Here is a 56,431-nt window from a genome sequence, read left to right on the forward strand (position 1 = left end):
TCGCCATCGGAACATCGAGATACACGAGGATGACGGCGATCGAGACCATCGACAGGATGGCCGTCAACGCGTCGTTGAGCGCACTTTCGAGCAGTGTCTGCAACGACTCCACGTCACTGGTCAACCGCGAGATCAACCGTCCCGACGTGTATTTCTCGTGGAACGACAGACTGAGTTTCTGCGCGTGGTCGAACACGCGTCCACGCAGGTCGTAAAGAATGTTCTGACTGAGTCGGCCCGAGACGGTGAGAAACGCGTAGGTGGTGAACATTCCGAGCAGGCCGAAGCCGGTGTATCCGCCCACGGCCCACAGCAGCGGACCCCAATCACCTTGTCCGGCAGCACCGACGCCGTTGTCGAGGGCGTAGGCGACGAACAGCGGGCCGGCCACATAGGTGATGTTGTCGATCAGAATGATGACGAAAGACAGCAGGGCCTGCTTCTTGTACGGGCGCACCAGCGAGGCGAGCAACCGCCGAGAACGTCCGGCCAACACCAGGTTTCCGGTGGCGTCCACCTCCGAGTCCTCGCCGCCCACTCCCCGCCAGTCCGCGGTTGCGGTCTGCTCAGCCATGGATCGACCCCATGACGTCGCGGTACCGCGGCGACGACGCCAGCAGTCCCTCGTGCGTTCCCTGCTCCACAATTCTTCCGTTCTCCAGATACAGCACCCGGTCGGCCAACGCCGCCGTCGACGGCCGGTGTGCCACCAGCAACGTCGTCGAATGGGCCAGCACGCGCCGCAATTCCTTCTGCACCTTCGCTTCGGTGTCCACGTCGAGTGCCGAGAGCGGGTCGTCGAGCACCAGCACCCGGGGCTTGCCCAGCACTGCACGGGCCAGTGCGAGTCGCTGCCGCTGCCCGCCCGACAAACTCATACCCTGCTCACCGATGCGCGTGGCCAGGCCCCACGGCAGCCGGTCGACGAATTCCGTTGCGTGAGCAATCCCCAACGCCTCGGTGATCTCGGCATCGGACGCGCCAGGAGAGCCGAGCGCGATGTTCTCCCGCGCACTGGCCGAGAACAGCACCGGGTCCTCGAACGCTACCGACACGATCGAGCGCAGATCGGCCAGCCGCATCGACGCCACGTCGATACCGTCGATCGAAATGGTGCCCTCGGTAGCGTCGAACAAACGAGGAACGAGGTTCGTCAGTGCCGTCTTTCCGCTGCCGGTGTTGCCGACGAGCGCAACGGTCTCCCCCGGCTCGACGACGAAACTGACATCGGTGAGCAGCGGCGAGGACGCGTCCGGAAAGGTGAATCCGACGCGGTCGAACTGCACTCGGCCACGGATCGTGTCGGGCAATTCGACGGGGTTGTCCGGATCCGTCACGGTCTCCGGGGTGTCGATGATCTCCCAGTAACGATCCGCCGCAGTCCGCGCATTGTTCAACTCCGCCAGCAGGTATCCGAAGGATTCGATCGGCCACAGCAGGAACGTGACGATGGCGATGGCAGCGACGAGCGTGCCGACCGTCATCGTGCCCTGCACGATCGAGTAGGTTCCCACGGCCAGAATCGCGCCGATGGTGATCGGCTGCAGTCCGACGATCACCGCCCAGATGATCGCGAGATAGCGCACCTTCTTCAGCTCGGTGCCGCGAAGAGTGTAGGCCTGACGCAGAAACTGCTTGCCCAGGTGCGCACTTCGCCCGAACGCCTTCAGAACACGGATGCCCTGAATGGACTCCTCGACCGTTGTCGTCACATCACCTGCTTGGTCCTGAGCATCACGCGCGACGACGCGGTACAGCGTCTCGAACCTGGTGCAGGCGATCACCAGCGGAACCGATGTCACCAGCATGATCAGACCCAATTGCCATGCCTGAACGAGCAATACACCGATACCCACGACGAGCGTGACGGCGTTGATGATGATGAACGGGCCGATGAACGCCATGAACCGGCGCAGCGACCCGAGATCGGCGATGGCACGGGAGAGCAGCTGACCCGATTCCCAGCTCTCGTGCGCCGCGACCGACAGCCGTTGCAGCTTGTCGAATACCGTTGCCCGAGCGCTGATCTCGAACTGGCTCGACGGGCGTGACACCAGGTATCGACGCACCCAGATGCCGGCCGCGTCGATGGTGCCGAGCAGCAGGATCAGCGCCGCGGGCCACCACACCGCGGAAAAGTTGCGGTCGGCGATGGGCCCGTCGATGACGCGTTGCATCACCAGCGGAATGACGAGGCCGGTGAGGGTCGCGATGAGCGAGACCACGATGGAGCCGATGTAGAACCACTTGTACGGGGCCAGGAACGGCGCGAAACGCTGCAGCGACGTGGGTGTCCGCGAAGCATTCGGGTTCGACTCAACGACGGTTGGGGCTTCGGGGTCGAGCACACCCGTGGACACGTGTTGTTCTCCTTATTGCGGTGCCCGAATGATTTCATTGCTCAGGCTCAGTTTCCAACCGATTTTCGGCGGCCTGCATTCCAGTGTGGAACCTCGAGCACGGTCGAGGTCAAGTTCGACCGACGCTCAGCACACCGAGTCTCGAGTAACGTGAACCCGTCGGGCGAGAGAAGGGCACACGTGAGCACACGGTCGATGGTCGGGTTGTTCGCCGGTATCGGCGGGCTCGAGCTGGGGTTGGCCGAGGCAGGGTGGACGACGCAGCTGTTGTGCGAGATCGATCCGGGTGCCGGCGCGGTGCTGTCGGCGCGCATGCCGAACGTTCCGCTGCACACCGACGTCACCACGCTGCGCAGCCTGCCCACCGGCACCGAGCTCGTTGCTGCCGGCTTCCCCTGCCAGGACCTCTCCCAGGCCGGACGGACCGCAGGCATCACCGGGGCTCGCTCCGGGCTGGTCGACGAGGTGTTCCGGCTGGTCTCACGTCGCCGCGGCCCGCGGTGGCTGTTGATGGAGAACGTGCCGTTCATGCTGCAACTCGGACGTGGCGCAGCGATGCGACACATCACCGACGCGCTAGAGGACCTCGGCTACATGTGGGCCTACCGCGTCGTCGACGCCCGTGCGTTCGGGTTGCCGCAGCGTCGACAGCGCGTGGTGATGCTGGCCTCGCGCACCGACGATCCGCGTGAGGTGCTGTTCTCGCAGGATGCCGGGCCGTTGCCCGACGGCGATCCGAGTACTGCGCCCTGCGGCTTCTACTGGACCGAGGGCACCCGCGGACTGGGCTGGGCCGTCAACGCCGTCCCCACCCTCAAGGGCGGTTCCTCCCTCGGCATCGCCAGTCCGCCGGCCGTGCGGTTGCCGTCCGGGGAGATCGTCACGCCCGGCATCATCGGGGCCGAGCGGCTGCAGGGGTTCGATCCGGACTGGACGCTGCCTGCGGTCGAGCGCGCCGGAGTGCGTACCGGGCATCGTTGGAAGCTCGTCGGCAATGCCGTCAGTGTGCGGATGGCGTCGTGGGTCGCCGCCGCACTCGACGACCCGAAGCCCTACGACGTCGCAGGCGACACCGCGTTGCTGCCCGGTCAGGCCTGGCCGACGGCCGCGTGGGGCCGAGACCGCGCGAGCTTCAAGGTGACCGTCTCGACCATGCCGGTGCACGAACCGCCCGAGGACCTGATCGACTTCCTGGACGACTCCACCCTGCTGTCGGCGCGAGCCACGGCCGGGTTCCTCAAGCGCGCGCGAGCCGGCAACCTCCGCTTCGCCGACGGCTTTCTCGACGACCTCGACGCCCACCTCGAGCGCATGGGTGGGTACACGCAACGGGTGTCGGTGTGAGCGCGACACGTCCCGTCACCGACGCGAAAACCAGTGCACGGCTCAGTAAGCAGCGCCGCCGCGACACCAAACCGGAAGTGGCGCTGCGTCGTGAGTTGCACCGACGAGGACTGCGCTATTTCGTCGACCGCGCTCCGCTGAAGGGCATGCGGCGTCGAGCAGATCTGGTGTTTCCCCGTCGCAAAGTGGCGGTCTACGTCGACGGTTGCTTCTGGCACAGTTGCCCCGTCCACGCGACGAAACCCCGCAACAACGCCCAGTGGTGGGCCGACAAGCTGGCTGCCAACGTGGCCCGCGACCGCGACACCGACACCCGCCTGATCGAGGAAGGCTGGCGCGTCGTGCGGATCTGGGAACACGAGGACCCGGTCGTCGCCGCCCAACGCGTCGTCGATGATCTTGCTGCAGATCCGATAGTGACCGACTGAAACCCACAGCACTCCCCGCGCGTCCAACCTGATGATCGGTCGATTCGAGTCGAGGGATGAGGACAGTGCGTAAAAGTTGGGTGCTTGCGGCGATGGCAGCGGCGATGTCGTTATCGACCAGTGGATGCGCGGTGGTGTTGCTCGGCAGCGCGTTCCCCGCCGGCAGTGCGTCGCCGGCGGAACAGAACCGGTACGGATTCGAGATGTCGGAGGCAGACCGCTATCTGGCCGACTCGGCGGCCTTCGTCCGCAGCCTCGATCCCTGCGGCTTCCTCACCGAGGACGACCTCACAGCTCTCGGCACCGTGGTGCAGCTCAGGCCGGACGGCGAACTGAGTAGCTGCTCGGCAGAAGTCAACCCTGGGCGATCGGACGTCACGGACTCCGTGTCGATCAAGCTGAACGGATACCAGCCGACGCCGGCCGACCCGAACTTCGAGCAAGTCACGATCGGCGGCGAGCAGGTGTACCTCGATGACGCCTCCCGAGGGACGTGTCGCGTCAGCTTCCCGCTTCGCGACGAGTTCGACGGCACCACCTCCGGGCCCATGGACGATGTTCTCACCCAATCGGGTCGTAGTTTCGCCACGATCGACGTCTATCTTGCTGACGGAGACGCCTGCAGTGCAGCGAAATCCGTCACCGAGACCGCACTCGGCCTCGTGAGCGATCCACCACTACGTGCCGATTCCAGGTACAACCTGCCGTTGGCCGCGAAGGATCCGTGCAGCGTGCTGGAGCATCTGCCCGAGACCTGGACGGTCGACCGGTGGAACCCTGCCGCGGATCCGTACGGCTGCCACTTCGAGGCGTCGTCGGCGACGTTCGAGGACAACCTGGTACTGCTCGACGTCGCGCTCACCTACGACGACAGCGACTTGCGTTCGACAGATCGCGAGAAGATCCGGCAGGGCGGTTACACCGTGGAGACTCGCGACTCGGATTCGGTGTGTTCGGCCGACATCGTGTTGGGCAACCCCGTTCTCGGCCTGCCCGGTAACGAGGACTCGGCCGCGCGTTACGCCCGCACGGTTCCCGAGCTGTCCGTCATGGCGGACGACTGCGACTCCGCCGTCGCGCTGGCGGTGGCAGCTGCCGACGAGCTCACTGGTTAGCCTTGGTCGGTGCGCTCGAAAACCGAAGGTGTGGATATCCGCCGAGTAATCGCGGTGGTGTTTCTGATCCTCGCCGGGTTGCTGTACTCCGCGTGGGTGGCCGAATTCTTCCTCGACACCGGGCTCGACCCGGCCCGGTCGTTCCTCAGCGAACTCGATGCCCGCGATCAGCCGTACCGCGAATTCTTCTCCACCGCAGACGTGGTCACGGGTTCGCTGATGATTCTCGCCGCCGTGCTCGGTTTCCTCGTCAGCCCTCGCCGACGGCTCGTCGTCACCGGCTGGGTGGCGTCGGGCATCTTCGGTATCGCCACCATCGCCGACGCGAAACTGCCACTCGAGTGTGTGGCCGCCGACGATCCGAGCTGCCCGATCGAGCCCAGCGGGTTGTTCCCACAGCTTCATCATCTTCATGCTCTGACGAGCACCATCGCGGTGTTCGCGATCTTCACGGTCATGATCGCGTTCACGCTCGCCGCATTCCGCTATCGGGCCTATCCCCTGCTTCGGACGCTCGGTGTCGCGGTGCTGGCCATCACGGCCCTGGCCACGGCGTGGCTGTTGATCGCCGACAACCTTCCCGGCGATCACGGCCTCGGCATCGCCCAGCGGGTGCAGGTGGGCGGGATGTCGGCGTATCTGGTGGTGCTGGGGTGTGCGCTTAGACTCGGCGCATGTCTTTCACCGCGACCGAACTGAACGGTTCCAAGGCAGAGCAGTACCAGCAGCTCGCCGAGCAGGCACGCGGCCTGGTGTTCGAGGAATCGAACCTCATCGCCAACGCCGCCAATCTCTCCGCGTTGGTCTATCACGCTCTGCCCGAGGTCAATTGGGTCGGCTTCTACCTGTTCGACGGCACCGAACTGGTGGTCGGCCCGTTCCAGGGCCAGCCTGCCTGCGTTCGCATCGCGCTGAGCAAAGGGGTCTGCGGCGCTGCCGCGACCACCCGCGAGACACAACGAGTGGCCGACGTTCATGCCTTCCCCGGCCACATCGCGTGCGATGCCAACACTCGCTCCGAGGTCGTCGTTCCGCTGTACCAGGGCGAGAAACTGATCGGTGTGTTCGATCTGGACAGCCCGATACCCGATCGCTTCGACGCCGACGATCAGGCCGGCCTCGAAGCGATCGCGGCGGTGTTCCTCGGTTCGATCAGCTAGACGCTGCCGCTTCGAAGAACCAGGCCATGACCAACGCGCCGGGGTCGACGACGCCTCGCGCGGCCTCACCGACATAGCTGGCGCGGCCCCGGTTGGCGGTGATGTCCTTGGTCGATTCGGCTCCGGACTTCGCGGCGTCGGCGGCATCCTGCAGGGTGCCGCCGTCTTTCTCGAGCGCGTCGACGGCCGGGGCAATGGCGTCGATCATCGTCTTGTCGCCCACGCGGGCTCCGCCGAGTTCGGTGATGCTGTCCAGTCCGGCCCGCGCGGCCGCTGCGACAGCCGCGGCAGATGGCTCGGTGTCGAGCATCGTTCGGTAGAACTGGCGGAACCAGATACCGAACAGTGCGCCGGACGTACCGCCAGCGTGGCCGAGGTAGGCCTCGCTCACGGCTTCGAATACCGTTGCTGCCGAGTAGGTTTCCTTGATCGCGTCGAGGTCGAGTTGTTCCAGTGCGGCCACCATGTTGGTTCCGAAGTCGCCGTCGCCCGCTTTGCGATCCAACTCGGTCAGCGCGGGCTCCTCGTCGAGTACCCGCTGGGCCCACGACCCGATCCACTCCGAGACGAATGCCGACTTCTCTCCGGTGTCGGACGGCGAGAACGTCGGCCCGAATGCGCCGCGCTCGCCCACCGGTTTCGCACCTTGGCTCTGTGCGTTGGGCCAACCGGGCGCATCGGTGGGGGCGTCCCAGAGTTCGAGCATCTCGTCGTCGGCGCGCACCAGAGTGATGGACGCTCCGCCCATGTTGAGCGCGGTGACAAAACTTCCGACGAGTGAGCGGGTTATCTCGATGCCCTTACCCGCGAGGTACTCCGAGAGTTCCCCGAACAGCAGATGCAGTTCGAGCGGATGCGTTGCGCCGAGCCCGTTGACGATGGCGATCACCGATTCGCCCGAGTTCAATCCGAGCGAGCTCACGATGGGCTCGGTCAGCTTCTCGACGACCTCCTGAGCAGGCAGCCGGGACACCCGGTCGGTGCCGCGCTCACCGTGGATACCGATGCCGAGTTCGATTTCCTCCTTGGGCAATTCGAACGACGGCCCGTCGGCACCCGGTAGCGTCGGCGGGTTCAATGCGACCGCCATACTGCGTGCGTTCTCCGCTGTTCGACGCCCCAGCGCGACCACCGCCTGCAGGCTGTCGCCGCGTTCTGCCGCTGCGCCGCACACCTTTTCGACGACGATGGTCGCGGCAGTGCCACGGCGACCCGGGCCGCCCTCGCTCTCGCTGGCCACGTCGTCGTCGACGAGAACGACATCGGCTGCAATACCGTCTTCCTGCAACAACTCTCGGGCGATCTTGAAGTTCATCACGTCGCCGGTGTAGTTCTTCACGATGTGCACCACTCCGCCGCCGGAGTCCACGGCCTTGGATGCCTCGTGTACTTGGAGGGCGTTCGGTGACGTGAACACCAGGCCGGGGCACGCGCCGGTGAGCATGCCGCGACCGATGAATCCGGCATGCATCGGCTCGTGGCCCGATCCGCCACCGGACAGCAGCGCGACTTGACCGTCGGAGATGCGATAGCGACGGGTGAGGAATCCGGGATCGGCGTGCCAGGTGACGTCGTCGGTGGCGGCCACGAAGCCGCGGAGGGCGTCGGCGACGAATGTTCGAGGAGAATTGGAGAACATTCCTTCACACTAAGCCTCCATTGTCGGCTTCGGTGAGCTGCCGGGCCGCCGCGCGTCTACAGTCGCGAAGATGACCACCGAGACCTGGGCTTTCGACGCATCGGACGGCGGGCAGTTGACTGTTCGGACGGATGTCACCGGAAGGGCATCCAAGATGGGGCATCGACTCACGATTGCGGTGACCTCCTGGACCGCGACGGTCGAGTGGTCCGGGGACGCCCCCACCGCGGTGTCACTGACCGCCGAGGTCGGCTCCCTCGAGGTGATCCACGGTGAGGGCGGACTGACACCGCTGATCGGGCCGGAGAAGATCGTGGCAAAAGCCAACGCACTCAAGACCTTCGATGCCAACCGATACCCGACAATTCGATTTCGTTCGGAGGAGATCACTGCCCTCGCCTCCGGATTTCGCTTGGCGGGTACCGCCGAGATACACGGAGTCTCGAAGGAGATCACCGTGGACGTGGACGTCACCGACTCCGGCGACAAATGGCAGATCGGTTCCGAAACTACTGTGCGTCAAACGGATTACAAGATCACGCCGTATTCGCAGATGTTCGGAGCCATGAAGGTGGCAGACGAGGTGACCGTGACGTTCGACGCCGAGTATCGCAAGCCCTGAGCCTTCCCAATTCACCTGCAATGGTGGACACTACGGCGGTGAACCGAAATCGATGGACGATCGGATCGTGCGCATCGGCCCTGGTGTTGGCCGTGGCCCTGACCGCAGGCTGCAGCAGTCCGGCCACCACGTCCCCGGACGGACCTCCCGGAGTGAACGTCAACGGAGTGGGCGAAGTCCAGGGTGCACCGGACACGTTGACGACTCAGATCGGCGTTCAGGCCACAGCCGAGGACGTCACTGCCGCCATCGAACAGGCCAATGCTGCGGTTACCGAGGTGACCGACGCAGTGATTGCTGCCGGCGTCGCACGCGAGGATATTCAGACGCAGCAGGTGTCGATCGATCCGCAGTACTCCGGAGCACTGCCGGGCGGCACCTCGGCCATCTCCGGATATCAGGCCACCAACACGTTGCAGGTCACGGTGCGCGACCTGTCGAAGGCGTCTGCAGTCCTGGGCGACGCCACCTCCGCCGGTGGCAACGCGACCCGAATCTCCGGGGTCTCGTTCAAGATCGACGACGATTCCGAACTGATCACCGATGCCCGGTCCAGGGCGTTCGCCGACGCCCGCGATCGCGCCGAGCAGTATGCGTCGCTCGCAGGCGGCGAACTCGGTGACGTTCTGTCGATCACCGAGTCGATCACCGGTCAGGAGCAGCCGACGAGCTTTCGCGACTCCGCTTCGTTCGACACGGCAGTGCCCATCGAACCGGGACAGCAGACCGTCAGCGTGTCCGTGTCGGTGAAGTGGGCGCTGAACTAGCGCAGCGAGTTACTGCCGCTGCAACTATTGCTCCACTGAAGAGGTTGCAGACCGGGGATTCGCCGACTCGGGCCCTGGAGTGGAGCACACGTTGCAGGACCCCCACGCACGGGCTCAGCCGGCCGGCGGGGGCGGCAGCCGGTAGTTCACCGGGGTCGTCGAGAAATCCACCGGATTTCGGACGCCCTCGGCCACTGCCCCGGGAACCTCGATGCGTGGTTCGAGACCCAACGACTGCGCGAACGCGAATGCCTCCTCGATGGAATTGACCGGCCCGGCGGGAACGTGCCGCGCCATCAGTTCTCGATACCATTCGTCCGCAGTACGCGTCTGCAACGCCGTGTTGAGCAGGTCGACCAACTGATCTCGATGTTCGACGCGAGCAGAATTGGACGAGAAGCGTTGATCCGCAGCCAGATCCGGGGTACCCAGCACGTCGACCAACGCCTGGAACTGCCGATCGTTGCCCACGGCCAACGCGAGCGGTCGATCGGCGGTCTCGAACACCTCGTACGGCACCAACGACGGATGCTTGTTGCCCATCGGAACCGGCACGGTGCCCGCCCCGAGATATGCCGCCGACTGATTGCTGAGTGCGGACAGTACCGACGCCATCAGCGAGGTGTGTACCTGCTGACCCGCACCGGTGTTCGATCGATGATGCAGTGCGGCAAGGATTCCGCTCAGCGCATGCAGACCGGTGACGATATCGACCATCGCCACGCCCACTTTCGTCGGTGTGGATGCGTCGGGGCCGGTGACGCTCATCAGCCCGCCGACGGCTTGAACCACCAGATCGTATCCAGGAAGAGCAGCACCGCCGCCGGTACCGAAGCCGGTGATCGAGCAGTAGATCAGGCCGGGGTTCGTCTGCGCGACAGCCGAATAGCCGAGACCGAGCCGGTCCATCGTTCCAGCGCGGAAGTTCTCGATCACGATGTCTGCGCCCGCGACGATCTCACGGGCCTCGGCCACACCGCTCTCGGACTGCAGGTCGATGAACCGAGACGTCTTGTTCCGATTGACCGAGTTGAAATACGTTGCAGTACCGGCAGAATCGTAAGGCGGGCCCCACAATCGGGTGTCGTCACCGGTACCCGGTCGCTCGATCTTGATCACGTCCGCGCCCATATCGCCGAGCATCATCGTCGCGTATGGTCCGGCGAGCACACGGGAGAAGTCCGCGACCACGAGGCCGGTGAGCGGACCGGTGGCGTCTGTCATCGGTCCACTGTATTGCGCGGCCGACTGCAGTTCAGTTCAGGTCCGGAACGAACGCTGCCAGGACGGCAACCATCGTGTCCACGATCTGCTCGATAGGTGGACGAGGCGGAGCAGTGCGGGACCAGTCGGAGACGATCTCGGTGAGCGCACCGAGGAATGCCGTTGCGGCCAAGCGGTATCCACCCGGAGGAACGAAATCGGAACCGACTTCCGAGCGCAGGGTGTTCTCGAAGAACTCCACCCACTGCGCACGACGGCGCGTCCGATGCTGTTCGACGGCATCGCTGACACCCAGCATCTCCAGATAGGAGATGCGCGCCCGACGTGGGTCACCTCCGATCGATCCGACCAGGGCCGTCATCGCTGCAACGACCAGAGAGCGACGATCACGGTCGACCTGCTCGTCGAGTGCGGCGACGACGGCGGCCAGCGCGTCGTCTTGGATCAGGTCGTAGACGTCCACGAGCAGCGCCTCACGGTTGGCGAACTCACTGTAGAACTGACTGCGTGCGAGGCCGGCCGCGGCGCAGATGTCCGCCACCGAGGTGGCGGCGTATCCGCGTCCCCCGACGACCTCGATAGCCGCGTGCAAGAACCGAGCTCGACGATCGGCTTTCCGAACAGCGGAGGATCGTCCGGCGTAGATGCGGCCCTGATCATCGGCGACAGTCACCGAGGGAGTCTACAGGCGACGCACCGTTCGCAGCCCCGCTGATGGGTTCCATCACGACCCGATCGGCTTCCCGAACAATCCGGCGATTATCTCGCCGACGGCCGCGACGAACGTCGGGTGCGCACGCGTGTCGAGCGCCATCGAGCCGACATCGTTCGTCCGGCAACCCGGTTCCACCGGAACACCGGCAAATCGGTCGCGCATCCACAACACCGCACTCGGAAAAGCGATCAGCTCCAGGCTGATGTGCTCACTGAAATGATCGCGGGTGTAGGTGACGTCGGCACCCGGACGGCTGCAGTACGACTCGACCATCGCGTTGACCGGCCCGATCGGCACCAGCCAGTCCGGGTTGGAATGGTAGACGTAGAGCGGCATGTTCGGAGTGGTGCGGCCGAGCTGCATCGCGGACAGGGCCTTCTTCACCACCGGTTGCTGGATCGGGTCGCCGTCGGTGTGCAGCAAGCCTTTCAGGTTGACGAACGGCAGCAGCGCCGACGAGTAGCCGACACAGAGGTTGTCCTTGGCCGCGAACAACGTTCTACCGAACGGGTCGACGTGTTCGTCGATGAAGGCGGCCAGCTCGGGACTCTCGCGGCTGGCACCGATGATGCCGGCGGCGACGATGCCCGATCCCAGGGTGTTGTTCGCGTTGTCGACCAATGCCCCGAGTTCGGCCGGGGTGCCGCCCTCGGTGACTCCGACGATATCGAGCTCAGGGGCGTAGTTTTCGGCCAGTTCTGCTGCGTGCCCGGTGGCGATCGCGCCACCGGAGTAGCCGCTCATCCCCACCTTGGTGGCCTCCCCGGCCAACTGCATCGGCGCGAAGTTCTCGGCAGCTCGGATGCCGTCGAGTGTGATCCGACCGGCGACCGGCCCGGCGGCGAACGAATTGTTCGGGCCCTGATGATCGGGTACCGACACCGCCCATCCTTGCGCCAACGCTGCCTGCACTTCGAGGAATTGAGCGCCCGACGTCACCGCGCCGGTCACCGGCCAGGGGATGGCACCCGCTCGCATCGCGTACGACGGAGCGCAGTAGGCCGCGAGAGAATCCTCGGCCACCTGGATGGAGATCAACGGACGCGGTGCCGCAGGCACTCCCCGCGGCTTGATGACCGTGGTCACGGCGGCGATCGGCTCGTCGCGCCCGTTGTTGGACCGGAACGACAACTGCCACGCGTCGACCTGCGTGGGAATGACGTTGAGAGTAGCCAGCTCGACGGGCCGTGCGGCGATGACCTGGCCCGGCGCGGCCGCTGCCACCACGTCGGCGGGAGGAAGGTAGAAGTCGGTGTCGAACTCGGGAATCTTCGGCCACGTGAGCGGCGGCAAAGGCGGCTGAACCTCCACACCGGCCGGACCGCTGGATTCGGGTGCAGCGGAAGCGGGGCTGGTCGTAGCGGCAACGGCGGCGGCTACGGTCGCCACACCGATCGCTACCCGCAGCGTCCAAGATCGGGCAGAAGACACGGCTGTACTCCTTCGCGCCGGACAACGGGGTCCACAGGACGCGCGCCCGGCGACATTTCGTACAGCGCATCCGACAATCTTGGACACCGATGTCCGAGATGGTGCTCAGAACTGTAGAGCGAAGTGGCGTGGATAACAATCCCCGAGCCGAAAAAGATTCAGAACTGAATCGAGCCCAAGTGCACGGGGTAGTTCCCGTTCGTCACGCGACCGCGAAAGACCGCTTCGCCAAACCGAACTGGAAGCCGGTGATGGCCGTCGTCACCGGAGCTTCCGGATTCTCGGCGGCACCGAGGGTGACGAACAACGGCGTGAAATGTTCGACGGTGGGGTGCGCGTACGGCATTCCCGGTGCGGCACTGCGGAAGTCGGCGAGAGTCCCGACGTCACCGCGAGACAAGGCGTCGGCTGCCCAGAGGTCGAAGTCCTCGGACCACGTCGGCACGGTATTGGTTGCGAAATTCTCCCGGGACAGGAACGGCAGTCCGTGGGTCATGAACCCGGAACCGATGACCAACACACCCTCGGCCCGAAGTTCCTTCAGCGCAGCGCCTATCGCCATCAGCCGATCGGGGGCGTGCGTCGGAAGGCTCAATTGCAGAACCGGGACATCGGCGTAGGGATACATGACCTTCAGCGGCACCCAGGCACCGTGATCGAGTCCGCGCGCGGTGTGCCGATGCAGGTTCTCCGACGCCGGAATGGCCGCGGCCACCCGTGCGGCCAGTGCCTGAGCGTCGGGAGTCCGGTATTCCATCGAGTAGTAACGCTGGGCAAATCCACCGAAGTCGTAGACGAGTGGTGTCGCCGCAGCCGTCGCGGACAGGCTCAACGGGGCCTCTTCCCAGTGTGCGCTGACGATCAGGATCGCCTTCGGCTTGGGCATCGACTGCGACCAGGTGAAGAGTTCGTTCATCCAGAGCGCGTCGTCGAACACCGGGGGTGCACCGTGGCTGATGTAGAGGGCAGGCATCGGACCGTCGTTCGGGGTCCACATCTGCTGGGATCGGCTCGCGGGTGCGGTATCGGCGAGAAATGCGTCGAACGCTGCGCCCGCGATCGGCGGGTTGACGACAGATGTCATGATCGGTCCTTCGAGTGCTCAAGTTGAACCTTCAACTTACCACTCGAGTCCAATCACGACAACATCGGACCAGCCGGTCTGGACCGAACCACACTGTGGGTGACCTCAGCGCCCACTATTAGTGCTGAAATACCTTTTCCCGTTTGTGAGAGCGAATTGTGGACGCTCACGTCAGTGCTCCACGCCGAGGACACGGCTACTCCACGACGACGCGGCCACCACCGGGAAGGTTGGGCGTGTCCGTCGTGATCGTGAGATCGACACGGCCCGCACCGGTAGCGAGAGTGATCGGCTCGGTCGATATCCCACCCGCCGAACCGGATCGGCCGTTGTCGATGTTCGTCCACACCACGGCCACCGGAACCGGCAGCAGGCCGACCGCTGACGAGCCCATGTCACCCGCACCAGAAATCTTGCTCACTGTCGTCACCGTGACCTCCCCTGCCTCGATCACCGTCGCCGTTGCCTCGACCGGCCCCGACCCGAAACTGACGCCGTGTTGCAAGAAGACGAATGCCTGTACCGGCCTGAGCTCCGTGGTGGTTGCGGCCGACGCGATGCCCGCCGACCCCAGCGTCAGGGCTCCCGCCACCAATGGTGCCGCCACGAGGCGAAGGACTCTATTTCTCGAAAACGCGATGCTCCCCATTTCGTCGAATTCGTCCGCTGTTCGAGAACATCCTGCAACGGACCAAGCGGTATGTAGACCCCTCGGGTCCTAGGCTCGGCTGTATGCCGGATGTCTACCGCGCCCCGATGCCGAATGGCGTCGAGCGTGCCCTCACCTACGGACTCTGCGGCATGTCAGCCGACGACGAACGCTCGCTACGACGGGTCGAGCGTTTCGAGCAGGTCGCGGACGGATCTTTCGTCTGGACGCGAACCGAGCACGGCGAGTACTTCCTCGGCCGAATTTTCGGCCCACTGCGGGAAGATCACAGCGCCGACGCGGTGGCGTCGAACCTGATCTTCGTCCGTGACTGCGAGTGGATCGGCGAGCCTGTTCCCGAACACGAGGTACCCGCCGCGACGCTACGCACATTCGCGCGCGGCGGGCGAAATTTTCAGCAGACGCACGACCCGCAGGTCGGTGCAGAGTCGGCTAGCGTGTGGCGAGCGCGAGGTCGCTGACCTGGGGATCGACCTGTACGACGGAGTAGCCCTGGATCTCGAACTTGTTCTCCCCCTCGGGCGGTCCGAGCACGGCGCGGACGATCAGGGTCGCGGCGGCAGCGACGAGTGCGATCACGATGACCACTGCTGCCACGATCAGCAGGGTGCGGGGGCCACCGAACAGGTTCTTCGAGCTCATGGGTCCATCATGGCCCCTCCTCGGTGGGACACGAATCTCGCTGCGGGAGTAGTAAAGGTGTTGATCAGATGAGATCGTGGCTACAGTGAATCCGTGACCGACGCACCCGAGCCCGATTTCTGGTCGTTCATCGACACTGCCAACAACACACTGGCCCGGGAGTACGGGTTCGAGCATCAGCTGGCCACCGAGGTTCTGCTGACACTGAACCGAGCGTCGAACATCGTCACGTACGACCTCGAGTCGACGGTTCATCGCCCGCGAGGCTGGTCATGGTCGTCGTTTCGGCTGATGTTCGTCACGTGGCTGGCCGGCCCGATCGAACCGCGACGAGCAGCCGAACTGACCGGCATGAGCCGCGCCGCCGTGTCGAACCTGTCCAAGACACTCATCTCCGGCGGCCTGCTCGCCAGCACGCCCGACGAGAAGGACGGACGTTCGGTGCGCCTCGCCCTGACCGCGCTGGGGCACGACGAGATGGTCGAGGCATTCGCCGAACAGAACGAACGGGAGAACGCATGGGCCAGCGCGCTCACCGAACCCGAACAGCGAATCCTGGTGATGCTGTTGACCAAACTGATCACCAACCGCAGCCAGTTCGACGTCCGGGGGCGTAACTGAAGGTTGCGTAGATCACGTCAAAGTAGTTAATGTCTTTACTACAAGCGGTGACAGAACTCAGGAGAGAGCACGTGGCCTACTACCGGCAGCTCGGATCGGTACCGCCGAAGCGGCACACCCAGCACCGAACTCCCGACGGCAACCTCTACTACGAGGAGCTGATGGGCGAAGAGGGCTTCTCCTCGGATTCGTCTCTGCTGTACCACCGCCACATACCGTCGGCCATCATCGATGCCACGGTCTGGGACCTGCCCGATCAATCGACGACGCCCAACCATCCGCTCGTGCCGCGGCACCTGAAGTTGCACGAGCTGTTTCCCGAATCCACGGTGGCGGACACCGACGTCATCACCGGCCGACGCCTCGTTCTCGGCAACGCCGACGTCAGACTGTCCTACGTCGTCGCATCGAAAACTTCACCGCTGTATCGCAATTCGATCGGTGACGAGATGGTCTACGTCGAATCCGGTTCTGCCACCGTCGAAACGGTGTTCGGTACTCTCCAGGCGCAGCAGGGTGACTACGTGCTCATTCCGCGTGCGACGACGCACCGTTGGATTCCCAACGGCCCCCTGCGCGCCTACGCCATCGAGGCCAACAGTCACATCGCTCCACCGAAGCGGTTCCTGTCGAAGTACGGCCAGTTGCTCGAGAACGCTCCCTACTGCGAACGCGATCTGCACGGCCCCACCGAGCCTCTACTCGCCGACGGCGAAGACATCGAAGTACTTGTCAAGCACCGTGGTTCGACGGGCATCGTCGGAACCCGCTACGTCTACCCGCAACACCCGTTCGACGTGGTGGGGTGGGACGGCTGCCTGTATCCGTCCACGTTCAACATCTCCGACTACGAACCGATCACCGGCCGTGTGCATCAACCGCCGCCTGCGCATCAGGCATTCGAGGGGGCCAACTTCGTGATCTGTAATTTCGTTCCGCGCAAGGTCGACTACCACCCGCTCGCAATTCCGGTGCCGTACTACCACTCCAACGTCGACTCCGACGAGATCATGTTCTACGTCGGCGGCGACTACGAGGCCCGCAAGGGTTCCGGAATCGGCCAGGGATCGATCTCGGTGCATCCGGGCGGTCATGCTCACGGTCCGCAACCCGGTGCATACGAACGCAGTATCGGCGCCGAGTTCTTCGACGAACTGGCCGTCATGGTCGATACTTTCCGCCCCCTCGAACTCGGTGAAGGAGCGCTCGCGTGCGAGGACACCGGGTATGCGTGGACGTGGGCAGGCCGGGGGCCGAACCGATGATCCCGAAGTTCTTCCACCGCCTGTGCGACGACGCCGCTGCCTTCCCTCCCGGCAATGCACCACTCGATGTTGCTGCAGCACAACATCTCGAGTACCGGGCGAGTTCTTTCGCAGACCTCGTCGGCCCGTTGGTCGTTCCGATGGACCGGGTGCACGAACTCGTCCTGGGCGCCCGGATGGAGGTCGCGTTGACCGCACCTGCCGGTCCGGGCAGCGTGGAGGCAGGCCTACGCGCCGCCGACCGGACCGCCGGCGTGACGGTCGTTGCCGTCGAAGTGGCCGTACCCGACGGCACGAACATCGACGCCTTGCGCAACATCACTCAGGACATCGACATCTATGTCGAAATCCCCCGAGACTCCCGACGAGACGACATCTTCGACGCAGTCGACGAGTTCGGGTATCGCGCCAAATTCAGGACCGGCGGCGTCACGGCCGACGAGTACCCGGACGAGCGAGAGCTTGCCGCGTCCATCTACGAGGCGGCACAACGCGAGGTCCACTTCAAAGCCACCGCGGGTCTGCACCATGCCGCCCGTAACACCGATCCCCACAACGGTTTCGAGCAACACGGTTTCCTCAACGTGATCCTCGCCGCGCAGGCCGCACACAGCGGCGCACGCGTCGGTGAGCTCGAGAAGATCCTGGCGATCCGGGACGCCGACGTCCTCGCCGGTCTCGTCGCCGGGATCGAGGGTCAACGCGCCTTCGCATCTTTCGGCACCTGCAGCATCCGCGAACCCCTGGACGACCTGGTCCGCCTCGGACTCGTCCCACCTCAGTGAACCAAGGAGCGCGCCGTTCATGACGCACATCGACATCCCCGCCGACTCCGAGTTCGGAATCGACAACCTGCCTTACGGCATTTTCAGTACTCCTGGTTCGGACGCTCGAGTCGGAGTCCGGTACGGCGACAATGTGATCGATCTTTCTGCCGCTCTGAACCATTCGGTTTTCGCCTCCCCCAGCCTCAATGCTTTCATGGCGCGCGGCCGCAGTCGGTGGGTCGAGGTCCGCGAGTCCGTCACCGCCATGATCGTCAGTGGCACGACCCCCGCGGAAGCGATCGTCTCGGTTTCCGACGTCACGATGCACCTGCCGTTCGAAGTTGCGGACTACGTGGACTTCTACGCGTCCGAGCACCACGCGTCCAATCTCGGCCGACTCTTTCGTCCCGATGCCGAACCGCTGCTACCGAATTGGAAGCACCTGCCCGTGGCGTATCACGGACGGTCGGGGACGGTCGTCGTCTCCGGTACAGATGTCAAGCGTCCGAACGGTCAACGCAAGGCACCCGACGAGGCGTCACCCACGTTCGGCCCGTCTCGTCGACTGGACATCGAGGCAGAGATGGGCTTCGTCGTCGGCGTTCCGGCGGATGGTCCGATATCGCCGGATCAGTTCTCCGAGCACGTGTTCGGTGTCGTCATCGTCAACGACTGGTCTGCTCGCGACATCCAGGCATGGGAGTACGTGCCGCTGGGGCCGAACCTCGGCAAGAGTTTCGCAACGTCCATCTCGCCCTGGGTGGTACCGCTGCTCGCTCTGGAGCACGCGCGAACGTCGACGCCGGTTCAGGATCCCGAGCCGCACGAGCATCTGCGCGAATCGCGTTCCTGGGCTCTCGACATCGATCTGACCGTCTCATGGAACGGCCACGTCGTCTCGCGTCCGCCGTACAATTCGATGTACTGGTCGCCCGCTCAGATGCTCGCCCACGAGACCAGCAATGGTGCAACATCGCGAACCGGTGACCTGTTCGCCTCGGGCACCATCTCGGGACCACAGAAGAATCAGCGCGGGGCATTCATCGAACTCACCTGGGGTGGAGAAGAACCGGTGACCCTGGGCTCGGAGACTCGAACCTTCCTCGAAGACGGCGACGAGGTGGTCATTGCAGCCAGCGCTCCAGGGCCTAGCGGTTCGCGCATCGGCTTCGGGGACGTCCGTGGCCGCATCGTTCCGGCCTGAGGTCGATCACTCGCGCGGTAGTCGGTATGCGGGGGCTCTGGGGGTTCGATCGGGATCCGCGCTGTTGAGCAGCGGCATTGCCCGGAACTCGACGAGCTCAGAGAGTACGACCACACTGGTGGACCGCGCGATCGTCCGAGATTGGTTGAGCACGATCAGCGTTCGTTGCAGATCGTCGTGCGACGCCGCGGCGACCCGGCAGAGCACATCTCCGGCTCCGGTTGTCGCGAACGCCTCCAGTACGCCGGGGATCTGCTCCAGAACCGCGACGACGTCGCCGAGTGCGCCTTGCGCGATCTCCAGCGTGACGAACGCCTGTACGCCGTAACCAGCTGCTGCCAAACCGATTTTCGGCCGATAGCCGGTGATGACGCCGGTATCCTCGAGCCGCTGCAATCTTGCTGTCACCGTCGCACGCGCCACCCCGAGGATGCGCGACAGCTCGAGCACGCCGATCCGCGAATTGTCATGCAGCGCAGCGAGCATCGCGCGGTCCAATTCGTCCAACGTCGATTCCATGACGCACCTCCACTTTGCTATGCGAATCGTATAGCAAACTGCGGAAGAAGCTGCCCTATCTGCACAGCACGAACAGCTATTCAGGCGTCGATTGACTCCCCTGCACCGCGATGTTGGGCTGGGCGGAACAGTGTGCCTCACTCGGACCAACCAGGAGCTTTCATGAGCCTCGACAACATCCTCAACGACGACGAGAAGCTCGCCGATCTCGACGCCGATCAGCTGCGGCAGCTAGTCGGACTCGTGGAGTACGACGACAAGCGCGACCCCTTCCCGGTCAGTGGCTGGGACGCGATCGTGTGGGTGGTCGGGAATGCGACGCAGACCGCACACTTCTTCCAGTCCGCGTTCGGCATGGAGCTCGTTGCCTACTCTGGCCCGACGACCGGCCAACGCGACCACCACGCGTACGTGCTCAAGTCCGGCGCAGTGCGTTTCGTCATCAAGGGAGCCGTCGACCCCGACAGCGAACTGGTGGCACACCACACGCGCCACGGCGACGGCGTCATCGACATCGCGCTGGCCGTACCCGATGTCGACCGATGCATCGAGCATGCGCGAGCCCAGGGCGCGCGCGTACTACAAGAGCCGACCGACATGTCCGACGAGCACGGCACGGTCCGCACCGCGGCCATCGCGACCTACGGCGACACCCGACACACGTTGGTCGACCGCTCCCGCTATACCGGCACCTACCTACCCGGTTATGTACCGCGGACGTCGACGTTGCAGCGACCGGAAGGCGCTCCCAAGCGCATCTTCCAGGCTCTCGATCACGTGGTCGGCAATGTCGAGCTCGGCAAGATGGATGAATGGGTCGACTTCTACCACCGCGTCATGGGCTTCACGAACATGGCCGAGTTCGTCGGGGCCGACATCGCCACCGATTACTCGGCCTTGATGAGCAAGGTCGTCTCCAACGGCAACCACCGAGTGAAGTTCCCGCTGAACGAGCCGGCCATCGCGAAGAAGCGCTCACAGATCGACGAGTACCTGGATTTCTACCGCGGCCCGGGCGCACAGCATCTGGCGCTGGCGACCAACGACATCCTGTCTTCGGTCGATGCGCTCCGCGCGGCGGGCGTCGAATTTCTCGCCACTCCTGATTCGTACTACGAGGATCCCGCACTGCGAGCCCGTATCGGTAAGGTCCGAGTGCCGATCGAAGAGTTGCAGAAGCGCGGAATTCTCGTCGACCGAGACGAGGACGGGTACCTACTGCAGATCTTCACCAAGCCGCTGGTCGATCGCCCGACGGTGTTCTTCGAGATGATCGAACGCCACGGCTCGCTCGGCTTCGGCATCGGCAACTTCAAGGCACTGTTCGAGGCCATCGAACGTGAGCAGGACGCTCGCGGCAACTTCTGACCCGTACCCCGAACGACGCCGCCCACTGTCAGCGTTCGGTGGGCGGCGCAGTTCGTCCCAGACCACCTCGGTCCTCGTCGAAGATCAACCACGTGCGCGTCGCCCGGACGCCGTCGAGCGATTGCAGGCCCTCCAGCACGACTTGCCGCAGACTCTCGTTGTCGGGAGTCCTGATGAGTACCAGCACGTCGAAATCCCCTCCGAGCAAACTGAAGTGGTCGACGAATTCCATCGACCGCAACCCCTCGGACACACTGCGCCACGAATCCTGACGGATCGACAACGCGATGAACGCCGAGGTCCCTAGCCCGGACGCCGCGTGATCCACCTGCACGGTGAACCGTTCGATGACACCCGCATCCTTGAGCCTGTCCACCCGTGTATAGGTATGTGCCCGAGAGAGATTCAACCGATCGGCCAGCACCCGCATCGAGACCCGCCCGTCGGCAGTCAGCTCGGCGAGGATGCGACGATCCGTGTCGTCCAATTCCACACGTCTCGAGACGTCGTCCATTCGTCCGCTCCTACCTGGTGGTTCGCTACGCCGATCCGACAGATAGTCAGTTCGTACCTGAAATGTCGGCAATATGTCTGCAATCCTACGGCCATAGGACTTCTTCCTCACCGATTCGGCCAGAATCACCGTACAAGCCGATCTCAGGAGAATGCCCCATGACGACCGTCGAGAAGGTTCCGGCAACGTCCTACCAACAGTTCATGCCTGCCGACCGTCCCGTGCAGTACCTCGCACCCGATGGGACGGGCGTGGACAGTGCAGCCCGCTACGCACACCCGTCGAACGAGCGCCTGCTCGAGATGTACCGCTCGATGGTCCACGGCCGCCGATTCGACCAGCAGGCAACAGCATTGACCAAACAGGGTCGGCTTGCGGTCTACCCGTCCTCCCGCGGCCAGGAGGCCTGCCAGATCGCCGCAGCCCTGTGCCTGGGTGAGCAGGACTGGATGTTCCCGACGTACCGTGACTCGATGGCTCTCGCGGCGCGAGGCGTCGACCAGGTGGAGCTGCTCGGCATGCTCGCCGGGTACTGGCACTGCGGCTACGATCCCACCGCCTACAAGGTCGCTCCCCAATGCACTCCTCTGGCAACACAATTGCTGCACGCGACCGGTTTCGCCTACGCCGAGGCCAAGCAGGGACGAGACACCATCGCCCTCGCGTTCTGCGGTGACGGAGCAACCAGTGAGGGCGACTTCCACGAGGCCCTGAACTTTGCCGCGGTGTTCCGCGCACCGGTGATTTTCCTGGTCCAGAACAACGGATTCGCCATCAGCGTTCCCCTCGCGCGTCAGACTGCAGCTCCGTCGTTGTCGCACAAGGGTGTCGGCTACGGCATCGGCAGCGAGCAGGTCGACGGCAACGACCCGATCGCGATGATGGCCGTGATGGACGAGGCCGTGAAGTACGTCCGAGCAGGCAAAGGACCGGTGGTCGTCGAGGCGCACACCTACCGCATGGACGCCCACACCAATGCCGACGACGCCACGCGCTACCGCAAGGCAGACGAGGTGGAAGGCTGGCTGGCCCGAGATCCGCTCTCGCGCCTCGATTCCTACCTCGAAGCCCAGGGTCTGCTCACCGACGATCTGCGCGAACAGATGACGGTATCGGCCGACGCCGATGCCGCGGCACTTCGCGCGGGCATGAACGTCGAGCAGGACGTCGACCCCGAGGATCTGTTCCGGTTCGTCTACTCCTCCCCCACCCCCGGCCTGATCGAACAGCGAAACCAGGTCGCCGCCGAGATCGCAGCAGGAGAACTGTCATGACCACGATGACCATGGCCGGAGCCCTCAACGCCGCCCTGCGCGACGCGTTGACCGAGGACGAGAAGGTCGTTGTCTTCGGCGAGGATGTCGGCACGCTCGGCGGCGTCTTCCGCGTCACCGACGGACTGACCCGAGACTTCGGTGACGATCGCTGCTTCGACACCCCGCTCGCGGAGTCCGGCATCGTCGGATTCGCGATCGGGATGGCGATGTCGGGCTACAAGCCCGTCGTAGAGATGCAGTTCGACGCCTTTGCCTACCCGGCTTTCGAGCAGATCGTGTCCCATGTTGCGAAGCTGCGCAACAGAACTCGCGGATCACTCACCGCGCCGATGGTCATCCGCATCCCGTTCGCGGGAGGTATCGGCGGCGTCGAACATCACTGCGACTCGTCCGAGGCCTACTACGCCCACACCCCGGGCCTGAAAGTCGTCTCGCCGTCCACCGTGGCCGACGCGTACTCGCTGATGCGTGACGCCATCGCCGATCCGGATCCTGTGATCTTCCTCGAACCGAAGCGGCTGTACTTCTCCAAGGACGACATCGAGCTGACCAAGACCGAGCCGATCGGTACCGCCGTCGTGCGTCGTGCCGGTACCGACGTCACGCTTCTCGCCTACGGACCCACCGTGTCGGTGGCCATGCAGGCCGCAGAGTTCGCAGCCGAGGACGGCCGGAGCGTCGAGGTGATCGATCTGCGGTCGATCAATCCGTTCGACGACGAAACCGTCGCAGCCTCGGTACGGAAGACCGGACGCTGCATCGTGATTCAGGAAGCGCAGGGGTTTTCCGGCGTCGCCGCGGAGATCGCCTCGCGCGTCTCCGAGCGTTGTTTCCATCACCTGCACGCTCCGGTACTGCGGGTGACCGGACTCGACATTCCCTACCCTGCACCGAAACTCGAGCACTTTCACCTGCCGTCCGCCGACCGTGTGCTCGATGCCATCGACCGACTGCAGTGGAACGATGCCCCCGACCTCAGCAAGGCGGTCACGGTATGAGCATGCAGGTATTCCTGCTCCCCGATCTCGGTGAAGGACTGACCGAGGCCGAGATCGTGGAGTGGAAGGTCAAGCCCGGCGATACCGTCACCATCGATCAGGTCGTCGTCGAAGTAGAGACGGCAAAAGCGTCTGTCGAGGTGCCCTGCCCGTTCGAGGGTGTTGTCGGCGAACTGCATGCGGCCGAGGGCACGTCACTCGCCGTCGGCGCGCCGCTCATCAGCATCACCGGCGGTGCCGTCGCCGATACGCCTGCAGCCCACGAGCGATACCGCGAAGAAGAACGCGCCGGCTCAGGAAATGTGCTGATCGGCTATGGCACGGGACACGGCCCGACCGGCCGTCGAAAAAGAGCTTCGCACGTGAGTGGAAACTCGACGCAGGCTACGAATTTCCACTCACATGCACCGAAGGTGCTCTCCCCCATCGTCCGCAGCATGGCACTGCAGGGTGGGTTGGATCTGGCGTCGATTGATGTCGCCGGCAGTCATGGAGTCATCACCCGCGCGGACGTGGAACGGGCACTGTCCTCGAGCACTACCAGTGCCGAGGGCGTCACGCGAATTCCCATCACCGGGATTCGTAAGACCATCGCCGACAAACTCTCTCGCAGTCGTGCGGAAATTCCCGAGGCGACCGTCTGGGTCGACGTCGACGCGACGGCTCTGCTGCAAGCCCGACGTGACCTCGACGCCTCCATCGACGGAGTGAAGGTGACACTGCTGGCAGTTCTCGCCAAACTCACCATGATCGCGCTGGCCAAGTTCCCCGAGCTCAACAGCACCGTCGACACCGCCGCGGGCGAGATCCTGCGGTACGAGAACGTCGGACTCGGCATTGCCGCGCAGACCGATCGTGGACTCATGGTTCCTGTTGTGCCGCAGGCCGACAAGGCCGATCTGAAGGAACTGTCCGAGCGACTGGCCGAGCTGACCGAGCTGGCGCGAACCGGCTCCCTGCCCGCAGCCCGGCTGAGCGGTGGAACATTCACGCTGAATAACTACGGAGTTTTCGGGGTGGACGGCTCGGCCGCGATCATCAACCATCCCGAAGCCGCGATCCTGGGCATCGGACGCATCATCGACCGCCCGTGGGTGGTCGACGGCCAATTGGCCGTCCGCAAGGTTGCGCAGCTGTCATTGGCGTTCGATCACCGCGTGTGCGACGGCGGAGTGGCGGGCGGATTCCTGCGCACCGTGGCCGATTTCGTCGAGAACCCCGTCGTGGCACTGGGATCCGTCCGATGAGCGACGTGGACGTCCTCATCCTCGGCGGTGGATCGGGTGGGTACTCCTGCGCCCTGCGCGCCGAGCAACTCGGCCTGACGGTCGCATTGGTCGAGGAGGACAAGCTTGGCGGCACCTGCCTGCATCGCGGATGCATCCCCACCAAGGCTCTGCTGCACACCGCCGAGGTGGCCGACGCGGTCCGCGGCTCGGCGCATGTCGGCGTCACCGCGTCGCTCACAGGTGTTGATATGCCTGCAGCACTGGACTATCAGCGCAGCGTGGTCGCTGGTCTGTACGCCGGGCTCCGGGGATTGCTAAAACGCCCGGGCATCGAGATCGTGTCCGGTCGCGGCCAGGTAGTCGGTCCTCGCACCGTCGAGGTGGAGGGTCGACGCATCACCGGAGCCTCGCTGGTTCTCGCCACCGGTTCGTATTCGCGCACCATCCCCGGTGTGGAACTGGGCCCACGTGTGCTCACCAGTGACAGCGCACTGTCGCTCGACCGTATCCCCGAGTCTGTCGTCGTGCTCGGCGGCGGTGTCATCGGTATCGAATTCGCCAGTATCTGGGCCTCTTTCGGTGCCAAGGTCACCGTCGTCGAGGCCCTCGATCGCATCGTTCCGGGTGAGGACGAATGGTCCTCGAAGCAGCTCACCAAGGCTCTGCGCAAGCGCGGCATCGACATTCGTACCGGCACCAAGGTCGAGACAGTCACCGAGTCGTCCGACGACGTCGCGGTGGCGCTGTCCTCCGGCGACACCCTCTCGACGGATCTCGTGCTCGTCTCCGTCGGACGCGGCCCCCGCACCGAAGGCCTCGGTCTGGCCGAGCAGGGCATCGCCACCGAACGTGGCTTCGTCACTGTCGACGACAATGTGCTCACCACCGCAGACGGCGTCTATGCCGTCGGCGACATCGTGGCGGGCTATCAGTTGGCTCACCGCGGATTCCAGCACGGCATGTTCGTCGCCGAACACATTGCCGGACTCGCGCCGGCACGTATCGACGGCGATCTCGTTCCGCGCGTGACCTATTCGCATCCGGAGGTGGCGTCGGTCGGTCTCACCGAGAAGGCCGCGGAGGAAAAGTACGGCACCGTGACCTCTGTGGTCTACGACCTCGGCGGCAACGGCAAGAGCCGCATCCTCGCCACTGCAGGTGGCGTCAAGGTGATTCGGGCACGCGAGGACGGCCCTGTTGTGGGAGTCCACCTCGTCGGTGACCGCGTGGGCGAGCTGATCGGCGAGGCGCAACTCGCGGTGGCATGGGAAGCACTGCCATCGGAGGTCGGTAGCTTTGTGCACGCCCACCCCACTCAGAACGAAGCACTCGGTGAGGCAATGATGGCGCTCTCGGGTAGGCCGTTGCACGCGCACAGCTGAGGTCGCGGAACCCAGTCCTTGACGCCGCGCTTGCATTTTGCAAGTATCACTGCATGAGCCTGTTCATCACCTGTCCCGTCGAGAACGTCGAGCGCGCAACCGCCTTCTACACAGCCCTCGGCTGGACGCTCAACCCCGAGATGTCCGACCACAACGTGTCGTGCTTCGCCATCACACCGGGGCAGTACGTCATGCTCGGAAGCCGCGAGATGTATGCGAGCGTGGGTGGCACCGAGGAGCTGATCGGCGGTCCCGACACCCCGTCGAAGGTCACGGTCTCGTTCGACCTCGGTAGCCGCGAGGCGGTCGACGAGCTCACCGAGCGGGCCGGTGCTGCCGGTGGACGCATCGGAGACATCGATGACTACGCCTTCATGTATCAACGTCAGTTCGACGACCTCGACGGCTACCACTACTCGCCGTTCTGGATGAAGCCGGACACCGATACGGCCGAATGAGCGACCTCGCCGCCGCCCTCGACATCGTCGGTGCCCGGTGGGCACTTCTCATTGTCGAGCGACTGCTCGAGGAACCGCAACGGTACGGCGATCTGCAGCGCGACCTGGGAGTACCGACGAACATGCTCGCTACCCGGCTGCGCGAACTCGAAGCGGCAGGAGTGTTGACCCGTCTCCCCCTTCGGCACAACACTCGCGCGTACGCGCTGACCGAGAGAGGTCTCGCCCTGCGTGACGCAATTGTCGCACTCGAACAATGGGGCAAAGAGGCTGCACCACAGGTCAGTTGAGCTCACGCGGAACGAACACCGTCTGGGCCACATACGCGACGACAGCCCCGCAACTGGGCTGGCTGCGGGGCTGTCGTCGTCGTTGGGTCAGACGTTCAAATCCTCGTCCCTACGGTTCTTGATGCGCGAGGTCGCGATGAACGAGATCGCCGCCAGGATCATCAGGTAGATCGAGATCGACATAGAGGTACCCGTTCCCTTGAACAGTGCCTCGGAGATCGTCGGGACGAAGGCCCCACCGAGCACGGTGCCGATGGCGTAGCCGATGGATGCTCCACTGAATCGGACTGCTGCGGGGAACATTTCGGCGTACAGCGCCGGCTGTGGTCCGTAGGCGAGGCCGAGTCCGACGGCGAAGAGTCCGAGGGCCACGTAGATCCACTGCAGCTCACCGGTATCGACGAGCAGGAAGAACGGGATGGCACACAACACCATCGACGCGTTGCCCAGGTTCATGATGGCGGTCCGGGAGTAGCGGTCGGACAGATACGCACCGAGCAGGGTGAACACACCCCACACGAGAGCGGCGAACAGACTGGCCACCAACACGTCCACACGGGCGAGCCCGTGCTCCCTCGTCGAGTACGCGACGATGAAGCCACCGACGATGATGTAACCGTTGCCGTTGTTACCCACGAACGACAGCGCGGCGAGCATGACCTGCTTCTTGTTGGTGCGCCACAGTGCACGAACGGGAGTGTGGTTGCGCTCCTTGCGTTCTGCGAGCTCCTTGAACACCGGAGTCTCTTCGACGCGGCGTCGGATGTAGAAGCCGACCAGGATCAGCACGAAGCTGATGAGGAACGGAATACGCCAGCCCCAGGCCTCGAACTGCTCTTCGCTGAGCAAACCGGTGCACAGTGCCAACGTTCCCACCGCGATGAGCATGCCGAGCGGAACACCCATCTGGGTTGCGGCACCGTAGATTCCGCGCTTGCCCTTCGGGGCGTGCTCGACGGCCATCAATGCCGCGCCGCCCCATTCGCCGCCGGTCGAGAATCCCTGCAGGATGCGCAACACGATCAGGATGATCGGAGCCCAGATGCCGATGGTCGCGTAGGTGGGCAGCAGTCCCATTCCGACGGTGGCCGCGCCCATGAGGGTGAGGGTGGCGATGAGGACCTTCTTGCGACCGATCTTGTCGCCGAAGTACCCCGCGACGATGGCCCCGAGAGGACGGAACACGAAGCTGATACCGATGGTCACGTAGGCGACCAGCTGTCCGGACGAGCCCATGGGCGCGAAGAACAGCTGAGCGAAGATCAACGACGCGGCCTGCGCGTAGATGAAGAAGTCGTACCACTCGACGGTGGTTCCGACCATGCTGGCCATCGCGGCGCGGCGATGCTCACGCGACACCCCGGTGGGCGTCTCGACCTGTGTTGTCATCGACGATCTCGTTTCGTTCGGGCTCCGGCGCTCGTGAGAGCGAGCGACAGTTCGGAGTGACGTGGGGTATGAACAGCGGCGGATTCAGGTAACCGACGAACCGGATAAAACTCACCGTCCATTCGGTCGGTAATTACTGTGACCGGCGCCACCGTAGTTTGTCAAGGTGGTCGCGTGCATAACAAGGCCCTGCCCACACTTCGTCGGAAACTACCGATCGAGACCTCGTGCTTCGTCCGAAACGACGCAGACATCGACAGCGCCGCCCGACATACTCGAATCCATGGCTGCTCCGACCACCCTCGTTCTCCATTCGCCGGTCATCGACGAACTGATGCGCGCCCTCGGTGCCGACGCGGTGGTGACCGACCCGGACATTCTGCAAAGCTTCCGGCACGACGCCGCCGCTCTCTGCGAATCCGCGCTACCCCTGGCGGCAGTGCTACCGAGCACCGAATCGGACGTACAGGCGATCATGAAAATCGCATCGGCACATCGCATTCCCGTGGTGCCGCAGGGTGCATTGACCGGCCTGGCGGGAGCCGCGAACGCCAGCGTCGGAGCCATTGCCCTCAACACCCGGCGGATGAACAAGATCGTCGAGTTGGACGTCGTCAACCGCACCGCCGTCGTGCAACCCGGTGTCACAAACAAAGAGCTGAAAGATGCTGCCCTGCAGCAGGGATTGACGTACCTCCCCGACCCGTCCAGCTGGGAGGCGTCGACCATCGGCGGCAACATCGCCACCAACGCCGGCGGTCTGTGCTGCGTGAAATACGGCGTCACAGCACGGTTCGTCCGTGGTCTGCGCGTCGTACTCGCCGACGGGCGCGCCACGTTCGTCGGTCGACGCACTGTCAAAGGCGTGGCCGGGCTTTCTCTGGCCGAACTGTTCGTCGGATCCGAGGGCACACTCGGAATCATCACCGAAGCAACCGTAGGACTCGACTTTCCGGCTGCCAATCCGCTGACCATGGCCGCGACCTTCCCGTCGACTGTCGCGGCCGGTGAAGCGGTGACGCAGATCCGGGCCGCCGGTATCACTCCGAGCCTGTTCGAGTTGCTGGACCGCACCACCATCGCCGCGATCGACGCGTACGCCCGGATGGACTTCGGCACCGACGCCGCGGCCGTGCTGATCGCTCAGTCCGATATCGGCGCGGGCTCTGTGCAGGAGCTCGAAGCCATCGCCGCACTGTGCACCGCAGCCGGGGCAACCGATGTGGCCGTTGCCGAGGACGAGGTCGAATCGGAGCAACTCGTGCAGGCCCGTCGACTGGCGTACCCGGCACTCGAGCGTCTCGGCTCACCGTTGGTCGACGATGTGTCCGTTCCTATTTCGCAGCCCGCCGCGATGATCGATGAGGTCGGACGCATCGCCGAGCGCATCGGCATCGTCATCGGCGTCGTCGGCCACGCAGGGGACGGCAACATCCATCCGACAGTCATCGTCGACCCGTTGGACCCGAGCTCATTGACTGCCGCGCACCGCGCGTTCGACGAGATCGCGGCATTCGCACTCTCGCTGGGCGGGACCATTACCGGTGAACACGGCGTCGGCCTGCTCAAACGCGATCTTCTCGAGACCGAACTCGATTCTGTTGCAGCGGAACTGCAGCGCGGCATCAAGGAGCTGCTCGACCCGCAATACCTGCTCAACCCAGGGAAGGTCCTCACCGCCCGGTCGTGAGCCGCAGCGACATCCACACCAGCAACCGGTTGTCCACGTCATCGAGATCGAGACCGAACAACTCCTTGGTACGCCGGAGTCGGTAGCGAAAGGTATTGGGGTGCAGGTACAGCGACGCAGACGCGGCAGCGACGTTGGATTCGTGTGCCAACAACGCCAGCACCGTGGCGGCGTATTCCGTACCTTCCGAGGCATCGCAGGACAGCATCCGTTCGACGGCAGGCAACGCGAGCGACACTTCCGACAGCGCCTCCCCCGCTCTCCGAAGAGTGACCGATACGCGATTCTGCTCGAATGTCGTTGTCTGTGCCCCCGTTTCGATCGCGTCGAGTACCCAGTGAGCATGCTTTAGCGCTATCGCTGGACGGGCGTCCGGGCCACCGATCGCGAAGCTCACCGCAGCACCGAAGGCCGTCTCTGCGCGTCGTCGAACCTCCTCTGCCTCCGCAGCGAATGCGCGTTCGTCGTCGGACTCCACCACCAGCAGGACGATGTTCCCGTCGACGATGCATCCGGAGTCGCCCGCGTTGCCGAACGTGAGCTGCAGCAGACCAGCGAGCTGCACCAACATTTTCTGCGCTCGCGGCGACTCCACTTCTGCGGCCAGAACGGCGTAGCGCTTTCCCGGCGTAGTGACGACCTCGGGATCGGTCAGTAACGCACGCACCCTGGGATTGTCGGCATCGGCCGGATGATGTCGGGCCGACAACAACGGCACTGCAGCTGCGGCCGCACGCGTCAATGCAGCCACTGCCGCAGGGGCCGGCGCACAGATGCCGACACCGGACGCAATGCACCAGATGGAGCCGAGGTACTCACCGTCGACCGACACCGCTACTGCCAGACGCGGTAGCGCACCGGCCACATCGACCACGTGCACGGTCGAGCTGCGCCGGAAGTCCGGATCGATGTGATGCACCATGTATCGAGCCGGGACCTGCTTGCCCAGAATGCCGTCGCGTCGCACGTCGTCGATCGGCTGCCCCGGCACCGACGAATACGCCACCACATAGCCCTGCGGATCCATCACCGACACAGCACCACCCACCGCAGTGGCGGTGGCGTCTGCCAGCGCCGACAGGTCTGCAGTGGTCACCGACTCACAGTACTTCCACGCGCCGGATCGCTAGCGCGCTATCGTGCGACTGTCGCCTCGGAATTCGGCGATCAGCTCGTCTCGGCACGTCACCGACACATCGTAGAGGCCGTTCCGGCCGAACCGCGCACGCTCGATGGCGTCCGCAACCAGCACGTCACCGGCCTTCGTCGGACGGAGATAGCGGATGTCGCATCGTGCCGCGACGGCCGAGTCCTCGTGCGAGTTGCAGGCCATCGCGAAGGTGGTGTCCGCAAGCAGGAACACGTAGCCGCCGTGGGTGATTGCATAGCCGTTGACCATGTCCTCGGTGATGACCATCGACATTCTGGCGTGGCCGGGTGACAGCTCGATCAGTTCGATGCCGAGCTTGCGGGACGCGGCATCGACCTCGAACATCTCCCGCGCAATAGGCGAATCGGTCACGGCCGCAACACCGACTGCTCGTTCTGGGTGAACATCGTGACGCCACCGGTCGCGAAGTTCCGCAGATCCTTGCCTGCCGCTGTCATCTCGGGCGAAGCCAACCCTGCCTTCAGCGATGCCTCGTCCGCGAAGTACAGACTTGCGATTGCGTAGTAGGGCGGCGGGGACTCGTCGAGCGAGTCGAGCGTACCCCAGGTGAAGTCGACCAGGCCGGGAACTGCGCGAGCGAGGGGCACGTGCACCTTGGTGTAGTGCCGATCGAAGGCGGCAGGGTCCTCGGGTATTCCGTAACAGACGGCTACTCGCACGCTCATGACGCGGCCTCGGGCTTCGCGACCAGAGTGAGTACGTCGTAGGTGGCGACGGGGTCACCGTCCTGGTTGACGACCACTGCGTCCCACCGCACCTCGCCGTAATCGGCACTTTGGCGCGGTGTGATGAGCTTGGCCGTCAACGTGACCGTCAGCGAATCCTCGGCCTTGACCGGCGTCAGGAAGCGCAGGCTGTCGACGCCGAAGTTCGCCAGGACGGGGCCCGGTGCCGGGTCGACGAACAGCCCTGCGGCCAGCGAGACCACCAGGTAGCCGTGCGCCACGATGCCGCCGAACAACGGATTTGCCGCTGCCGCTTCGGGATCGGTGTGCGCGTAGAACGTGTCGCCGGTGAATTCGGCGAAGTGATCGATGTCGGCGCGGGTGACCTGTCGTGGGCCACCGACGATGGTATCGCCCAGTCGCAGTTCGCCGAGGTTCTTGCGGAACGGGTGAACGTCGCCGGTCGTCTGCTTCGCTCCGGTGACCCACTTGTTGCCGATGGCCGTCAGCACGTCCGGGGTTCCCTGGATTGCGGTGCGCTGCATGTGGTGCAGGACGCCGCGGATACCGCCGAGTTCTTCACCACCGCCTGCGCGGCCGGGTCCGCCGTGCACCAGTACCGGTAGCGGCGAACCGTGACCGGTCGATTCCTTGGCGTCCTCGGAATTCAGGACCAGGATGCGCCCGTGATACGGAGCGGTGCCCAGGACGATCTCGCGCGCGATGGCCGAATCTTTGGTCACCAGAGATGCGACCAGAGAGCCCTTTCCGCGGGCGACGAGGTCGAGCAGGTCCGCGGTGCTGTCGTAACCGATGACGGTGGAGACGGGCCCGAATGCCTCGATCTCGTGCGGTTCGGGTGCGCTCTTGTCGCCGGCCTTCAACAGGACCGGCGCCATGAAGGCACCAGGCCGTGAATCCACGGAGTCGGGATCACCGAAGACGACGGTGGCCGACTTGATCAGTCCACGAATGGATTTGAGGACCTCGTCGCGCTGGTCGATGCTGGCGAGTGCACCCATTGTGACGCCGTCGTCCTGCGGGTCACCGACGACGACCTTGTCGAGCTTGGCCTTCAGCGCCTCGATGACGGGTTCGACCGAGTCCTGCGGCACCAGCACGCGGCGGATGGCCGTGCACTTCTGGCCGGCTTTGGATGTCATCTCGGTGAAGACACCTTTGACGAACAGATCGAACTCCGGATCGCTCTGTGCCACATCGGAACCCAGGATGGACGCGTTGAGAGAATCGGCTTCCGCCGTGAAATGGAGTCCCTCGCCGACGACGTTGGGGTGTGAGCGCAGGGTCGCAGCGGTATCGGCCGATCCGGTGAAGGCCACCGAGTCCTGGCCGCCGAGGTGGTCGAGGACACCGCGGGCACTGCCGCACAGCAACTGAACCGACCCCTCGGGCAGCAACCCCGACTCGATGATCCGACGGAAGACAAGCTCGGTCAGGTACGCAGTTTGGCTGGCGGGCTTGACGATCGAGGGCACGCCCGCGATGAACGCGGGTGCCAGCTTTTCGAGGAAGCCCCAGACGGGGAAGTTGTACGCGTTGATCTGCACGGCGACGCCGCGCCGGGAGGTGTAGATGTGCTGACCGAGGAAGGTGCCCTTCTTGCCGAGCTGCTCGATGGCGCCGTCGAGGTAGACCGTCTCGTTGGGGAGTTCACGTCGAGCCTTGCTCGCGTAGCTCAGCACGGTGCCGAAACCGCCGTCGATGTCGACGCCGGAATCGCGGGTGGTAGCTCCGGTGTGCCGGGAGAGTTGGTAGAACTCCTCTTTGCCTGCCAAAAGTGTCAGACCCAGTTGCTTGAGCAGGGCTGCACGTTCGTGGAACGTCAGGGCTGCGAGCGCGGGGCCGCCGACGGTGCGGGCGTAATCGATCATGCCTGCGACGTCGAGACCGCTGGACGACACCCGGGCGATCTCACTGCCGTCGACGGCGCTCAGCAGCGGCGTTCCCTCGTCGGTCGCGGAATACCACGTGCCCTGGGCATAGCTTTCCAGAAGTCTGCTCACAACGCCTCCATCTCACCGTACGTTCGGTCGGTAATTACCATCGCCGCCGAACGCCGAGAAGTCAAGACCAGGAGTGGAGCCTGCGGAACGACCCGGCTGAGCATGTCCTCGCTACGTGCGGCGCAGGCCGTCGAAGGTCAGAGCCACGACGGCGTCGGCCAATTCCTCGACGGATCCGCCGGTGCGCGGGCGGTACCACTCGATGAGCGAGTTGACCGTGCCGAAGACGAGCTTGGACGCCAGAGCCGGGTCGACACCGGGACGCAGGTCGCCCTCCTCGGCGGCGGCGACGACGAGCCCGGTGACGAACGTGTCGAATTCGCGCCTGCGGGCGAGAGCGCGCCGCTCGACGTCGGTGTTGCCCCGCACCCGCAGCAGCAGCGTCACGTAGGGCAGTTCCGCGCACAAGATGTCGACGCTGCGACGCACCAGGTATTCGAGGCGATCGATGTACCGCCCGGTGGTCGCCCGATCCTCGGTCGTCACGGCGAACAGCGCATTGAGAGCCCGCGACAGCGCGAGTTCGAGCAACTCGGACTTGCCCGATACGTGGTGGTAGATCGACGACTTGGTGATACCGAGCCGCTTCGCCAGAATCTCCATGCTGGTGCCGTCGTACCCACGGTCGTTGAAGACCTTGACCGCCACGGCCAAGAGGGAATCCAGGTCGTATCCCGGCCGCCCTGGCTGTCCGGTCTTGCGCGGCGCGCGTGCGGTTGTCATTGCCACATCTTCGCAGTCGGCGGACGATTCCACAGCACCACGGGCAGCAGACCTTGCCAAACGACCGAATGTTCGGTTATTAATGACGCAACCGACGAAGGAGTTTCGAAGTGGCCGAAGTATTTCTCGTGGCCGGCGCACGTACCCCGCACGGGCGCTACGGCGGCGCCCTGGCCTCGGTGCGCCCCGACGATCTCGCCGGGCTGGTCGTGGCCGAAGCGGTCCGCAGAGCGGGCGTACCCGTCGATCGAATCGACGAGGTGATTCTGGGTGCGGCCAACCAGGCAGGCGAGGACAATCGCGATGTGGCCAGAATGGCGGTTCTGCTCGCAGGTCTGCCCCAGTCGGTGCCGGGATACACCGTCAATCGCCTGTGCGCGAGCGGACTGACCGCAGTAGCCAACGCCGCGAGCACCATTCGCAGCGGTGAGGCCGACATCATCGTCGCCGGTGGCGTCGAGTCCATGACGCGCGCGCCGTGGGTCATGGCCAAGCCCGGGACGGCGTGGGCCAAGCCCGGCGAGATCTTCGATACCTCCCTCGGCTGGCGATTCACCAACCCGACCTTCGCAGCGCACGACGCGGGGATCGACCCCAAGATCACCCTGTCGATGGGCGAGACCGCCGAAGAGGTCGCGCTCAGCGAGGGCATCACCCGTGAAGAGTCCGACGCCTTCGCCTTCCGCAGTCAGCAGCGTGCCGTCGCCGCACAGGATTCCGGACGCTTCGCCGACGAGATCGTGCCCGTCACGACCAAGAACGGCGATGTCACCGAGGACGAGACGCCGCGCCGCGGAACCACTCTGGACAAGCTCGGCACCCTGAAGACCGTGTTCCGAAAGGGCGGAATCGTCACCGCCGGCACGTCGTCACCGTTCACCGACGGGGCATCGGCATTGGTGGTGGCCTCGGAAGAAGCCGTGCGCACGTACGGCCTCGAGGTTCGCGGCCGCATCGTCACCAGCGCGAGCGCCGGCATCGCGCCCCACATCATGGGACTCGGTCCGGTCCCGTCCACGCAGAAGGCGCTCACTCGCGCGGGATGGTCGATCGACGACCTCGGTGCCGTCGAACTCAACGAGGCCTTCGCGGCACAGTCCCTCGGCGTCATCCGCCAGCTGAAGCTCGACGAGAACATCGTCAACGCCGACGGCGGGGCCATCGCCCTCGGCCACCCCCTCGGCTCGTCGGGTGCTCGAATTCTGTTGACGCTGTTGGGCCGGATGGAACGAGAGAAGGCCTCCCGTGGGCTCGCGACACTGTGCGTCGGCGTCGGGCAAGGCGTGTCGATGTTGATCGAGGCACCGTGAACACGCTCATCGTCGAGGAGTCGACGGACCGCGTTGTCGTCACCCTGAGTCGCGAGAAGCAGCGCAACGCAATCGATTCCGACATGATCAGCGAGCTGCACAAGGTGTGCGCGCTCGTGGAGCAGGATCCCAGGATCGTGATCCTGACCGGAGCAGGCGAGCATTTTGCCGGCGGTGCCGACATCAACCAGTTGCGGGCCCGCACTCGCGACGACGCACTGCGCGGCATCAACCGAAACCTGTTCGATCGCATTGCAGCATTGCCCCTGCCGACGATTGCAGCCGTCCGCGGATACGCGCTCGGCGGTGGAGCCGAACTGTCCTATGCCTGCGACATCCGGATCGCGTCGTCGACTGCCGTGTTCGGTAATCCCGAACCGGGACTGGGCATCATGGCTGCCGCCGGAGCCAGCTACCGGCTGCCGACGCTGGTGGGCGCGTCCGTAGCGAAGCAGGTGCTTCTCGGTGGCCGGACACTCGACGCAGAGGTGGCACTCCGATCCGGTCTGGTGCTGGACGTCGTCGACGAGCCCATGGCCGCAGCGCATTCCCTCGCGGATCGCATCGCCAAGCAAGCACCACTGGCACTGACACTCACCAAGAAGATTCTCGATGCACCCGGTTCGCACCCATGGGCCGACGACATCGCGCAGGCCGTGCTGTTCGAGACCGAAGACAAACAACGCCGCATGACGGCATTTCTGGAGAAGAAGAAATGACAGTTCCTGTGAAAGTTGGTGTCGTCGGTGGCGGACGGATGGGCGCGGGTATCGCGCAGGTCTTCGCGGCCCTCGGCTCCATCGTCGTCATCGCCGAAGCAGCCGACCAGACTGCAGCCCTCGGACGAGTCTCGACCGGGCTGGACCGGGCGCACGAGCGCGACAAGCTCAGCGAGGACCCCGCTGCGATTCTCGCCCGGGTCTCCACCGTCGCCGGCCCCGCGGATCTTGCTGCCGACCTGGACCTGGTTGTCGAAGCGGTTCCCGAGATTCCGTCGCTCAAGGTCGAGGTACTGGCTCTCGTCGACAAGATCGCCGGGCCCGACACGGTCATCGCGTCGAACACGAGCTCGATCTCCATCGCGGAACTCGGCGCAGCATTGAGCGATCCGAGCCGCTTCATCGGGATGCACTTCTTCAACCCGGTTCCGGCGTCGACCCTCGTCGAGATCGTGCGCGCTCCGGCCACTTCCCTAGACGTCGTGCAGCGAGTGCAGCAGTGGGTGTCACTGCTCGGCAAAACCGAGGTGCTCGTCAACGACTCCCCCGGGTTCGCTACCTCCCGGCTCGGCGTGTGCCTCGGACTCGAGGCCATCCGGATGCTGGAGGAAGGCGTCGCCGACGCCGAATCGATCGACCGCGCCATGGAACTCGGCTACAAGCATCCGATGGGTCCGTTGCGGTCCACCGACCTCGTCGGGTTGGACGTTCGGCTCGCCATCGCAGAACACCTGGCGTCGACCCTCGGCGACAGGTTCACTCCCCCGCAGTTGTTGCGAGACATGGTTGCTCGCGGCGACATCGGACGCAAGTCCGGTCGCGGCTTTTACGATTGGACGAACGCATGACGGTACGGTTCGATGTCACCGACGGCCTGGCGACCATCACCCTCGCGCGCTCCGAGGCACACAACGCCCTCGACGTCATGACGAAAGTCGGCCTGATGTCTGCAGTGCAGAACGCCGCCGCACCCAGTGTGCGCGCGGTGCTCATCACCGCGGAGGGCAAGAACTTCTGCGTCGGCCAGGACCTCGGCGAGCACGTCACCGCACTCGAAGCCGACCCGGCCACGGCGATGGATACCGTCGGCGAGCATTACAACCCGGTCATCCGAGGGCTCGAAGCGCTCGAGGTGCCGATCGTCGTGGCCATCCCCGGCGCGTGCGTCGGTGCCGGTCTCGGGATCGCACTCGCCGGAGACATCCGCGTCGCCGGCACCAAGTCGTCGTTCGCCACGGCGTTCACCGGCATCGGATTGGCCAGCGACTCGGGGTTGAGCTACACGCTGGTCGACGCACTGGGAGCGAGCCGGGCCGCGGGACTGATGCTGCTCGGAGACAAGGTCACCGCCGCGCAGGCTCTCGACTGGGGTCTGGTGCATCGCGTCGTCGACGATGCCGACGTTCTCGAGACCGCGCGCACGCTGGCCACAACGCTCGCTGCGGGACCCACCCTGGCGTACAAGCAGGTCAAGTCGCTGATCGCGCGGTCCGGTCTGTCCGACGCCCTGGACCGCGAGGCGCAGGCACAGACCGCTCTGGGACAGACCGCCGACCACAAGGCCGCCGTCGATGCTTTCCTCGCGAAGAAGAGAGCCTCCTTCGTCGGCAGGTGAGCGGGAGTGGAGCCTGCGGAACGACCCATGTGAACAGAAACTCGACCCCTGCTACGAACTTTCACGCACGTGCGGCGAAGCCGCTCTTGTGCCCGGGGTCACTTCGATGCATACTGGTTACCAACCGATCATTCGGTAATGAAAGTAGGACTTATGACCACGTCAAATACCCTGTCCACCGAGACGCTGCAGGACGGGTTCGACGAGACCATTGCCCACGAGCAGCGCGTCGAGCCCCGTGACTGGATGCCGGACGGCTACCGCAAGTCGCTCATCCGCCAGATCGCCCAGCACGCGCACTCCGAGATCATCGGCATGCAGCCGGAGGGCAACTGGCTCACCCGCGCACCGTCGTTGCGCCGCAAGGCGATCCTGATGGCCAAGGTGCAGGACGAGGCCGGTCACGGTCTCTACCTCTACTCCGCCGCTGAAACGCTCGGAGCGGACCGCGCCGACCTGACGGTCAAGCTCATCGAGGGCAAGCAGAAGTACTCCTCGATCTTCAACTACCCCACCCTGACGTACGCCGACGTGGGCACCATCGGCTGGCTGGTCGACGGTGCGGCGATCTGCAACCAGGTTCCCCTGTGCCGCAGCAGCTTCGGTCCGTACGCACGCGCGATGATCCGGGTCTGCAAGGAAGAATCCTTCCACCAGCGCCAGGGCTACGAACTGCTCGCCACGATGATGCGCGGCACCGACGAACAGCGCGCCATGGTTCAGGAATCGGTCAACCGCTGGTGGTGGCCGGCACTGATGATGTTCGGCCCGCCGGACGACGAGTCCCCCAACACCGAGCAGTCCATGAAGTGGGGCATCAAGCGCCACACCAACGACGAACTGCGCCAACGCTTCGTCGACATGTCGATCCCGCAGGCGAAGGCACTCGGAGTCACGTTCCCCGACCCGGACCTGAAGTGGAACGAGGAGCGCAAGTCACACGATTTCGGTGAGCCCGACTGGTCCGAGTTCATGCAGGTGATCAAGGGCAACGGTGCCTCCAACGTCGAGCGCATCGCGAACCGTCGAGCAGCTCACGACGGCGGAGCCTGGGTCCGTGAGGCCGCAACCGCATTCGCCGAAAGGAACGCAGCATCATGACAGAATTCACGGCCGAGGGCGGCCACGGCGCAGTTCCCACCGACAACGTGCCGGTGGAGCCGAAAAGAGAAGCAGTAAAGGCTGATTGGCCGTTGTACGAGGTGTTCCTCCGCGGCAAGCGCGGCCTGAACCACGTGCATGTCGGATCGCTCCACGCTGCCGACGACCACATGGCCCTGCGGCATGCTCGCGACGTCTACACCCGCCGCAACGAAGGCGTCAGCATCTGGGTGGTTCCGTCCAACTCGATCGTCGCGTCGTCGCCGTCGGAGAAGGATCCGTTCTTCGCACCGAGTGGCGACAAGGTGTACCGCCACCCGACGTTCTACGAGATCCCCGACAACGTTCCCCACATGTGAGACCCATACTCCCAGAGGACAAGCACCCATGACTGATCACGACAGCGCCTACGAGGGCCTCGTCGACGAGGACTCGCACGGGCAGTGGGCATTCGGGACGAGTTTCGACGACCCGCTCGCCGGCGTCGATACCACCGTTCCCGACGACGTCGACCTGAACTCGCTTGCCGCATACTGCCTCATGCTCGGCGACGACGCGCTGATCAGCTCGCAGCGCCTCGCCGAATGGAGCACTCGCGCACCGGAACTGGAAGAAGAGGTGGCGCTGGCGAACGTCGGCCTCGACCTCCTCGGCCAGGCCCGGCTGCTGCTGGCCCGCGCCGCCAAAGCCGATCCGACGGTGGTGCCGTTCATTTCGGACACCTCACCCGCACCCGCCGAGGATGCGCTGGCGTTCTTTCGCGACGAGGCCGACTTCCGCAACGTCAGACTCACCGAGCTCGACAACGGCGACTTCGCGAAGTCGCTGGTTCGGCTGCTGGTGTTCTCGACGTGGCGTCTCGCCGTCTTCACCCGCCTGCAGGAATCCCGTGATCCCGTCCTTGCCGCGGTCGCGAACAAGGGCGTCAAAGAGCTGACGTACCACCGCGATTACGCGGCACGCTGGGTCGTCACCCTGGGCTGCGGAACCGACGAATCGAAGCGACGCGTCCGCGACGCCGTGACCCGGATCTGGCCGTACGTCTCGGAATTGTTCATCCCGACGGACGAGGAGATCGCACTCGCGAAGGTCGGTGTCGCCGTCGACCCTCGCGATGTTCGCGACGAGTTCGATTCGGTTCTTGCACAGGTGCTGCACGCCGCGGAGCTGGACGCCCCCGAGGGCAAGTCCGTGGGCACCATCGGCGGCCGCGGTGGCCGTCGCGGCATTCACACCGAGGCCTTCGGCCCGTTGATCGCCGAGATGCAGGTCGTGGCGAGGGCACATCCGGAGGGAGTCTGGTGACAACGATGGAACTTTCGGCTCGCGACATCGCAGCTACCGTCATGGATCCGGAGATGCCGCTGCTCACCCTCGACGACCTCGGCGTCCTGCGCGACGTCGAGGTACGCGAGAACGGCAGCGTGCTCGTCACGATCACTCCGACGTACTCCGGCTGCCCCGCCATGGCGACGATGCGGGACGACATCGCTCACACGCTTCAGGACCACGGCTACGCGGATGTCGAGATCGTCACCAGCCTGACGCCGGCATGGAGTACCGACTGGATCTCCGAGGAGGGCCTGCGCAAGCTGCGCGAGACCGGCTACTCCACTCCGGGTCCGGCCCCGGAACGTACATCCGGCCCGGTTCCGCTGACCTTGACCGTCAAACCCCGTCAGCTCACCTGCCCGCAATGCAGCTCGCGCAACACCCGGCTCACGTCCGAGTTCGGCGCCACCCTCTGCAAAGCCCAGTACCGGTGCGACGACTGCCTCGAGCCCTTCGACCACGTGAAGGAAATCTGATGACCGTCACCGCCGAGCCCGTTCAGAAGAATCTACGCAACAAGCCTTTTCATTCATTGACCGTTGCCGACGTGGAATCCCTCTGCGACGACGCCGTTGCTGTCACGTTCGACGTCCCGGAAGAATTGCGCGAAGAGTTCGACTTTCGACCGGGCCAGTCACTGATGCTCAGCCGCACCGTCGACGGCGTCGAGCACCGCCGCTCATACTCCATCTGCGCCCCGGCCGGTGCGCGTCCCCGCGTCGGTGTCCGCGAGGTGTCCGACGGTCTGTTCTCCTCCTGGCTCGTTCACGACGTCAAAGCAGGCGACCGCATCGACGTGCAGGGCCCGAGCGGCACCTTCCACGCTGATCCGGCCCAGGCCGGCAGGCACGTGCTCATCGCCGCCGGTTCCGGTATCACCCCGATGTTGTCGATTGCGGCATCCGTTCTGGCGAATCCCGACTCCGAAGTGGTTCTGCTGTACGGCAATCGCCGGACGCGAACGGTGATGTTCGCCGAGGAGATCGCCGACCTGAAGGATCAGTACGGCAGTCGATTCGACGTCATTCACGTGCTGTCTCGCGAACCACGGGAAGTCGAATTGTTCAGCGGCAGGCTCGATGCCGACCGGCTTCGCGAGATACTCGACACCGTCGTCGCAACACCGGACATCGACCACTTCTGGTTATGCGGTCCGTTCGGGATGGTGAGCGATGCCCAGGACGTTCTGAAGGAACTCGGCGTCGCGAAGAGCAGCATTCACCACGAACTGTTCTACGTCGACGACGTACCGCCGCCGCAGGAGCAGCACCGCGAGCCCGGTATTACCGGCCCCAGCAGTGAGGTCACGATCATCCTCGATGGCCGCGAGGTGAAAGGCGCTCTGCCGCAGGACGAGTCGATTCTCGATTCGGCCGAGCAGCTGCGCTCGGATCTCCCCTTCGCATGCAAGGGCGGAGTGTGCGGCACCTGCCGCGCGAAGGTGACCTTCGGAGAGGTCGACATGCGTCGTAACTATGCATTGGAAGACAACGAGGTCGATGCCGGCTTCGTGCTCACCTGCCAAACCTTCCCACTCAGCGACACCGTCACCGTCGACTTCGACGCCTGAGACCACGAGAGACCGATCATGACCAGTGTGCTGTCCGCCCCCACCGATACCCCCGACATCGAGTTCGCCTCTCGGGACCGCATTTCCACGCTGCAGTTGGAGCGCCTGCGATGGTCGCTGCAGCACGCGTACGACAACGTTCCGCACTACACGAAGGCATTCGACGACGCCGGGGTGCATCCGACCGATCTGAAAGATCTGTCGGATCTGGCGAAGTTCCCGTTCACCGCCAAGAAGGACCTGCGGGAGAACTACCCGTTCGGCATGTTCGCGGTGCCGCAGGACAAGGTCTCGCGCATCCACGCGTCCTCGGGCACCACCGGACGTCCCACTGTCGTCGGTTACACCGCGAACGACATCAGCAACTGGGCCGATCTTATCGCCCGCAGCCTCCGCGCCGGCGGCGTCAAGCCGTCGGACAAGGTGCACGTGGCCTACGGGTACGGCCTCTTCACCGGCGGACTCGGCGCGCACTACGGCGCAGAACGTCTGGGCTGCACGGTGATTCCAATGTCGGGCGGTATGACCGATCGTCAGATCCAGCTCATCGAGGACTTCGAGCCCGACGCCATCATGGTCACGCCGTCGTACATGCTCACGATCGTCGACGCGATGGTCAAGAAGGGCATCGATCCGGCGAAGACCTCGCTGAAAACCGGTGTCTTCGGCGCGGAGCCCTGGACCGAGGAGATGCGCAAGGAGATCGAGAAGACTCTCGACATGGACGCCGTCGACATCTACGGCCTGTCCGAGGTCATGGGACCGGGTGTCGCGATGGAATGCGTCGAAACCAAGGACGGACTCCACATCTGGGAGGATCATTTCTACCCGGAGGTCATCGACCCGGTGACCGGCGAGGTTCTGCCCGACGGCGAGGAGGGTGAATTGGTGTTCACGTCCTTGTCCAAGGAAGCGATGCCGATCATCCGCTACCGCACCCGCGATCTGACGCGACTGTTGCCGGGCACGGCTCGCACGATGCGTCGGATGCAGAAGGTCACCGGCCGCACCGACGACATGATCATTCTGCGCGGGGTCAATCTCTTCCCGACGCAGATCGAGGAGCTGATCTTGACGGTTCCCGTTCTGGCACCGCAGTTCCAGTGTGTGCTCGAGCGTGCCGGACGCATGGACTCACTGACCGTCCTCGTCGAAGCCCGACCCGATGCCGCGCTCGACACGCATCCGATTGCCGCAGCAACGCTGAAGAAGCTGGTCAAGGACCGGATCGGCGTCAGCGTCGCGGTCGACGTCGTTGCACCGGCGGCCCTCGAGCGTTCCATCGGTAAGGCCCGCCGTCTGATCGACAACCGTCCGACCGTATGACATGAGCCCGGTGGCACAGGATTTCGAGCAATGGCGCGAGAACGTCTCCACGGCGTTCGTGCCTCTCGACGCTGTGTCCACCGGGCCGTCGTCGTTCCAGGGCACGCTGGTGTCGTCGACGCTCGGGGCGCTGCAACTGAGCGAGGTGACCGGCCGGGAGGTCGACGTCAGGCGCACACGCGCGACCATCCGGCGGTCCGACCCGGGATTGATCAAGGTGGGTCTGCAACTGACGGGGTGCGGCACGATCGTCCAGAACGAGCGCGAGGCCGTGCTCCATCCTGGCGACTTCGCGGTCTACGACACCAGTGCCCCTTACGATCTGCACTTCGCCGGGGACTTCGAGATGTTCGTGGTGATGCTTCCACGCGACGCGCTCCGCATCGATTCCCGTGACTTGACGACCGTTGCCGCGCGTCGTGTGGAGGGCGATCACGGCGTCGGCGCGCTGGTGTCGCCGTTCCTGTTCAATTTGCGTCGCAACGCCGCCGACGGCACTTTACCAACGACACCGATGCTCGAGAACGCCGTCCTCGATTTGCTCTGCGCCGCTCTCGACGACGCGGCTCCCCACGATGCGCCGGGATCCACACTCCTGATCGAGGCCAAGAGTCTCGTCGAATCTCAGCTGTCCGATCCGACACTGTCCACGGCGTCTCTCGCTGCGCACCTGCATATTTCGACGCGCTACTTGCAGAAGCTCTTCGAGCAGGACGGTCGCACGGTGGCCGGCTGCATCAGATCCAGGCGTCTGGAGAGGTGCCACCGCGACCTGCGTGACCCTCGTTTCGCCGCAGACAGTATCGGAACCGTCTGTGCGCGTCACGGTTTGATCGATTCCTCGAACTTCTCGAAGCTGTTCAAGGAGACGTACGGCATGTCGCCGCGGGAGTACCGCGCCGGGTGAGAGCGCACGCCGCCCTCACCCGACCACGAACTACTTTCCGAGGATCAGATCCGAGGCCCGCTCACCGACCATGATGGACGGCGCGTTGGTGTTGCCCGACGGCACCGTGGGCATGATCGACGCGTCCGCCACCCGCAATCCATCGACCCCGCGGACCCGAAGGTCGGCTCCGACAACGGCATCGGAGTCCGACTCGGCTCCCATCTTGCAGGTTCCGACCTGGTGGTGGTACGTACCGGCAGTCTGTCGGACGTACGCCCGCAGGTCGTCGCGGGTGCGGGCGCTCGGTCCCGGTACCACCTCCGCTTTACGCCACGGCGCGAAGACATCGGAGGCACCGATCTCCCGGCAGATCTCCACCGCGTCGACCATCGCTTCGAGGTCGTACGGATCGGCCAGGATGTTCGGATCCGCCAGCGGCAGTTCATTCGGATCCGAGGACGCCAATCGCAGCGTGCCGCGTGAACGCGGAGCCACGATTCCCGGAGCGATCGTGTAGCCGTTCTCGGGCACCGGGTATCCGTCGGCGGGGTAGGGGATGTGCATGAACAGGGGCTGCAGATCGGGTGCAGCGCCGGCCCATCCGGTACTGCGGGCGTACAGCTGCGCTTCGAGCAGGTTGTTGGTACCGGCTGCGAGCGGCTCGAGGGACTCGTAGATGTTGCTGAGCAGCAAATGGTCGTGCAGGTTCTCGCCGACGCCCGGCAGGTCGACGACGGTGTCGATTCCCAGTTCAGCCAAATGTCTGGACGGCCCGATTCCACTGAGCAGCAGGGTCTTCGGAGAGCCGAGGGCTCCGCCGCACAGGATGACCTCGTGATCGGCGAACGCTCGCTCCAGCTCGCCATCTCCGCGGCTGTATTCGATGCCCACCGCTCGGCCGTTCTCGAGCACCACTCGGTGCACGAGAGCACCGGTGGTCACCGTCAAGTCGGGATTGTCGAGCACCGGGCCGACGAAGCTCTTCCAGGCGCTCATCCGCTCCCCGTCGCGCGTGGTGGTGTGGTTGTAGCCGGCACCGACCATCTCGTCGGCGTTGAAGTCGTCGATGAGCTTGTGCCCGTGCTCGACGGCCGCGTCGACGAAGGCTGCCGCCAGTGGATGCGGGGTACCCATGATGGACACCGGCAGTGGCCCGTCACCGCCGTGGAACTCGTTGGCACCGAGCTCGTGTGACTCCGAACGCTTGAACAACGGCAGCACGTTCTCCCACGACCATCCGGCGTCACCGCTGGCCGATGCCCACCCGTCGTAATCGCTGGAATGCCCACGTACGTAGATCATTCCGTTGAGGGACGAGCTGCCACCGAGGACGCGTCCGCGTGGCCAGAAGATTCGCCGATCGTTGGCGTGCTTCTGCGGGGTGGTGAACAGTCCCCAGTCCTGCGGTCCGCCCAACAGCGTCGGCCAGCCCTGCGGTGAGTGGATCGCCGGATCGGTGTCCACGGGACCGGCTTCGATGACGTGGACGGTGTGGCCTGCGTCGAGGAGCCTCCTGGCGATGACGCTTCCTGCTGATCCTGCTCCGACGACGACGTAGTCGGTCGATTTCTTCGGCATGTCAGTCCTTGCTGTTTCGTTGCTGCACGAGGGAGTCGGGCTACAGAACTACGGTGACGACCTTCTCTTCGGTGTTGGCCTCGATACCGGCCCACCCGAGTTCCCGGCCCGTGCCACTGGACTTCATGCCGCCCCAGGGGAGAGCGGGATCGATTGCAGCCCAGCCGTTCACCCACACCGCGCCGGAACGGACCTGCCCGGCCAGTATGTGCGCCCTCGACACGTCGCGAGTCCAGATCGAAGCGGCCAAGCCGTACACGGTGTCGTTGGCGATGGAGATCGCCTCGTCGGCCGTATCGAACGGAATTACCGTTCCGACCGGTCCGAAAATCTCCTTCTGGGCGATCTTCATGTCGTTGTCGGCGTCGGCGAAGATCGTCGGCTCGACGAAATAGCCGGCACCGTCGGGACGTCCGCCACCGGCTGCGACTCGGGCTCCGCCGTCGCGTCCGGCCTGGATGTACCCCAGCACACTGTCTCGCTGCGTCGCGTTGACGAGGGCACCCATCGTCGTCGACGGATCGAACGGATCTCCCAGGACCTGAGCCGACGCCGCTGCGGCCAAACCGTCGACCACGTGCGAGTACAGCGAGCGATGCACCAGCACTCGGGTTCCGGCGGCACACACCTGGCCCTGGTTGAAGAACAGTCCCATCGCGGTTCCGTTGATCGCCGCGTCTAGATCCGCATCCTCGAGGATGATCTGCGGGGACTTGCCGCCGAGCTCGAGCGTCGTCCGCTTGAACGTGTCGGCGGCTTTCTTCGCGATGAGCTTGCCGACTCGAGGGCTGCCGGTGAAGCTGATCTTGTCGACGTCCGGGTGTCCGACCAAGGCGTCACCCGTCACTTCACCCAGTCCTGGAACAACATTGACCACTCCGGCCGGTACTCCTGCCTCGTCGATCAGTCGAGCCAGGTGCAGGATGGACAGCGGCGCGTCCTCCGGCGGCTTGACGACGACGGTGTTCCCCGCGGCCAGCGCGGGAGCAAGCTTCCACGCCGCAATCATCAGCGGGGTGTTCCAGGGAACGATCATGCCGATGACGCCGACGGGTTCGCGAACGGTGTAGGAGTGCGTCGGCTGCCCGAAGTAGCCCGCGGTAGGGATGGAACTGCCGGTGATCTTGTCGGCCCAGCCCGCGAAGTGCCGGAACGTGGCTGCGGCATTGGGGATGTCGAGCATCGCGGGCTGGCCCACCGGCTTACCGATGTCGAGGGCTTCGAGTCGAGCAAGAAGGTTACCGTCCCGCTCGATCAGATCGGCCACCCGATTGAGCAGCTGGCCCCGGACCGCTCCGGGCGTTGCGCCCCACTCGCCACCGAGCTGGGCACGGGCCGCACGCACCGCTGCATCGACGTCCGACGCGGTGGCCGCAGCAATCTCGGCCAGGGGCTGTTCGGTGGTCGGGTTGATGTCGGTGAAGGTGCCTCCGTCGGATGCACCGTGCCACTGCCCCGCGATGTAGAGCTCGGTGGCGGTGCCGGTCGGCAGCGACGGTGCGGCCGATTCCTGTACTGCGGTCATGTGTTTTCGCTCCTTCTCGGTGCCGTGTGCAGGCACCTCTCGCATGTCTGTTCCAGACTGCGCCCGGGCGAACGCGCCGGTCTTGTGTGATCGCGCACACATTGTGCGGTAGATGCGCACAGTCGCGAGAGTGCAGCAGGCAGCCGAACGGGTTCCGTGCCGGCACCGAAAGGCGCAGTATGAGGTGGTGAACGTGACACCGACGCAATTGCGAGCGCAGTTCGCCCTTCGTCTGTCGGCTCTGTACGGGCGGGAGGTTCCCGCGTACACGACGCTGTTGGACGTCACCGCGTCGATCAATGCCGAGACGATGCGCACCAGCGGTGCCGATGCGGAACGTTTCGGCTCCATCGATCGCGTCACCGCCGAGCGACACGGGGCGATTCGTGTCGGCAATGCACGTGAGATGTCGCAGGTGGCACTGATATTCGGTGCCATGGGCATGTATCCGGTGGGTTTCTACGATCTGCGTGACACTGCGTCGAGTTCGATTCCGGTGGTGTCGACTGCGTTCCGGCCGATCGATCCGGCCGAGCTGGCGATCAACCCGTTCCGGATCTTCACCTCGATGCTGGTGGCGTCGGATCGACGGTTCTTCGACCCGGATCTCGGCCGTCGCCTGACGGAATTCCTCGACCGCAGAACACTGTTCCCTCCGCTACTGCTCGAGCTGGCAGCCACGTGCGAGAGGGACAACGGCCTCGCAGCGGAGGAGTCCGCTACCTTTCTGGACCTCGCGACGGCGGCGTTCGCGTTGTCGACCGACCCTGTCGACAGAGCGTGGTATCGCGAACTCGAGGCAGTCTCGGCGGTAGCCGCCGACATCGGTGGTGTCTCCTCCACCCACATCAACCATCTGACACCGAGGGTTCTGGACATCGATCTTCTGCATCGCCGTATGGGAGAGCGCGGGGTGGCAATGATCGACACCATCCAGGGGCCTCCTCGTACGTCCGGTCCTGGATTGTTGTTGCGCCAGACGTCGTTCCGAGCGCTGGACGAGCAGCGGATGTTTCTCGACGAGAACGGCAACGTCGAACTCGGCCATCTACGGGTGCGTTTCGGCGAGGTCGAAGCCAGGGGCGCGGCAGCTACCGCACTCGGACGACGTCGCTACGACGAGTATCTGGATCGACTCGATACCGAGGAACCCGAGCACGCGTCCGCACTGTGGTCGTCGCTGGTGCCGGGCGACGAGACACAGTGGATGGCAGAAGACCTCGCCTACTTCACCTTTCGAGTCACTGGGACCAACCCGTCCGCTGCAGACCGGGACGGTGGCCTCGTCGAACTGGTCAGGTCGGGTGTTCTCGCGGCCGACCCGATCGTGTACGAGGACTTCCTGCCCAAGTCGGCGGCGGGCATCTTCAGGTCCAATCTCGAATCCGACGGCACACGCAATTCCGACAATACCGCGGCAGCCTTCGATGCGGAGGCGATGGAAAGCGTTCTGGGACGGACCCTGCACGACCCGTACCGGATCTACGACCGCCTCCGAGACCAGTCGGTGACGCTAGTCGAGAAGCACCTCGGCCTGACGAAGCCTCTCGACTGCCCATGGACCCACTGAGCAATCGGCCCGAGATACCGAGTATCAGCCCGAGATACCGAGGGATCCGGCGAGGGTCGGCCAACTCTTCGGTAGCTGCTCCACCCAGTACGGCCACGAGTGCGTTCCGGTCTCGGTGAAGTCGAACGTTGCAGGAATGTTCAACTGGCCGAGCCGATCCGCGAGTCGGTGTGTGCAGTAGTTGGACCCGACCTCGATGAGGCCACCGACCACCACCCTGTCCCATCCCGCTGCAGTGTCGAAGCTTTCGTGACGTCCGGGAGCGCCGGTTCCCACCGACACGTAGACATCGGTACCGCGCAGACTTTCGGCATTGGCCACCGAATCATGTTCGGCCCACGCAGGATCGAAGGGTCCGCCCCACATGTTGTCGGCATTGCCGCCGAATGCTCCGACGATGGCTCGAATACTGGCCTGGCCCAACGGTTCGGCGGACGCGAAGCAGCCGCTGTACGACGCCACGCCGGAGTACACGTCCGGGTTACGTGCGGCGAGCATCATCGCCGATTGTGCGCCCATCGACAGTCCCGCGATCGCGTTGCGGCCGTTGCCGTCCACGGCCGCGTCGATCAGCGGAGGTAGTTCCTCGGTGAGAAACGTTTCCCACTGGTACCGGCCGAGTTTCGGGTCGTCGCGCTGCCAGTCGGTGTAGAAGCTGCCTGGCCCGGCCAACGGCAGGACGACGTTGACGTTCTTGTCGGCGAAGAACTCCGCTGCCTGCCCCTTCCGCAACCACATGCTGTTGTGCGGATCCTCTTCGCCGATGCCGCTGAGCATGTACAGCGTCGGACGCGGTCCGGTCTTCACCGCGGGCGTGAGCACCTGCACTTCGACGACGGCCCCCATAGCGGGTGAGTCGACCTTCAGCGTGCGCAGCGTGTCGGATGTCAGGACGGTGTCGACGATGCGGGCGGAGGGCGCAGCCGGCTCGGCGGATGCGATACCTCCCGAGGCGATCGACAGGGACAACGCTGCGACGAAGACAGTGGTGGAGATGCGTCGGCGACGCATGGCGATCCTCTCGGGATTATCACGGTAAGGGTGAATCGAGGTGCAGCATTGCACAATTGCGCGCCCGGTAACACGTTGTGGGCAAACTTTCATCACTGTCGCAGACTCGATACCCGATCGAGGTGGCGAACCTGAACCTCCGCCCTTTTTCATCATTCGAGTCGTACACGAACAATTCGTGCACTAATCAATTCTGCTACTCTGGCCACCGTGACCACCACCGAGGATCCACTCGCGCTCGATCGCCAGGTCTGCTTCGCCCTGGCCGTCACCAACCGGGCTGTGCTGTCGGTGTATCGGCCGTTGCTCGAACCGATGGGCCTGACCCATCCGCAGTATCTGGTGATGTTGGCCTTGTGGGGCGAGTCGCCGATGTCGGTCAAAGCGATCGGCTCAGCGCTGCAACTCGACTCGCCCACCCTGTCCCCGCTGCTGAAGCGCCTGGAATCGATGGGCCTGCTCACCCGCACACGCAGCACGGAAGACGAGCGCATTCTGCTCGTATCCCTCAACCCCGCCGGAGCCGCTCTCCGCGCCGAAGCCGAAAAGATTCCATCCGCGGTCGTGGCGAGACTCGGTGCGTCACTCGACGAACTGGAGCAGTTGCGCCGCGTCCTCACTCGCGTCAACGACGCGGCGATCGCAGCAGGAGCACTGACATGAGCGCACGACCCCAGCGCACCCGTCCGAACGCCGGCCAATGGTTGGGCTACGCCGTCCTGGGCCGCAAACTCCCCGACTCGATGCAGGATTGGGTTCGACGCGACCTCGTCGGCCCCGGCGCGACACCGCGTCACATCCTGCGCTCGATGATCCCGTTCCTGCCCATCTTCATCGGGTTCTTCGTGCTCTTTCCCGGCGCGATCTGGTTACGTGCCTCGATGGTCCTGTTGGCCCTGCTGCTCGCGCTGTTCTACACCGCCGCATACATGGACCAGAACCGCGCTCGTCGTCTCGAGATTCACGGACTGCCCGCCGATCTGAAGAGCGAGAAGAAGACGGCGGAACTCGAACGCGAACGCGAGAACTACCGCCGCAACCACTGACCGGCCGGTCAGTGCTCGCGGGCGAGGCCGGCGGTGAAGTCGTCGGCGATCATGACGGCCAGATCCCGCGTCTTGCGGTTGGTGTTCTGTGAGAGTTCGGTCAATTGCGTGAACGCGGCGTCCGCGTCGATCCGATACACCGACATGAGGATGCCGACGGCTCGGCCGATCGTGCCGCGGGTCTCGAGCGCCGTACGCAGTGTCGCGGCCTGATTGCCGCTCTCGGCGATCAGCTGCTCGCGCATCCGTGACAGTTCGAGGTGCACGCGAACGCGCGCGACGAGTTCGCGGTCGTGGAACGGCTTGACGATGTAATCGTCGGCACCGCGTCCGAGTCCGTCGAGCACAAAGTCGGTTCCCGCACGAGCGGTCAGCAAGATGACCGGTACTCGCTTCAACTCGGCGTCGCCGCGGATGTCGTCCACCAGATCCAGACCACTGCGCCCCGGCAGCATGACGTCGGAGAGCACGAGACCCGGCAGCATCGCTCGGGCACGATCGAGAGCGGTCTCGATGTCCCCCGCTGTCGAGACGGACCACCCTTCGTCGGTCAGCAGGCGCGCGAGGTAGTTGCGCATGTCGACGTTGTCCTCGACGAGCAGGACGTCGGCGCGATCGGACGTCTCGGGAACGGGCTCGATCGAGGGGAAGATCGCCGAGATCGGATCGGCCGGAGCGCCGGGTCGATCGATAGCGGCAGCTTCTGCGGGCAACCGCGGCACCTGCACGGTGAAGGTAGTCCCCCGGCCCACGTCGCTGTCGACGTCGATGCGCCCGTTCAAGGCGGTCAGCAGGTCCGTCACCAGGGCAAGCCCGATTCCGGACCCTTCGATGCTGTGCGCGCCTTCTCGTTCGACGCGGTGGAACCGGTCGAAGATTCGAGGGAGGTCCTCGGCCGGAATTCCCAGCCCGGTGTCTGTGACCACGAGCCGGACGGTGTTCTCGTCCGCGACCAGACGAACCGACACCCGTCCGGCCGGGGTGTACTTGACGGCGTTGGCGACGAGGTTGAACACCACCTTCGACCACATTTCGGCGTCGGTCAGGACCACGACGTCCTCGGCCGCATCCACGACGAGCTCGAGCCCCTGCGCCGACGCGACGGCCGAGAACATCGTCGCGCAATCGCGTGTCACCGAGCCGAGGTTCACCGGCTCGGGTCGAGAGACGAGTCGGCCGGCCTCGGCATTGACGATGTCGAGCAGGTCGTCCACCAACCTGCGCAGCCGCATCGACGCGCGATGAACGACGTCGAGTGATTCGCGGTCGTTCGCGTCCAGCACCGAAGCAGCGTTCTCGCGTACCGAATCGAGCGGGCCCGTCAGCAACGTCAGCGGGGTGCGGAATTCGTGCCCGACGTTCTCGAGCAGCCGAGTCTTCGCAGCATCGGCGTCGGCCAAGGCCGCCACCCGGCTGCGCTCCATCTCGAACGCGTGCGAGGCCGTCAATGCGGTGGACAGGCGTTCGGCGACGACGACGCAGAACGAGGTGAAGGCGTCGTCGATCACCCGATGGCTGCTCACTCCGATCAACAGCGCCCCGACCGGCTGTACCCGACCGGCCATCGTCAACGGCACGACGACGGCCTGCGGAACGTTGCCGTCCACCTGCACGGTCGCGCAGGCGACCGTACCGTCGGCAACTCGAGAGATGTCGGCGCACTCCCACGTCGCAGCCTGGTACCCGGCGTCGCCGCCGGTCACGACACACTCCACCGGGCCGTCCGCATTCAGATCTTCGCGGAGGTAACCGGCGACGAGGGGAAACTCCGATGCTTCGGCCGCGAGCACACCCACTGCCGCACGGCAGATGTCCACGGCACCGTCGGTGTCGTTGCCCGTCAGCGTGCCCAGGCTCAGCAACGCCTGCATGCGGCGTTCGCCGAGGAGCTGCTGGGTGACCTCCGACGTCGCGACGAACACGCCGAGGACCGCGCGCTCGGGACCGTGAATCGGACTGTACGAGAAGGTCCAGTACGTCTCTTCGAGGAACCCGTACCGATTCATCATGAACTGTTGGCGAGCACCGTGCACCGCAGTGCCGCCGTCGACGACCTGATGGGCCAATGCGCCGATCTCGTCCCAGATCTCCGCCCAGCAGTCCCTGGCCGGCTGCGCTGCGGCGGCGGGAAACTTGTCACCGAGAAAATCGGTGTACGAGTGGTTGAAGATCTGGACCAGGTGCGGCCCCCACCAGATCAACATCGGGATGGTCGACGGCATGACCGTGCGGATGGCCGCGATCAATTCGTACGGCCATTGCTCCACCGGTCCCAGCTCCGTGGAGCTCCAATCCAGCTCGCGAAACCGAGCCTCGGTGGCATTGTCACCGGGAAACAGCTCGTCGAGCCGAGCCGAACCGGGATCGGGTACTGCGGGATTCATGGCCTCGTCCTTAGTCACATGCGGCCGTAGGTCAAGGACGGGCGCAAACTCCTCGTCGATTCTATCCGAGCGCCAGGTGGGCAAGCGTTTCGCTCACCTGCGCCGGGGGTAATCGACCGCTCATGCCCACCTCATCCAGTCTCCCGTATCCCCTGGGCGTCTCGCGTCTGTCCGACGACGGTGCCAACCTCGCCGTCTACTCCGAAACAGCCGACTCGGTGTCCGTCGTCGTGATGAACGACGACGGAACAGAGCGCAGTACAACACCGTTGACGCTTCGCACCGGTCACGTCTTCCACGATCTGGTGCCCGATGTCACGCCGGGAACGCGATACGGTCTCCGCGTCGACGGCCCGTGGGATCCCGCCTCGGGACTGCGTCACAACCCGGCGAAGCTACTGCTCGACCCGTACGCCACGGCCGTCACCGGCCAGGTCGACTGGAACGAGTCGGTGTTCTCGCATCTGCATGCAGAGCCGGAGACCCGCAACGACGAGGACTCCGCACCGCACATGCCGTATTCCGTTGCAGTGCAATCGAACTTCGATTGGACCGGCGACGAGGCACCGCGCACTCCGCTGGACCGCACCGTCGTCTACGAGGTCCACGTGAAGGGCTTCACCGCCACCAATCCCGATGTTCCCGAGGACATTCGAGGAACATACGCCGGGCTGGCCCACCCCGCCGCGATCGCGCACCTGAAGCGTATCGGCGTCACCGCAGTGGAGCTGCTGCCCATCCACCAGTTCGTCCAGGATTCGCACCTGCTCGAAGAGGGCCGCCGAAACTACTGGGGCTACAACTCCATCGGCTTCTTCGCCCCGCACAACGAGTACGCCAGCACCGGCGACACCGGCGGCCAGGTGGACGAATTCAAGGCACTGGTCAAGGCGATGCACGAGGCCGGTATCGAGGTCATCCTCGACGTCGTCTACAACCACACAGCCGAGGGCAACCACCTGGGACCGACGTTGTCGCTCAAAGGAATCGACAACGGCTCGCACTACCGACTCGTCGACGACGACCGCAGCGCCTACTACGACACCACCGGCACCGGCAACAGCCTCAACGTCGGACATCCCGCGGCGCTGGGCCTGATCATGGACTCGCTGCGGTACTGGGTCACGGAGATGCACGTCGACGGATTCCGTTTCGATCTCGCGAGCACCCTGACTCGTCAGGACTCCGGCCTCGACGTCCACAGCGCGTTCCTCGATCTCGTACACCAGGATCCGACGCTCGCGCCGGTCAAACTCATCGCCGAGCCCTGGGACACCCAGGGCTACCAGGTGGGCGGGTTCCCGGCCCGGTGGTCGGAGTGGAACGGTAAATTCCGCGACGATGTTCGTGACTTCTGGCGCGGCGAGGACGGCGCGTTGTCCGCTCTTGCGCAACGTGTCACCGGCAGCCCCGACGTGTACGAGAGCACCCGGCGCCCAACCTTGGCGAGTGTCAACTTCATCACCGCCCACGACGGCTTCACCCTGGCCGACCTCAATTCCTACGACGAGAAGCACAACGAGGAGAACGGCGAGGACAGCCAGGACGGCGAATCCGACAACCGTTCGTGGGGATGTGGTGCCGAGGGCCCGACCGACGACGAGGGCGTCAACGCACTCCGCGCCCGCCAGCAGCGTAATCACCTTGCCACACTGCTCCTTTCGGCCGGCGTCCCGATGATCCTCGGCGGCGACGAACTGGGCCGAACGCAGAACGGCAACAACAACGCGTACTGCCAGGACAACGAGGTCTCCTGGTTCGACTGGAGCACGGTCGATCAGGATCTCGTGGACTTCACCACCCACCTGATCTCGCTGCGTGACGAGCATCCGGCGTTGCGTCCCACCTGGTTCCGGCACGACAGCGATTCCGAGGAGGACGGGGCAGGACCCGATACGGTCGACTTCTACCGCGCCGACGGTCAAAAGATGGTCGACGAGGATTGGTCCGACGGCAACGCACACAGCATTCTGATTCTGATGCGTGCGGGCGAGGGAGACGCGGCGTTCGCCTGGATGGTCAACGCCTCACCTGCGACAGTCGAATTCACGCTGCCAGAGGGCAAGTGGAGTCAGTCGACGTCGAGTGATCCGGATCAGGCGTACGAGGCGGGCGGGCCATCCATTCTGATTCGCGAGCATTCGTTCACGTTGCTGCAGGGCTGATCGGTCCATTGTTCGAGAATCTGTAGCCACTCCTCCGATTCGGAGCGTCCGGCCCACGCGATGTATCCGTCGGGCCGGACGAGGACGGCGGGGCCGCTGTCGGTACGGCGGACGATGTCCGTTCGACCGCAGTCGCTCTCGCCGACCTGACCCCGACGAATCGACGGACCCGAGCGATCAGGCGGCAGGCAGTACCTTCGTGAACAGCACGGCCCCGGTCGCGTCGCAGAGGTTGACGGTCAGATCGCGCGAGTCCCCGTCGATGAGCACCTCACCGAAATGCTGAAACGCGTCGAGTGGCGACGCGTTCGGTTCTGGTGGCGCGTGCACGAACACTGCCTCCGGGCCGAAGGTGCCGTCCAAGTCGTTGGGGCCGAACGCGCCGGCGTTGAGCGGCCCACTGACGAATTCCCAGAACTCGCGAAATTCCTGGTAGGCCGCCCGCTCCGGCGAATAGTGATGCGCTGCTGTGTAATGCACGTCGGCGGTGAGCCAGACGGTGCCGGTGACGTCGTTCCGGTCGATCGCGGTGAGC

General features: G+C 64.7%; 58 protein-coding genes (2 of these 58 only partly in view). 35 read left to right on the forward strand and 23 right to left on the reverse strand.

Annotation, left to right across the window (positions count from 1 at the left end; all coding sequences use genetic code 11):
- Both AB0P23_RS08045 and AB0P23_RS08050 read right to left on the reverse strand, forming a co-directional pair.
- Positions 1-574, reverse strand: partial view of an ABC transporter ATP-binding protein gene (locus AB0P23_RS08045; protein WP_032373324.1) — the beginning only. 1,250 nt of this gene lie to the left of the window's left edge; the window shows 574 of its 1,824 coding nt (coding positions 1-574); its start codon is at positions 572-574; its stop codon lies beyond the left edge, outside the window.
- On the reverse strand, positions 567-2,360 hold the full coding sequence (locus tag AB0P23_RS08050) for an ABC transporter ATP-binding protein (protein WP_032373323.1): 1,794 nt from the start codon (positions 2,358-2,360) through the stop codon (positions 567-569). Before AB0P23_RS08050 ends, AB0P23_RS08045 begins: the two co-directional genes overlap by 8 nt.
- Positions 2,361-2,555: 195 nt before the next feature.
- On the opposite strand from AB0P23_RS08050, the gene dcm reads away from it, so the two are divergent.
- The 5 genes from dcm to AB0P23_RS08075 all read left to right on the forward strand — a co-directional run bounded on the left by dcm (position 2,556) and on the right by AB0P23_RS08075 (position 6,407).
- Entirely contained in the window at positions 2,556-3,704 is a 1,149-nt protein-coding gene (dcm, locus tag AB0P23_RS08055; protein WP_179274536.1) for a DNA (cytosine-5-)-methyltransferase, read from the forward strand.
- Positions 3,701-4,132, forward strand: coding sequence for a very short patch repair endonuclease (locus tag AB0P23_RS08060; RefSeq protein WP_032373321.1), 432 nt, complete (start codon positions 3,701-3,703; stop codon positions 4,130-4,132). The genes dcm and AB0P23_RS08060 overlap by 4 nt, the downstream gene beginning before the upstream one ends.
- A 104-nt stretch (positions 4,133-4,236) precedes the next feature.
- Positions 4,237-5,247 (forward strand): hypothetical protein, encoded by a 1,011-nt coding sequence (locus tag AB0P23_RS08065; RefSeq protein ID WP_288122131.1) that lies wholly within the window; start codon positions 4,237-4,239, stop codon positions 5,245-5,247.
- A 9-nt stretch (positions 5,248-5,256) separates the two neighbouring features.
- The gene (locus tag AB0P23_RS08070; RefSeq protein ID WP_230592070.1) at positions 5,257-5,946 is read left to right on the forward strand and encodes a DUF998 domain-containing protein; all 690 of its coding nucleotides are present in this window, start codon (positions 5,257-5,259) and stop codon (positions 5,944-5,946) included.
- A complete protein-coding gene (locus tag AB0P23_RS08075) occupies positions 5,922-6,407 on the forward strand; it encodes a GAF domain-containing protein (protein WP_032373319.1) in 486 nt (161 codons plus the stop codon). The genes AB0P23_RS08070 and AB0P23_RS08075 overlap by 25 nt, the downstream gene beginning before the upstream one ends.
- Here AB0P23_RS08075 and dhaL read toward each other — a convergent pair.
- Positions 6,400-8,046 (reverse strand): dihydroxyacetone kinase subunit DhaL, encoded by a 1,647-nt coding sequence (dhaL, locus tag AB0P23_RS08080; protein WP_032373318.1) that lies wholly within the window; start codon positions 8,044-8,046, stop codon positions 6,400-6,402. The genes AB0P23_RS08075 and dhaL overlap by 8 nt on opposite strands.
- 70 nt (positions 8,047-8,116) lie before the next feature.
- Here dhaL and AB0P23_RS08085 point away from each other — a divergent pair, with 70 nt between their 5' ends.
- Together AB0P23_RS08085 and AB0P23_RS08090 are read left to right on the forward strand one after the other, a co-directional pair.
- A complete protein-coding gene (locus AB0P23_RS08085; RefSeq protein WP_032373317.1) occupies positions 8,117-8,668 on the forward strand; it encodes a YceI family protein in 552 nt (183 codons plus the stop codon).
- 38 nt (positions 8,669-8,706) lie between these two features.
- Positions 8,707-9,435 carry an SIMPL domain-containing protein gene (locus AB0P23_RS08090; RefSeq protein ID WP_230592852.1) on the forward strand — a complete coding sequence of 243 codons (729 nt, stop codon included), beginning with the start codon at positions 8,707-8,709 and terminating at the stop codon, positions 9,433-9,435.
- A 114-nt stretch (positions 9,436-9,549) separates the two neighbouring features.
- Here AB0P23_RS08090 and AB0P23_RS08095 read toward each other — a convergent pair whose 3' ends face one another.
- The 5 genes from AB0P23_RS08095 to AB0P23_RS08115 form a co-directional block, all read right to left on the reverse strand.
- A complete protein-coding gene (locus AB0P23_RS08095; RefSeq protein ID WP_032373316.1) occupies positions 9,550-10,659 on the reverse strand; it encodes a CoA transferase in 1,110 nt (369 codons plus the stop codon).
- A gap of 31 nt (positions 10,660-10,690) precedes the next feature.
- Positions 10,691-11,332 carry a TetR/AcrR family transcriptional regulator gene (locus AB0P23_RS08100; RefSeq protein ID WP_032399335.1) on the reverse strand — a complete coding sequence of 214 codons (642 nt, stop codon included), beginning with the start codon at positions 11,330-11,332 and terminating at the stop codon, positions 10,691-10,693.
- A gap of 51 nt (positions 11,333-11,383) precedes the next feature.
- Complete coding sequence (locus tag AB0P23_RS08105) at positions 11,384-12,805, reverse strand: lipase family protein (protein ID WP_363797197.1); 1,422 nt, start codon at positions 12,803-12,805, stop codon at positions 11,384-11,386.
- A 202-nt stretch (positions 12,806-13,007) separates the two neighbouring features.
- Entirely contained in the window at positions 13,008-13,889 is an 882-nt protein-coding gene (locus AB0P23_RS08110; RefSeq protein WP_032368663.1) for a class III extradiol ring-cleavage dioxygenase, read from the reverse strand.
- Between the two features lie 196 nt (positions 13,890-14,085).
- Positions 14,086-14,496: a hypothetical protein gene (locus AB0P23_RS08115; RefSeq protein WP_032368664.1), complete on the reverse strand. Its 411-nt coding sequence runs from the start codon at positions 14,494-14,496 to the stop codon at positions 14,086-14,088.
- Positions 14,497-14,621: 125 nt separating this feature from the next.
- Between AB0P23_RS08115 and AB0P23_RS08120 the strand changes: the two genes are divergently transcribed.
- On the forward strand, positions 14,622-15,020 hold the full coding sequence (locus tag AB0P23_RS08120) for a hypothetical protein (protein ID WP_032373314.1): 399 nt from the start codon (positions 14,622-14,624) through the stop codon (positions 15,018-15,020).
- Here AB0P23_RS08120 and AB0P23_RS08125 read toward each other — a convergent pair.
- Positions 14,992-15,201: a hypothetical protein gene (locus AB0P23_RS08125; protein ID WP_032368666.1), complete on the reverse strand. Its 210-nt coding sequence runs from the start codon at positions 15,199-15,201 to the stop codon at positions 14,992-14,994. The genes AB0P23_RS08120 and AB0P23_RS08125 overlap by 29 nt on opposite strands.
- Before the next feature lie 93 nt (positions 15,202-15,294).
- On the opposite strand from AB0P23_RS08125, the gene AB0P23_RS08130 reads away from it, so the two are divergent.
- From AB0P23_RS08130 to fahA, 4 genes are all read left to right on the forward strand, one after another.
- Entirely contained in the window at positions 15,295-15,822 is a 528-nt protein-coding gene (locus AB0P23_RS08130) for a MarR family transcriptional regulator (RefSeq protein ID WP_032373313.1), read from the forward strand.
- A gap of 71 nt (positions 15,823-15,893) precedes the next feature.
- Positions 15,894-17,087: a homogentisate 1,2-dioxygenase domain-containing protein gene (locus AB0P23_RS08135; RefSeq protein WP_363797329.1), complete on the forward strand. Its 1,194-nt coding sequence runs from the start codon at positions 15,894-15,896 to the stop codon at positions 17,085-17,087.
- The gene (locus AB0P23_RS08140; RefSeq protein ID WP_363797199.1) at positions 17,054-17,872 is read left to right on the forward strand and encodes a hypothetical protein; all 819 of its coding nucleotides are present in this window, start codon (positions 17,054-17,056) and stop codon (positions 17,870-17,872) included. Before AB0P23_RS08135 ends, AB0P23_RS08140 begins: the two co-directional genes overlap by 34 nt.
- Before the next feature lie 19 nt (positions 17,873-17,891).
- Positions 17,892-19,058 carry a fumarylacetoacetase gene (gene fahA, locus AB0P23_RS08145; RefSeq protein WP_363797201.1) on the forward strand — a complete coding sequence of 389 codons (1,167 nt, stop codon included), beginning with the start codon at positions 17,892-17,894 and terminating at the stop codon, positions 19,056-19,058.
- Positions 19,059-19,064: 6 nt separating this feature from the next.
- Here the strand turns inward: fahA and AB0P23_RS08150 are convergent, their stop codons facing one another.
- On the reverse strand, positions 19,065-19,577 hold the full coding sequence (locus tag AB0P23_RS08150; protein WP_363797203.1) for an Lrp/AsnC family transcriptional regulator: 513 nt from the start codon (positions 19,575-19,577) through the stop codon (positions 19,065-19,067).
- Between the two features lie 162 nt (positions 19,578-19,739).
- On the opposite strand from AB0P23_RS08150, the gene hppD reads away from it, so the two are divergent.
- On the forward strand, positions 19,740-20,945 hold the full coding sequence (hppD, locus tag AB0P23_RS08155) for a 4-hydroxyphenylpyruvate dioxygenase (RefSeq protein WP_027494635.1): 1,206 nt from the start codon (positions 19,740-19,742) through the stop codon (positions 20,943-20,945).
- A 28-nt stretch (positions 20,946-20,973) separates the two neighbouring features.
- On the opposite strand, the gene AB0P23_RS08160 is transcribed toward hppD, so the two are convergent.
- Positions 20,974-21,459, reverse strand: coding sequence for an Lrp/AsnC family transcriptional regulator (locus AB0P23_RS08160; protein WP_032408396.1), 486 nt, complete (start codon positions 21,457-21,459; stop codon positions 20,974-20,976).
- A gap of 158 nt (positions 21,460-21,617) precedes the next feature.
- Here AB0P23_RS08160 and pdhA point away from each other — a divergent pair, with 158 nt between their 5' ends.
- The 6 genes from pdhA to AB0P23_RS08190 are packed head-to-tail and all read left to right on the forward strand — an operon-like array spanning position 21,618 to position 27,093.
- On the forward strand, positions 21,618-22,733 hold the full coding sequence (gene pdhA, locus AB0P23_RS08165) for a pyruvate dehydrogenase (acetyl-transferring) E1 component subunit alpha (RefSeq protein ID WP_032388016.1): 1,116 nt from the start codon (positions 21,618-21,620) through the stop codon (positions 22,731-22,733).
- Positions 22,730-23,734, forward strand: a complete 1,005-nt coding sequence (locus AB0P23_RS08170; RefSeq protein ID WP_363797205.1) for an alpha-ketoacid dehydrogenase subunit beta — start codon at positions 22,730-22,732, stop codon at positions 23,732-23,734. The genes pdhA and AB0P23_RS08170 overlap by 4 nt, the downstream gene beginning before the upstream one ends.
- On the forward strand, positions 23,731-24,981 hold the full coding sequence (locus AB0P23_RS08175; protein WP_363797207.1) for a dihydrolipoamide acetyltransferase family protein: 1,251 nt from the start codon (positions 23,731-23,733) through the stop codon (positions 24,979-24,981). The genes AB0P23_RS08170 and AB0P23_RS08175 overlap by 4 nt, the downstream gene beginning before the upstream one ends.
- Positions 24,978-26,345 (forward strand): dihydrolipoyl dehydrogenase, encoded by a 1,368-nt coding sequence (gene lpdA, locus AB0P23_RS08180; protein ID WP_363797209.1) that lies wholly within the window; start codon positions 24,978-24,980, stop codon positions 26,343-26,345. Before AB0P23_RS08175 ends, lpdA begins: the two co-directional genes overlap by 4 nt.
- Before the next feature lie 53 nt (positions 26,346-26,398).
- On the forward strand, positions 26,399-26,803 hold the full coding sequence (locus AB0P23_RS08185) for a VOC family protein (protein ID WP_032373306.1): 405 nt from the start codon (positions 26,399-26,401) through the stop codon (positions 26,801-26,803).
- Positions 26,800-27,093 (forward strand): helix-turn-helix domain-containing protein, encoded by a 294-nt coding sequence (locus AB0P23_RS08190; protein ID WP_032367835.1) that lies wholly within the window; start codon positions 26,800-26,802, stop codon positions 27,091-27,093. The genes AB0P23_RS08185 and AB0P23_RS08190 overlap by 4 nt, the downstream gene beginning before the upstream one ends.
- Before the next feature lie 87 nt (positions 27,094-27,180).
- On the opposite strand, the gene AB0P23_RS08195 is transcribed toward AB0P23_RS08190, so the two are convergent.
- Complete coding sequence (locus AB0P23_RS08195; protein ID WP_027494645.1) at positions 27,181-28,482, reverse strand: MFS transporter; 1,302 nt, start codon at positions 28,480-28,482, stop codon at positions 27,181-27,183.
- A gap of 283 nt (positions 28,483-28,765) precedes the next feature.
- On the opposite strand from AB0P23_RS08195, the gene AB0P23_RS08200 reads away from it, so the two are divergent.
- Positions 28,766-30,172 carry an FAD-linked oxidase C-terminal domain-containing protein gene (locus tag AB0P23_RS08200; RefSeq protein WP_363797212.1) on the forward strand — a complete coding sequence of 469 codons (1,407 nt, stop codon included), beginning with the start codon at positions 28,766-28,768 and terminating at the stop codon, positions 30,170-30,172.
- Here AB0P23_RS08200 and AB0P23_RS08205 read toward each other — a convergent pair.
- The 5 genes from AB0P23_RS08205 to AB0P23_RS08225 form a co-directional block, all read right to left on the reverse strand.
- Positions 30,156-31,268 (reverse strand): PucR family transcriptional regulator, encoded by a 1,113-nt coding sequence (locus AB0P23_RS08205; RefSeq protein ID WP_032368681.1) that lies wholly within the window; start codon positions 31,266-31,268, stop codon positions 30,156-30,158. The genes AB0P23_RS08200 and AB0P23_RS08205 overlap by 17 nt on opposite strands.
- A gap of 30 nt (positions 31,269-31,298) precedes the next feature.
- Positions 31,299-31,667 carry a hydroxyphenylacetyl-CoA thioesterase PaaI gene (paaI, locus tag AB0P23_RS08210; protein ID WP_206498614.1) on the reverse strand — a complete coding sequence of 123 codons (369 nt, stop codon included), beginning with the start codon at positions 31,665-31,667 and terminating at the stop codon, positions 31,299-31,301.
- A gap of 23 nt (positions 31,668-31,690) precedes the next feature.
- Positions 31,691-32,008: an EthD family reductase gene (locus tag AB0P23_RS08215; protein ID WP_206498598.1), complete on the reverse strand. Its 318-nt coding sequence runs from the start codon at positions 32,006-32,008 to the stop codon at positions 31,691-31,693.
- Positions 32,005-34,032 carry a phenylacetic acid degradation bifunctional protein PaaZ gene (gene paaZ, locus AB0P23_RS08220; protein ID WP_057472494.1) on the reverse strand — a complete coding sequence of 676 codons (2,028 nt, stop codon included), beginning with the start codon at positions 34,030-34,032 and terminating at the stop codon, positions 32,005-32,007. The genes AB0P23_RS08215 and paaZ overlap by 4 nt, the downstream gene beginning before the upstream one ends.
- A 111-nt stretch (positions 34,033-34,143) precedes the next feature.
- Positions 34,144-34,755: a TetR/AcrR family transcriptional regulator gene (locus AB0P23_RS08225; RefSeq protein ID WP_027494651.1), complete on the reverse strand. Its 612-nt coding sequence runs from the start codon at positions 34,753-34,755 to the stop codon at positions 34,144-34,146.
- A gap of 110 nt (positions 34,756-34,865) precedes the next feature.
- Here AB0P23_RS08225 and AB0P23_RS08230 point away from each other — a divergent pair, with 110 nt between their 5' ends.
- The 11 genes from AB0P23_RS08230 (at position 34,866) to AB0P23_RS08280 (ending at position 44,635) form a co-directional block, all read left to right on the forward strand.
- A complete protein-coding gene (locus AB0P23_RS08230) occupies positions 34,866-36,065 on the forward strand; it encodes a thiolase family protein (protein WP_206498597.1) in 1,200 nt (399 codons plus the stop codon).
- On the forward strand, positions 36,062-36,784 hold the full coding sequence (locus AB0P23_RS08235) for an enoyl-CoA hydratase/isomerase family protein (protein WP_167329803.1): 723 nt from the start codon (positions 36,062-36,064) through the stop codon (positions 36,782-36,784). The genes AB0P23_RS08230 and AB0P23_RS08235 overlap by 4 nt, the downstream gene beginning before the upstream one ends.
- Positions 36,781-37,632 carry a 3-hydroxyacyl-CoA dehydrogenase family protein gene (locus AB0P23_RS08240; RefSeq protein WP_206498596.1) on the forward strand — a complete coding sequence of 284 codons (852 nt, stop codon included), beginning with the start codon at positions 36,781-36,783 and terminating at the stop codon, positions 37,630-37,632. Before AB0P23_RS08235 ends, AB0P23_RS08240 begins: the two co-directional genes overlap by 4 nt.
- On the forward strand, positions 37,629-38,399 hold the full coding sequence (locus tag AB0P23_RS08245) for an enoyl-CoA hydratase-related protein (protein WP_363797216.1): 771 nt from the start codon (positions 37,629-37,631) through the stop codon (positions 38,397-38,399). The genes AB0P23_RS08240 and AB0P23_RS08245 overlap by 4 nt, the downstream gene beginning before the upstream one ends.
- 153 nt (positions 38,400-38,552) lie before the next feature.
- Entirely contained in the window at positions 38,553-39,500 is a 948-nt protein-coding gene (gene paaA, locus AB0P23_RS08250; protein ID WP_027494656.1) for a 1,2-phenylacetyl-CoA epoxidase subunit PaaA, read from the forward strand.
- Positions 39,497-39,859 (forward strand): 1,2-phenylacetyl-CoA epoxidase subunit PaaB, encoded by a 363-nt coding sequence (gene paaB / locus AB0P23_RS08255; RefSeq protein WP_027494657.1) that lies wholly within the window; start codon positions 39,497-39,499, stop codon positions 39,857-39,859. Before paaA ends, paaB begins: the two co-directional genes overlap by 4 nt.
- A gap of 28 nt (positions 39,860-39,887) precedes the next feature.
- Positions 39,888-40,805: a 1,2-phenylacetyl-CoA epoxidase subunit PaaC gene (paaC, locus tag AB0P23_RS08260; protein ID WP_363797218.1), complete on the forward strand. Its 918-nt coding sequence runs from the start codon at positions 39,888-39,890 to the stop codon at positions 40,803-40,805.
- A gap of 5 nt (positions 40,806-40,810) precedes the next feature.
- The gene (gene paaD / locus AB0P23_RS08265) at positions 40,811-41,308 is read left to right on the forward strand and encodes a 1,2-phenylacetyl-CoA epoxidase subunit PaaD (RefSeq protein ID WP_032385906.1); all 498 of its coding nucleotides are present in this window, start codon (positions 40,811-40,813) and stop codon (positions 41,306-41,308) included.
- The gene (gene paaE / locus AB0P23_RS08270; RefSeq protein ID WP_219519239.1) at positions 41,308-42,402 is read left to right on the forward strand and encodes a 1,2-phenylacetyl-CoA epoxidase subunit PaaE; all 1,095 of its coding nucleotides are present in this window, start codon (positions 41,308-41,310) and stop codon (positions 42,400-42,402) included. The genes paaD and paaE overlap by 1 nt, the downstream gene beginning before the upstream one ends.
- An 18-nt stretch (positions 42,403-42,420) precedes the next feature.
- A complete protein-coding gene (gene paaK / locus AB0P23_RS08275) occupies positions 42,421-43,728 on the forward strand; it encodes a phenylacetate--CoA ligase PaaK (RefSeq protein ID WP_027494661.1) in 1,308 nt (435 codons plus the stop codon).
- A 1-nt stretch (position 43,729) separates the two neighbouring features.
- On the forward strand, positions 43,730-44,635 hold the full coding sequence (locus tag AB0P23_RS08280; protein WP_206498593.1) for a helix-turn-helix domain-containing protein: 906 nt from the start codon (positions 43,730-43,732) through the stop codon (positions 44,633-44,635).
- A 30-nt stretch (positions 44,636-44,665) separates the two neighbouring features.
- Here AB0P23_RS08280 and AB0P23_RS08285 read toward each other — a convergent pair whose 3' ends face one another.
- Positions 44,666-46,195 carry a GMC family oxidoreductase N-terminal domain-containing protein gene (locus AB0P23_RS08285; RefSeq protein ID WP_363797220.1) on the reverse strand — a complete coding sequence of 510 codons (1,530 nt, stop codon included), beginning with the start codon at positions 46,193-46,195 and terminating at the stop codon, positions 44,666-44,668.
- 40 nt (positions 46,196-46,235) lie between these two features.
- Complete coding sequence (styD, locus tag AB0P23_RS08290; protein ID WP_363797222.1) at positions 46,236-47,720, reverse strand: phenylacetaldehyde dehydrogenase StyD; 1,485 nt, start codon at positions 47,718-47,720, stop codon at positions 46,236-46,238.
- Between the two features lie 184 nt (positions 47,721-47,904).
- On the opposite strand from styD, the gene AB0P23_RS08295 reads away from it, so the two are divergent.
- Entirely contained in the window at positions 47,905-49,290 is a 1,386-nt protein-coding gene (locus AB0P23_RS08295; RefSeq protein ID WP_363797331.1) for a VOC family protein, read from the forward strand.
- 24 nt (positions 49,291-49,314) lie between these two features.
- Here AB0P23_RS08295 and AB0P23_RS08300 read toward each other — a convergent pair whose 3' ends face one another.
- Entirely contained in the window at positions 49,315-50,301 is a 987-nt protein-coding gene (locus AB0P23_RS08300) for an alpha/beta hydrolase family protein (RefSeq protein WP_032373522.1), read from the reverse strand.
- A gap of 210 nt (positions 50,302-50,511) precedes the next feature.
- Here AB0P23_RS08300 and AB0P23_RS08305 point away from each other — a divergent pair, with 210 nt between their 5' ends.
- Both AB0P23_RS08305 and AB0P23_RS08310 read left to right on the forward strand, forming a co-directional pair.
- Complete coding sequence (locus AB0P23_RS08305; RefSeq protein ID WP_363797225.1) at positions 50,512-50,964, forward strand: MarR family transcriptional regulator; 453 nt, start codon at positions 50,512-50,514, stop codon at positions 50,962-50,964.
- Entirely contained in the window at positions 50,961-51,347 is a 387-nt protein-coding gene (locus tag AB0P23_RS08310) for a DUF5313 family protein (protein ID WP_032367853.1), read from the forward strand. Before AB0P23_RS08305 ends, AB0P23_RS08310 begins: the two co-directional genes overlap by 4 nt.
- Before the next feature lie 8 nt (positions 51,348-51,355).
- Here the strand turns inward: AB0P23_RS08310 and AB0P23_RS08315 are convergent, their stop codons facing one another.
- Complete coding sequence (locus tag AB0P23_RS08315) at positions 51,356-53,731, reverse strand: ATP-binding protein (RefSeq protein WP_363797226.1); 2,376 nt, start codon at positions 53,729-53,731, stop codon at positions 51,356-51,358.
- A gap of 122 nt (positions 53,732-53,853) precedes the next feature.
- Between AB0P23_RS08315 and glgX the strand changes: the two genes are divergently transcribed.
- Positions 53,854-55,896, forward strand: coding sequence for a glycogen debranching protein GlgX (gene glgX / locus AB0P23_RS08320; protein ID WP_363797228.1), 2,043 nt, complete (start codon positions 53,854-53,856; stop codon positions 55,894-55,896).
- Here glgX and AB0P23_RS08325 read toward each other — a convergent pair.
- Together AB0P23_RS08325 and AB0P23_RS08330 are read right to left on the reverse strand one after the other, a co-directional pair.
- Entirely contained in the window at positions 55,827-56,084 is a 258-nt protein-coding gene (locus tag AB0P23_RS08325) for a hypothetical protein (RefSeq protein WP_329955291.1), read from the reverse strand. The genes glgX and AB0P23_RS08325 overlap by 70 nt on opposite strands.
- On the reverse strand, positions 56,074-56,431 hold the 3' end of the coding sequence (locus tag AB0P23_RS08330) for an alkaline phosphatase D family protein (RefSeq protein ID WP_032373526.1). 1,157 nt of this gene lie beyond the right edge of the window; only the last 358 of its 1,515 coding nucleotides appear in the window; its start codon lies beyond the right edge, outside the window; the stop codon is at positions 56,074-56,076. Before AB0P23_RS08330 ends, AB0P23_RS08325 begins: the two co-directional genes overlap by 11 nt.

The sequence above is a fragment of the Rhodococcus sp. NPDC077669 genome, assembly GCF_040686915.1.
Lineage (GTDB): Bacteria > Actinomycetota > Actinomycetes > Mycobacteriales > Mycobacteriaceae > Rhodococcoides > Rhodococcoides fascians.

Excerpts from the sequence above, each read along its gene's own strand:
- AB0P23_RS08315 (WP_363797226.1), bottom strand. The coding sequence starts at position 53,731 with ATGAATCCCGCAGTACCCGATCCCGGTTCGGCTCGGCTCGACGAGCTG.
- glgX (WP_363797228.1), top strand. The coding sequence starts at position 53,854 with ATGCCCACCTCATCCAGTCTCCCGTATCCCCTGGGCGTCTCGCGTCTG.
- styD (WP_363797222.1), bottom strand. The coding sequence starts at position 47,720 with ATGACCGCAGTACAGGAATCGGCCGCACCGTCGCTGCCGACCGGCACC.
- paaE (WP_219519239.1), top strand. The coding sequence starts at position 41,308 with ATGACCGTCACCGCCGAGCCCGTTCAGAAGAATCTACGCAACAAGCCT.
- AB0P23_RS08095 (WP_032373316.1), bottom strand. The coding sequence starts at position 10,659 with ATGACAGACGCCACCGGTCCGCTCACCGGCCTCGTGGTCGCGGACTTC.
- AB0P23_RS08245 (WP_363797216.1), top strand. The coding sequence starts at position 37,629 with ATGACGGTACGGTTCGATGTCACCGACGGCCTGGCGACCATCACCCTC.
- paaK (WP_027494661.1), top strand. The coding sequence starts at position 42,421 with ATGACCAGTGTGCTGTCCGCCCCCACCGATACCCCCGACATCGAGTTC.
- AB0P23_RS08215 (WP_206498598.1), bottom strand. The coding sequence starts at position 32,008 with ATGAGCGTGCGAGTAGCCGTCTGTTACGGAATACCCGAGGACCCTGCC.
- paaB (WP_027494657.1), top strand. The coding sequence starts at position 39,497 with ATGACAGAATTCACGGCCGAGGGCGGCCACGGCGCAGTTCCCACCGAC.
- AB0P23_RS08170 (WP_363797205.1), top strand. The coding sequence starts at position 22,730 with ATGACCACGATGACCATGGCCGGAGCCCTCAACGCCGCCCTGCGCGAC.
- AB0P23_RS08085 (WP_032373317.1), top strand. The coding sequence starts at position 8,117 with ATGACCACCGAGACCTGGGCTTTCGACGCATCGGACGGCGGGCAGTTG.
- AB0P23_RS08240 (WP_206498596.1), top strand. The coding sequence starts at position 36,781 with ATGACAGTTCCTGTGAAAGTTGGTGTCGTCGGTGGCGGACGGATGGGC.
- AB0P23_RS08285 (WP_363797220.1), bottom strand. The coding sequence starts at position 46,195 with ATGCCGAAGAAATCGACCGACTACGTCGTCGTCGGAGCAGGATCAGCA.
- AB0P23_RS08120 (WP_032373314.1), top strand. The coding sequence starts at position 14,622 with ATGCCGGATGTCTACCGCGCCCCGATGCCGAATGGCGTCGAGCGTGCC.
- AB0P23_RS08200 (WP_363797212.1), top strand. The coding sequence starts at position 28,766 with ATGGCTGCTCCGACCACCCTCGTTCTCCATTCGCCGGTCATCGACGAA.
- paaC (WP_363797218.1), top strand. The coding sequence starts at position 39,888 with ATGACTGATCACGACAGCGCCTACGAGGGCCTCGTCGACGAGGACTCG.
- fahA (WP_363797201.1), top strand. The coding sequence starts at position 17,892 with ATGACGCACATCGACATCCCCGCCGACTCCGAGTTCGGAATCGACAAC.
- AB0P23_RS08300 (WP_032373522.1), bottom strand. The coding sequence starts at position 50,301 with ATGCGTCGCCGACGCATCTCCACCACTGTCTTCGTCGCAGCGTTGTCC.
- dhaL (WP_032373318.1), bottom strand. The coding sequence starts at position 8,046 with ATGTTCTCCAATTCTCCTCGAACATTCGTCGCCGACGCCCTCCGCGGC.
- AB0P23_RS08175 (WP_363797207.1), top strand. The coding sequence starts at position 23,731 with ATGAGCATGCAGGTATTCCTGCTCCCCGATCTCGGTGAAGGACTGACC.
- hppD (WP_027494635.1), top strand. The coding sequence starts at position 19,740 with ATGAGCCTCGACAACATCCTCAACGACGACGAGAAGCTCGCCGATCTC.
- AB0P23_RS08065 (WP_288122131.1), top strand. The coding sequence starts at position 4,237 with ATGTCGTTATCGACCAGTGGATGCGCGGTGGTGTTGCTCGGCAGCGCG.
- dcm (WP_179274536.1), top strand. The coding sequence starts at position 2,556 with ATGGTCGGGTTGTTCGCCGGTATCGGCGGGCTCGAGCTGGGGTTGGCC.
- AB0P23_RS08190 (WP_032367835.1), top strand. The coding sequence starts at position 26,800 with ATGAGCGACCTCGCCGCCGCCCTCGACATCGTCGGTGCCCGGTGGGCA.
- AB0P23_RS08195 (WP_027494645.1), bottom strand. The coding sequence starts at position 28,482 with ATGACAACACAGGTCGAGACGCCCACCGGGGTGTCGCGTGAGCATCGC.
- AB0P23_RS08280 (WP_206498593.1), top strand. The coding sequence starts at position 43,730 with ATGAGCCCGGTGGCACAGGATTTCGAGCAATGGCGCGAGAACGTCTCC.
- paaA (WP_027494656.1), top strand. The coding sequence starts at position 38,553 with ATGACCACGTCAAATACCCTGTCCACCGAGACGCTGCAGGACGGGTTC.
- AB0P23_RS08310 (WP_032367853.1), top strand. The coding sequence starts at position 50,961 with ATGAGCGCACGACCCCAGCGCACCCGTCCGAACGCCGGCCAATGGTTG.
- AB0P23_RS08225 (WP_027494651.1), bottom strand. The coding sequence starts at position 34,755 with ATGACAACCGCACGCGCGCCGCGCAAGACCGGACAGCCAGGGCGGCCG.
- paaD (WP_032385906.1), top strand. The coding sequence starts at position 40,811 with ATGGAACTTTCGGCTCGCGACATCGCAGCTACCGTCATGGATCCGGAG.
- lpdA (WP_363797209.1), top strand. The coding sequence starts at position 24,978 with ATGAGCGACGTGGACGTCCTCATCCTCGGCGGTGGATCGGGTGGGTAC.
- AB0P23_RS08160 (WP_032408396.1), bottom strand. The coding sequence starts at position 21,459 with ATGGACGACGTCTCGAGACGTGTGGAATTGGACGACACGGATCGTCGC.
- AB0P23_RS08125 (WP_032368666.1), bottom strand. The coding sequence starts at position 15,201 with ATGAGCTCGAAGAACCTGTTCGGTGGCCCCCGCACCCTGCTGATCGTG.
- AB0P23_RS08150 (WP_363797203.1), bottom strand. The coding sequence starts at position 19,577 with ATGGAATCGACGTTGGACGAATTGGACCGCGCGATGCTCGCTGCGCTG.
- AB0P23_RS08075 (WP_032373319.1), top strand. The coding sequence starts at position 5,922 with ATGTCTTTCACCGCGACCGAACTGAACGGTTCCAAGGCAGAGCAGTAC.
- AB0P23_RS08110 (WP_032368663.1), bottom strand. The coding sequence starts at position 13,889 with ATGACATCTGTCGTCAACCCGCCGATCGCGGGCGCAGCGTTCGACGCA.
- paaI (WP_206498614.1), bottom strand. The coding sequence starts at position 31,667 with ATGTTCGAGGTCGATGCCGCGTCCCGCAAGCTCGGCATCGAACTGATC.
- AB0P23_RS08185 (WP_032373306.1), top strand. The coding sequence starts at position 26,399 with ATGAGCCTGTTCATCACCTGTCCCGTCGAGAACGTCGAGCGCGCAACC.
- pdhA (WP_032388016.1), top strand. The coding sequence starts at position 21,618 with ATGACGACCGTCGAGAAGGTTCCGGCAACGTCCTACCAACAGTTCATG.